The sequence below is a fragment of the Micromonospora rubida genome (genome assembly GCF_009908295.1).
Classification (GTDB): domain Bacteria; phylum Actinomycetota; class Actinomycetes; order Mycobacteriales; family Micromonosporaceae; genus Micromonospora; species Micromonospora rubida.
On sequence record NZ_JAAALO010000014.1, the window covers coordinates 57672 to 114172 of the forward strand.

General features: G+C 71.9%; 51 protein-coding genes and 3 pseudogenes (1 of these 54 only partly in view). 33 read left to right on the forward strand and 21 right to left on the reverse strand.

Translation table 11 applies throughout. The annotated features are described in order from the left end of the window. The first annotated feature begins 272 nt into the window (after positions 1–272). Complete coding sequence (locus tag GVV04_RS30090) at positions 273–1205, forward strand: diacylglycerol kinase (RefSeq protein WP_407938857.1); 933 nt, start codon at positions 273–275, stop codon at positions 1203–1205. 54 nt (positions 1206–1259) lie between these two features. On the opposite strand, the gene GVV04_RS30095 is transcribed toward GVV04_RS30090, so the two are convergent. Continuing rightward, a complete protein-coding gene (locus tag GVV04_RS30095; protein ID WP_407938860.1) occupies positions 1260–1946 on the reverse strand; it encodes an HAD family hydrolase in 687 nt (228 codons plus the stop codon). A gap of 170 nt (positions 1947–2116) precedes the next feature. On the opposite strand from GVV04_RS30095, the gene GVV04_RS30100 reads away from it, so the two are divergent. After that, positions 2117–4918 carry a DEAD/DEAH box helicase gene (locus GVV04_RS30100; RefSeq protein WP_161692398.1) on the forward strand — a complete coding sequence of 934 codons (2802 nt, stop codon included), beginning with the start codon at positions 2117–2119 and terminating at the stop codon, positions 4916–4918. Between the two features lie 52 nt (positions 4919–4970). On the opposite strand, the gene GVV04_RS30105 is transcribed toward GVV04_RS30100, so the two are convergent. Further along, complete coding sequence (locus GVV04_RS30105; RefSeq protein ID WP_161692451.1) at positions 4971–5870, reverse strand: 5'-3' exonuclease; 900 nt, start codon at positions 5868–5870, stop codon at positions 4971–4973. A 245-nt stretch (positions 5871–6115) separates the two neighbouring features. Then, positions 6116–6730: a TetR/AcrR family transcriptional regulator gene (locus GVV04_RS30110; RefSeq protein WP_161692399.1), complete on the reverse strand. Its 615-nt coding sequence runs from the start codon at positions 6728–6730 to the stop codon at positions 6116–6118. A gap of 62 nt (positions 6731–6792) precedes the next feature. On the opposite strand from GVV04_RS30110, the gene GVV04_RS30115 reads away from it, so the two are divergent. Then, on the forward strand, positions 6793–7731 hold the full coding sequence (locus GVV04_RS30115) for an NmrA family NAD(P)-binding protein (protein ID WP_201754382.1): 939 nt from the start codon (positions 6793–6795) through the stop codon (positions 7729–7731). A 135-nt stretch (positions 7732–7866) separates the two neighbouring features. Here GVV04_RS30115 and GVV04_RS30120 read toward each other — a convergent pair whose 3' ends face one another. Then, positions 7867–8619 carry a Clp protease N-terminal domain-containing protein gene (locus GVV04_RS30120; protein WP_161692400.1) on the reverse strand — a complete coding sequence of 251 codons (753 nt, stop codon included), beginning with the start codon at positions 8617–8619 and terminating at the stop codon, positions 7867–7869. 231 nt (positions 8620–8850) lie between these two features. Here GVV04_RS30120 and GVV04_RS30125 point away from each other — a divergent pair, with 231 nt between their 5' ends. The 4 genes from GVV04_RS30125 to GVV04_RS30140 are packed head-to-tail and all read left to right on the forward strand — an operon-like array spanning position 8851 to position 11869. Further along, positions 8851–9966, forward strand: coding sequence for a M24 family metallopeptidase (locus tag GVV04_RS30125; RefSeq protein ID WP_161692401.1), 1116 nt, complete (start codon positions 8851–8853; stop codon positions 9964–9966). Beyond that, positions 9963–11105, forward strand: coding sequence for an acyl-CoA dehydrogenase family protein (locus GVV04_RS30130; protein WP_161692402.1), 1143 nt, complete (start codon positions 9963–9965; stop codon positions 11103–11105). The genes GVV04_RS30125 and GVV04_RS30130 overlap by 4 nt, the downstream gene beginning before the upstream one ends. 9 nt (positions 11106–11114) lie before the next feature. Continuing rightward, on the forward strand, positions 11115–11339 hold the full coding sequence (locus GVV04_RS30135; protein ID WP_161692403.1) for a DUF433 domain-containing protein: 225 nt from the start codon (positions 11115–11117) through the stop codon (positions 11337–11339). A 26-nt stretch (positions 11340–11365) separates the two neighbouring features. Then, positions 11366–11869, forward strand: coding sequence for an Lrp/AsnC family transcriptional regulator (locus GVV04_RS30140; protein WP_161692404.1), 504 nt, complete (start codon positions 11366–11368; stop codon positions 11867–11869). Here GVV04_RS30140 and GVV04_RS30145 read toward each other — a convergent pair. Together GVV04_RS30145 and rox (GVV04_RS30150) are read right to left on the reverse strand one after the other, a co-directional pair. Next, entirely contained in the window at positions 11802–12410 is a 609-nt protein-coding gene (locus tag GVV04_RS30145) for a histidine phosphatase family protein (RefSeq protein WP_161692405.1), read from the reverse strand. The two genes, GVV04_RS30140 and GVV04_RS30145, sit on opposite strands and share 68 nt — an antisense overlap. Before the next feature lie 98 nt (positions 12411–12508). Then, positions 12509–13933, reverse strand: coding sequence for a rifampin monooxygenase (gene rox, locus GVV04_RS30150; RefSeq protein WP_328822658.1), 1425 nt, complete (start codon positions 13931–13933; stop codon positions 12509–12511). Positions 13934–14447: 514 nt separating this feature from the next. On the opposite strand from rox (GVV04_RS30150), the gene GVV04_RS30155 reads away from it, so the two are divergent. Further along, on the forward strand, positions 14448–14642 hold the full coding sequence (locus tag GVV04_RS30155; RefSeq protein ID WP_161692407.1) for a CsbD family protein: 195 nt from the start codon (positions 14448–14450) through the stop codon (positions 14640–14642). A gap of 84 nt (positions 14643–14726) precedes the next feature. Here the strand turns inward: GVV04_RS30155 and GVV04_RS30160 are convergent, their stop codons facing one another. Both GVV04_RS30160 and GVV04_RS34165 read right to left on the reverse strand, forming a co-directional pair. Then, positions 14727–15518, reverse strand: coding sequence for an isocitrate lyase/PEP mutase family protein (locus GVV04_RS30160; RefSeq protein ID WP_161692408.1), 792 nt, complete (start codon positions 15516–15518; stop codon positions 14727–14729). A 94-nt stretch (positions 15519–15612) separates the two neighbouring features. Beyond that, a pseudogene (locus tag GVV04_RS34165) lies at positions 15613–15987 on the reverse strand (cytochrome P450); the annotation flags it as partial. 65 nt (positions 15988–16052) lie between these two features. Here GVV04_RS34165 and GVV04_RS30170 point away from each other — a divergent pair. Continuing rightward, positions 16053–16718, forward strand: a pseudogene (locus GVV04_RS30170) (ArsR/SmtB family transcription factor); the annotation flags it as partial. 385 nt (positions 16719–17103) lie between these two features. Here GVV04_RS30170 and GVV04_RS30175 read toward each other — a convergent pair. Beyond that, complete coding sequence (locus GVV04_RS30175) at positions 17104–18510, reverse strand: KamA family radical SAM protein (protein WP_161692411.1); 1407 nt, start codon at positions 18508–18510, stop codon at positions 17104–17106. Positions 18511–18653: 143 nt separating this feature from the next. Here GVV04_RS30175 and kdd point away from each other — a divergent pair, with 143 nt between their 5' ends. The 9 genes from kdd (at position 18654) to GVV04_RS30220 (ending at position 28925) form a co-directional block, all read left to right on the forward strand. After that, positions 18654–19715, forward strand: coding sequence for an L-erythro-3,5-diaminohexanoate dehydrogenase (gene kdd / locus GVV04_RS30180; RefSeq protein WP_161692412.1), 1062 nt, complete (start codon positions 18654–18656; stop codon positions 19713–19715). A gap of 5 nt (positions 19716–19720) precedes the next feature. Continuing rightward, positions 19721–21307 carry an amidohydrolase gene (locus GVV04_RS30185; RefSeq protein WP_161692413.1) on the forward strand — a complete coding sequence of 529 codons (1587 nt, stop codon included), beginning with the start codon at positions 19721–19723 and terminating at the stop codon, positions 21305–21307. A gap of 74 nt (positions 21308–21381) precedes the next feature. Continuing rightward, entirely contained in the window at positions 21382–22941 is a 1560-nt protein-coding gene (gene kamD, locus GVV04_RS30190; RefSeq protein WP_161692453.1) for a lysine 5,6-aminomutase subunit alpha, read from the forward strand. Then, on the forward strand, positions 22938–23690 hold the full coding sequence (gene kamE, locus GVV04_RS30195) for a lysine 5,6-aminomutase subunit beta (protein WP_161692414.1): 753 nt from the start codon (positions 22938–22940) through the stop codon (positions 23688–23690). The genes kamD and kamE overlap by 4 nt, the downstream gene beginning before the upstream one ends. Further along, positions 23687–24079: a 3-aminobutyryl-CoA ammonia lyase gene (gene kal / locus GVV04_RS30200; protein ID WP_161692415.1), complete on the forward strand. Its 393-nt coding sequence runs from the start codon at positions 23687–23689 to the stop codon at positions 24077–24079. The genes kamE and kal overlap by 4 nt, the downstream gene beginning before the upstream one ends. Continuing rightward, a complete protein-coding gene (locus GVV04_RS30205) occupies positions 24076–25413 on the forward strand; it encodes a glutamate mutase L (RefSeq protein WP_161692416.1) in 1338 nt (445 codons plus the stop codon). Before kal ends, GVV04_RS30205 begins: the two co-directional genes overlap by 4 nt. 361 nt (positions 25414–25774) lie before the next feature. Further along, positions 25775–27481: an apolipoprotein N-acyltransferase gene (gene lnt / locus GVV04_RS30210; protein ID WP_407938861.1), complete on the forward strand. Its 1707-nt coding sequence runs from the start codon at positions 25775–25777 to the stop codon at positions 27479–27481. Between the two features lie 40 nt (positions 27482–27521). Beyond that, positions 27522–28328, forward strand: coding sequence for a polyprenol monophosphomannose synthase (locus GVV04_RS30215; RefSeq protein WP_328822652.1), 807 nt, complete (start codon positions 27522–27524; stop codon positions 28326–28328). 54 nt (positions 28329–28382) lie between these two features. Next, positions 28383–28925 carry an FxsA family protein gene (locus tag GVV04_RS30220; protein ID WP_161692417.1) on the forward strand — a complete coding sequence of 181 codons (543 nt, stop codon included), beginning with the start codon at positions 28383–28385 and terminating at the stop codon, positions 28923–28925. Positions 28926–29011: 86 nt separating this feature from the next. On the opposite strand, the gene GVV04_RS30225 is transcribed toward GVV04_RS30220, so the two are convergent. Continuing rightward, positions 29012–29353: an RNA polymerase-binding protein RbpA gene (locus GVV04_RS30225; protein WP_007460094.1), complete on the reverse strand. Its 342-nt coding sequence runs from the start codon at positions 29351–29353 to the stop codon at positions 29012–29014. Positions 29354–29599: 246 nt separating this feature from the next. Between GVV04_RS30225 and GVV04_RS30230 the strand changes: the two genes are divergently transcribed. Beyond that, positions 29600–31081, forward strand: a complete 1482-nt coding sequence (locus GVV04_RS30230) for a peptide MFS transporter (RefSeq protein WP_161692418.1) — start codon at positions 29600–29602, stop codon at positions 31079–31081. Positions 31082–31096: 15 nt separating this feature from the next. On the opposite strand, the gene GVV04_RS30235 is transcribed toward GVV04_RS30230, so the two are convergent. Continuing rightward, positions 31097–32239: a hypothetical protein gene (locus tag GVV04_RS30235; protein ID WP_161692419.1), complete on the reverse strand. Its 1143-nt coding sequence runs from the start codon at positions 32237–32239 to the stop codon at positions 31097–31099. Between the two features lie 37 nt (positions 32240–32276). Continuing rightward, entirely contained in the window at positions 32277–33626 is a 1350-nt protein-coding gene (locus GVV04_RS30240; RefSeq protein WP_161692420.1) for an MFS transporter, read from the reverse strand. A 75-nt stretch (positions 33627–33701) separates the two neighbouring features. On the opposite strand from GVV04_RS30240, the gene GVV04_RS30245 reads away from it, so the two are divergent. The 5 genes from GVV04_RS30245 to GVV04_RS30265 all read left to right on the forward strand — a co-directional run bounded on the left by GVV04_RS30245 (position 33702) and on the right by GVV04_RS30265 (position 37900). Continuing rightward, on the forward strand, positions 33702–34343 hold the full coding sequence (locus GVV04_RS30245; protein ID WP_161692456.1) for a TetR family transcriptional regulator: 642 nt from the start codon (positions 33702–33704) through the stop codon (positions 34341–34343). A 62-nt stretch (positions 34344–34405) separates the two neighbouring features. Continuing rightward, a complete protein-coding gene (locus GVV04_RS30250; RefSeq protein WP_161692421.1) occupies positions 34406–35722 on the forward strand; it encodes a flavin-containing monooxygenase in 1317 nt (438 codons plus the stop codon). Next, the gene (locus GVV04_RS30255; RefSeq protein ID WP_161692422.1) at positions 35719–36543 is read left to right on the forward strand and encodes an SDR family NAD(P)-dependent oxidoreductase; all 825 of its coding nucleotides are present in this window, start codon (positions 35719–35721) and stop codon (positions 36541–36543) included. Before GVV04_RS30250 ends, GVV04_RS30255 begins: the two co-directional genes overlap by 4 nt. 124 nt (positions 36544–36667) lie before the next feature. Continuing rightward, entirely contained in the window at positions 36668–37243 is a 576-nt protein-coding gene (locus tag GVV04_RS30260) for a GNAT family N-acetyltransferase (protein WP_161692423.1), read from the forward strand. A gap of 189 nt (positions 37244–37432) precedes the next feature. Then, positions 37433–37900, forward strand: coding sequence for a DnaJ family domain-containing protein (locus GVV04_RS30265; protein ID WP_161692424.1), 468 nt, complete (start codon positions 37433–37435; stop codon positions 37898–37900). A 47-nt stretch (positions 37901–37947) separates the two neighbouring features. Here GVV04_RS30265 and GVV04_RS30270 read toward each other — a convergent pair whose 3' ends face one another. The 3 genes and pseudogenes from GVV04_RS30270 to GVV04_RS30280 all read right to left on the reverse strand — a co-directional run bounded on the left by GVV04_RS30270 (position 37948) and on the right by GVV04_RS30280 (position 40302). After that, on the reverse strand, positions 37948–39123 hold the full coding sequence (locus tag GVV04_RS30270; RefSeq protein ID WP_161692425.1) for a macrolide family glycosyltransferase: 1176 nt from the start codon (positions 39121–39123) through the stop codon (positions 37948–37950). Between the two features lie 170 nt (positions 39124–39293). Then, a pseudogene (locus GVV04_RS30275) lies at positions 39294–39788 on the reverse strand (CatB-related O-acetyltransferase); the annotation flags it as partial. Between the two features lie 169 nt (positions 39789–39957). Beyond that, complete coding sequence (locus GVV04_RS30280) at positions 39958–40302, reverse strand: YybH family protein (RefSeq protein WP_201754408.1); 345 nt, start codon at positions 40300–40302, stop codon at positions 39958–39960. A gap of 119 nt (positions 40303–40421) precedes the next feature. Between GVV04_RS30280 and GVV04_RS30285 the strand changes: the two genes are divergently transcribed. The 3 genes from GVV04_RS30285 to GVV04_RS30295 all read left to right on the forward strand — a co-directional run bounded on the left by GVV04_RS30285 (position 40422) and on the right by GVV04_RS30295 (position 43374). Continuing rightward, positions 40422–41345 carry a LysR family transcriptional regulator gene (locus GVV04_RS30285; protein ID WP_161692428.1) on the forward strand — a complete coding sequence of 308 codons (924 nt, stop codon included), beginning with the start codon at positions 40422–40424 and terminating at the stop codon, positions 41343–41345. Next, positions 41335–42735, forward strand: a complete 1401-nt coding sequence (gene pdxR, locus GVV04_RS30290; protein WP_328822653.1) for a MocR-like pyridoxine biosynthesis transcription factor PdxR — start codon at positions 41335–41337, stop codon at positions 42733–42735. The genes GVV04_RS30285 and pdxR overlap by 11 nt, the downstream gene beginning before the upstream one ends. A gap of 72 nt (positions 42736–42807) precedes the next feature. Continuing rightward, a complete protein-coding gene (locus GVV04_RS30295; RefSeq protein WP_161692458.1) occupies positions 42808–43374 on the forward strand; it encodes a maleylpyruvate isomerase N-terminal domain-containing protein in 567 nt (188 codons plus the stop codon). A gap of 67 nt (positions 43375–43441) precedes the next feature. On the opposite strand, the gene GVV04_RS30300 is transcribed toward GVV04_RS30295, so the two are convergent. Both GVV04_RS30300 and rox (GVV04_RS30305) read right to left on the reverse strand, forming a co-directional pair. Next, positions 43442–45787 (reverse strand): glycosyl hydrolase family 18 protein, encoded by a 2346-nt coding sequence (locus GVV04_RS30300; RefSeq protein WP_161692429.1) that lies wholly within the window; start codon positions 45785–45787, stop codon positions 43442–43444. 100 nt (positions 45788–45887) lie between these two features. Further along, on the reverse strand, positions 45888–47312 hold the full coding sequence (gene rox, locus GVV04_RS30305) for a rifampin monooxygenase (RefSeq protein ID WP_161692430.1): 1425 nt from the start codon (positions 47310–47312) through the stop codon (positions 45888–45890). Between the two features lie 324 nt (positions 47313–47636). On the opposite strand from rox (GVV04_RS30305), the gene GVV04_RS30310 reads away from it, so the two are divergent. Further along, positions 47637–48551, forward strand: coding sequence for an MFS transporter (locus GVV04_RS30310; RefSeq protein ID WP_161692431.1), 915 nt, complete (start codon positions 47637–47639; stop codon positions 48549–48551). Between the two features lie 168 nt (positions 48552–48719). Here GVV04_RS30310 and GVV04_RS32480 read toward each other — a convergent pair whose 3' ends face one another. Beyond that, positions 48720–49028 (reverse strand): sterol carrier protein domain-containing protein, encoded by a 309-nt coding sequence (locus tag GVV04_RS32480; RefSeq protein ID WP_201754384.1) that lies wholly within the window; start codon positions 49026–49028, stop codon positions 48720–48722. Next, on the reverse strand, positions 49025–49567 hold the full coding sequence (locus GVV04_RS33670; RefSeq protein ID WP_201754385.1) for a GNAT family N-acetyltransferase: 543 nt from the start codon (positions 49565–49567) through the stop codon (positions 49025–49027). The genes GVV04_RS32480 and GVV04_RS33670 overlap by 4 nt, the downstream gene beginning before the upstream one ends. A gap of 444 nt (positions 49568–50011) precedes the next feature. Between GVV04_RS33670 and lexA the strand changes: the two genes are divergently transcribed. Further along, a complete protein-coding gene (gene lexA / locus GVV04_RS30320) occupies positions 50012–50656 on the forward strand; it encodes a transcriptional repressor LexA (RefSeq protein ID WP_161692432.1) in 645 nt (214 codons plus the stop codon). Positions 50657–50704: 48 nt separating this feature from the next. Here lexA and coaD read toward each other — a convergent pair whose 3' ends face one another. Then, positions 50705–51211 carry a pantetheine-phosphate adenylyltransferase gene (gene coaD / locus GVV04_RS30325; RefSeq protein WP_328822655.1) on the reverse strand — a complete coding sequence of 169 codons (507 nt, stop codon included), beginning with the start codon at positions 51209–51211 and terminating at the stop codon, positions 50705–50707. Positions 51212–51302: 91 nt separating this feature from the next. Further along, the gene (locus tag GVV04_RS30330) at positions 51303–52031 is read right to left on the reverse strand and encodes a class I SAM-dependent methyltransferase (RefSeq protein WP_161692433.1); all 729 of its coding nucleotides are present in this window, start codon (positions 52029–52031) and stop codon (positions 51303–51305) included. Between the two features lie 109 nt (positions 52032–52140). Between GVV04_RS30330 and GVV04_RS30335 the strand changes: the two genes are divergently transcribed. From GVV04_RS30335 to GVV04_RS30350, 4 genes are all read left to right on the forward strand, one after another. Next, complete coding sequence (locus GVV04_RS30335) at positions 52141–52707, forward strand: DUF6817 domain-containing protein (RefSeq protein WP_161692434.1); 567 nt, start codon at positions 52141–52143, stop codon at positions 52705–52707. A 160-nt stretch (positions 52708–52867) separates the two neighbouring features. Further along, the gene (locus tag GVV04_RS30340) at positions 52868–53626 is read left to right on the forward strand and encodes a TnsA-like heteromeric transposase endonuclease subunit (protein WP_328822656.1); all 759 of its coding nucleotides are present in this window, start codon (positions 52868–52870) and stop codon (positions 53624–53626) included. A gap of 113 nt (positions 53627–53739) precedes the next feature. Continuing rightward, entirely contained in the window at positions 53740–55680 is a 1941-nt protein-coding gene (locus GVV04_RS30345) for a Mu transposase C-terminal domain-containing protein (protein ID WP_328822657.1), read from the forward strand. Beyond that, a protein-coding gene (locus GVV04_RS30350; protein WP_161692435.1) for a TniB family NTP-binding protein crosses the window boundary here: on the forward strand, positions 55677–56501 show its 5' portion. 222 nt of this gene lie beyond the right edge of the window; 825 of the gene's 1047 nt are visible here — the first part of the coding sequence; the start codon lies at positions 55677–55679; its stop codon lies beyond the right edge, outside the window. The genes GVV04_RS30345 and GVV04_RS30350 overlap by 4 nt, the downstream gene beginning before the upstream one ends.

Here is a 56501-nt window from a genome sequence, read left to right on the forward strand (position 1 = left end):
GACCCTGCACCCGACGCACGACGGATCAGCGGCAGCCATTATTAAACGACGAAAGGCAATGTGTCACGCCCTGGTAGCGGACTGTCCCGCAGTGTCACCAATGGGTCCGTCTCCGCTGTTTTCATAGCAATTCCCGTACCGTTTAGCACGGTAATCCATCGCAGTCAATCCCCGGTGGGCCGGCCGGAACGTCCCGGCGCGGAAGGGCCGGGGCGGGCTTTGGGCAGGCAGGAAGATGATCGCGGCGCCCGACCGGCGGTACGGTGCTCGCCGTGACCGCTGCCGACCGCACCGCCCCCGGCCCGGACCCCGACGGCCCCGTCGCCGTGCTCGCCAACCCGACGGCCGGCCGGGGACGGCACCGGGGACTGCTGCCCGGCGTGCTGGAGCGGCTGGCCCGGGCGGGCCGGCCGGTGCGCCTGCTGGAGGCGCACACGGCCGCCCAGGCGGAGCGGGCGTGCCACGCGGCGCTGGCCGACGGGATCGCCGCGCTGGTGACGGTGGGCGGGGACGGGACCGTGCACCACGGACTCCAGGCGGTCGCCGCAACGGCCGTGCCGTTCGGGGTGGTGCCGGCCGGCACCGGCAACGACTTCGCCGCCGACACCGGCTTCCCCACCGATCCGCTCGCCGCCGCGGCGGCGATCGCCGACGCCCTGCGGGCCGGCCGGACCGGCCCGGTCGACCTGGCCCGGATGACCCGGCCGGACGGCCCACCCCGCTGGTACGGGGCGGTGCTCGCCGCCGGGTTCGACGCGATCGTCAACGAGCGGGCCAACCGGATGCGCCACCCGCGCGGCCCCCGCCGGTACGACCTGGCGATCCTGGTCGAGCTGGCCCGGCTACGCCCCCGCCGGTACACGCTGCGGCTGGACGGCGAGCCGTTGCAGGTCGACGCGGTGCTGGTCGCGGTCGGCAACTGCGCCAGCTACGGCGGCGGGATGCGGATCTGCCCGGACGCGGACCCGACCGACGGGCTGCTCGACGTGGTGGTCGGCGGCCGGTTCGACCGGCGCACCCTGGTCCGGGTGAAGCCGCGCATCTACCGGGGCACCCACGTCAAGCATCCGCTGGTGAGCAGCCACCGGGCCCGGACGGTGGAACTGGCCGCCGAGGGCATCACCACCTACGCCGACGGGGAGCGGGCCCTCGACCTGCCGGTGACCGTCACCGCCGTGCCGGGCGCGGTCCGGCTGCTGCGGTGACCAGGGGTGGGCGGCGGCCGGGCACCCCGCGCCGTCACCGGGGCCCGGGCGGGGTCAGCGCGGCAGGGCCAGGCCGAGCACCGATCCCAGCCCGTTGGGCCGGCCCGGCTCGGCCTCGGGCAGCACCAGCGCCGCGCAGCCGGCCCGCACCGCCCCGGCGTCGGCCGCGGTGTCGCCCACCATCAGCGCCCGTTCCGGGTCCACCCCGAGCATCCCGCAGGCCCGCCAGAAGATCCCCGGGTCCGGCTTGCAGCGCCCCACCTCGTACGACAGGGCGTACGCGTCGATCAGCCCGTCGAGGCCCCAGGCGGCGAAGAACGGCCGGATGTCGAAGCCGATGTTGCTGACCACCGCCACCTTCACCCCGGCCTCCCGCAGCGCCGCCAGGGTCGGCGCGGCGTCCGGGTACGGCACCCAGCCCTCGGGCATCAGCACCCGGTCGTAGAGCGCGTCGGCCAGCCCGTCGATCCCGGCGTCCACGGTCGCCGCCAGCCCCGTGTACGCGCCCCGGTGGGCGTGCGGGTAGAGATCCCGGTCGGCCCACAGCTCGGCCAGCGCCGGCGGCACCCGGGCCGGCAGCGGCCCGCCCGCCCGGCCCGCCGTGAGCAGCCGGTCGGCAAGGCCGGTGGCCCGGGCCCGCTCCAGGGTCGCCCCGCAGGCCGCCGCGGCGGCCAGCACCCAGTCGTGCGGCTTCTCCACCTGGGCGAGGGTGCCGTGGAAGTCGAACAGCACCGCCTCCACGGGCCGGCGGGACGCCTGGGCGCTGGCGGCGGCGTCGATGCCGCGCGGCGGGGTCGGGCGGGGCGGTTCGGCATGGTCCGGCACGCCGTGCACCCTACCGACCGCCCTGGACGCCGGTGTCGGACGGCCTTGACGGGTGGTCCCGCGACGCACGCATTAATCTTGACGGCATGTCTAGCCCCGCCGAACGGTACGCCGCAGCCCGCCGCCGGGCCGCGCAGGCCTCACAGTTCCCGGCGTTGGACGAGTTCGCCCTTGACCTGGGGTTCGATCTCGACGACTTCCAACGGGAGTCGTGCCAGGCGTTGGAACGGGGCAGCGGGGTGCTGGTCTGCGCCCCCACCGGCGCCGGCAAGACGGTGGTCGGCGAGTTCGCCGTACACCTGGCCCTGCGTGGCACCCCCGCCCAGCCGGCGGGCGCCGACGGCGCCGACGCGGCGCCCACCAGGCGCAAGTGCTTCTACACCACCCCGATCAAGGCGCTGTCCAACCAGAAGTACCACGACCTGGTGGACCGCTACGGGGCCGAGCAGGTCGGCCTGCTCACGGGCGACAACGCCATCAACGGGGACGCTCCGGTGGTGGTGATGACCACCGAGGTGCTGCGCAACATGCTCTACGCGGGCTCGGCCACCCTTCAGGGCCTGGCCTACGTGGTGATGGACGAGGTGCACTACCTCGCCGACCGGTTCCGCGGCGGCGTGTGGGAGGAGGTGATCATCCACCTGCCCGCCTCGGTCACCCTGGTCTCGCTGTCCGCGACGGTCTCCAACGCCGAGGAGTTCGCCGACTGGCTGGTCACCGTGCGTGGCGAGACGACGGTGGTGGTCAGCGAGCACCGACCGGTGCCGCTGTGGCAGCACATGCTGGTCGGCAAGCGGATGTTCGACCTGTTCCACGACGCCGACGCCGCCCGCAAGCACGACGTGCACCCGGAGCTGCTGCGCTACACCCGCGACACGATGCGCCGGCTGGAGCTCGGCGAGGGGCGTAGCGCCGGCCCCGGCGCCGGGCGGCGCGGCCCCCGCTGGCGCGGCCCGCTGCGCCCCGACATCGTCGACCGGCTCGACCGGGAGGGGCTGCTCCCGGCGATCCTGTTCATCTTCAGCCGCGCCGGCTGTGCCGCCGCCGTGCAGCAGTGCCTCGCCGCCGGCCTGCGGCTGACGTCGGCGGAGGAACGCACCGAGATCCGCCGGGTCGTCGAGAGCCGGGTCACCGCCATTCCCGGCGAGGACCTGACGGTCCTGGGCTACTGGGAGTGGCTCGACGGCCTGGAGCGCGGGCTGGCCTCCCACCACGCCGGCATGCTCCCGGTGTTCAAGGAGATCGTCGAGGAGCTGTTCGTCCGCGGCCTGGTCAAGGCGGTCTTCGCCACCGAGACGCTCGCCCTGGGCATCAACATGCCGGCCCGCTGCGTCGTGCTGGAGCGCCTGGTCAAGTACAACGGCGAGGCGCACGTCGACCTGACGCCGGGGGAGTACACCCAGCTCACCGGCCGGGCCGGCCGCCGGGGCATCGACGTGGAGGGGCACGCCGTCGTCGTCTGGTCCCCGGAGACCGACCCCCGGCACGTCGCCGGCCTGGCCTCCACCCGCACCTACCCGCTGCGCTCCAGCTTCCGCCCGTCCTACAACATGGCCGTCAACCTCGTCGGCACCGTCGGCGCGGAGCCGGCAAGGGTGCTGCTGGAGTCCTCGTTCGCGCAGTTCCAGGCGGACCGGTCGGTGGTCGGCCTGGCCCGCCAGGTGCAGCGCAACACCGAGACCATCGACGCGTACGGCGTGGAGGCCGGCTGCCATCACGGTGACTTCGACGAGTACTTCGCCCTGCGGGTGGCCATCGCCGACCGGGAACGCGCCGTCGCCCGGCAGGGCCAGCACCAGCGCAAGGCCGCGGCGGTGGAGTCGCTGGAGCGGCTGCGCGTCGGCGACGTGATCCGGGTGCCGTCCGGGCGGCGTGCCGGCCTCGCGGTGGTGCTCGACCCGGCCACCGGCGGGTTCGGCGAGCCCCGCCCGCTGGTGCTCACCCAGGACCGCTGGGCCGGCCGGGTCGGCCCCGGCGACTTCACCACCCCGGCCGAGGTGCTCGCCCGCATCCGGGTGCCCAAGCACTTCAACCACCGTTCCCCGGGGGCCCGCCGGGACCTCGCCGCCGAGGTCAGCGGCACCGGGCTGGACCGGCACGGCGGTCGCCGCGGCGGCCGGACCCGGCAGGGCGCCGGCGAGGACCACGCGATCAGCCAGCTCCGCTCCGAGCTGCGCCGGCACCCCTGCCACGCCTGCCCGGACCGGGAGGAGCACGCCCGCTGGGCGGAGCGCAGCCGCCGGCTGGAGCGCGACACCGAGGAGCTGCGCCAGCGGGTCGCCGGTCGCACCGGCTCGCTGGCCCGCACGTTCGACCGGATCGTCGCGCTGCTCACCGCGCGCGGCTACCTGTCCGCCGACGGCGCGGTCACCGACGCCGGTCGGATGCTCGGCCGGATCTGGACGGAGGCCGACCTGCTGGTCGCCGAGTGCCTGCGCCGGGGCGTCTGGGACGGTCTGTCCCCGTCGGAGCTGGCCGCCGCCGTGTCGGTGGTGGTCTTCGAGGCCCGCCGGGACGTCGACGAGCGGGCGTCGCTGCCGCGTGGGCCGGTCGCCGAGGCCGTCGAGGAGACGCTGAAGCTGTGGGGGGAGATCGAGGCCGACGAGGCAGCCCGGGGCCTCACGGTCACCCGCGAGCCGGACCTCGGCTTCGCCTGGCCGGTCTACCGGTGGGCGCGGGGTGAGGCCCTGGCGAAGGTGCTGGCCAGCGGCCACGAGCTCGACGGGGAGATGCCGGCCGGTGACTTCGTCCGCTGGGCCCGGCAGGTGGTCGACCTGCTCGGCCAGCTCGCCGACTCCGGCGGGGCGTCCACCGAGCTGCGGGCCACCGCCCGACAGGCCATCGCCGCCGTGAACCGGGGCGTCCTGGCGTACCACGCCACCGCCTGATCATCACCGGTGCGGCCGGCGGGGACTGTGGCTTGGTCGGCCGTCGGTGGGGTCAGCCCTGGGCGGCGAGGGCGTCGACGAGCCGGCGGCAGGACCCCGCCAGGTTCCACCGCTGGGCCAGCTCCATCAGCCGGTCGGGGGCCACCGGAGCGGTCGGCAGCGCGGTCGGCAGCTCCGGCAGCGGCACGTCCAGCGCCACCCGCACCACCTTCGGCGCGACGGCCAGGTAGTCCCGGGCGGCGTCGAGCTTCGCCCGCAGCCCGGGGGCGAACCCGGAGCCCGGATCGTCGAGGGCGGCGAGGATGCCGTCGAGGTCGCCGTGCCGGTCGATCAGCCGGGCGGCGGTCTTCTCCCCGACGCCGGCCACCCCCGGCAGCCCGTCGCTCGGGTCGCCGCGCAGGGCCGCGAAGTCGGCGTACCGGTTGGCGGGCACCCCGTAGCGGGACCGCACCGCCGCGTCGTCGCAGTCCTCCAGCTTCGCCACGCCCCGCCCGACGTAGAGCAGCCGCACCCCACGGTCGTCGTCGATGAGCTGGAACAGGTCCCGGTCGCCGGAGACCACCTCCACCGGCGCCTCCTGGGTGACCGACAGGGTGCCCAGCACGTCGTCGGCCTCGTAACCGGCGGCGCCGACGACGGTGATGCCGATCGCGGCCAGCACGTCCAGGATCATCGGCACCTGCGGGGTGAGGGTGTCCGGCACCACCTCGCCGCCCTCCGGCGCGAGCCGGTGCGCCTTGTACGACGGCAGCAGCGCCACCCGCCAGTCCGGCCGCCAGTCGTGGTCCATCGCGCAGACCATCCGGTCTGGGCGGCGGGTGCGGATCAGCGAGGCGAGCATGTCGAGGAAGCCGCGCACCGCGTTGACCGGGGTGCCGTCCTCGGCCTTCGCCGCGGACTCGGGGACGCCGAAGTAGGCCCGGAAGTAGAGGCTGGGAGCGTCGATCAGCATGATCGGGGATCGGTGTGCCACGCCGGACAGCGTGGCACAACCCCCCGACGATCCGGGTACGGCGCGGCGGTCAGCGCGCTATGGAGCTGCCCCGTTTGTGCTGTCGATGGAGCGGGAGCGTGGACGGGGCAGCTCCGTAGGGGCCGAAGGACAGGTCCCCGACCGGGTGGGGGGCAATCGTCAGGCCGCCGCCCGACTGCCCTTCGACTGGATCGAGGGCTGGTTCGAACCGGGTCAACACCAGGCTAGGGGTTGCCCGTCGCGTGGGGCAGTTGGGCGAAGGCCTGGTCTGCGTCGGCGACCGCCTCGGGGTGCACATCGTGTGCGGTCCGCCCGTCGGCGATCTTCTGCCAGTTGGTCCGGGCCAGTACGCGTTGAACCGCGATCACCTGGGCGGCTTGCAGTCGGCCCCCGATACCCGGGTCGAGGACGGCGGCCAAGGCGTCCTCATCGTCGAGCGTGTACCGCAGGAGCCGTCCCGCCAGGCTTGGGGTGGTGAACACCAGCCGATGAAACGCCACCACCTCGGGATGGTCGTTGAGGCCGGTGACGGGCTCGAAGCGATCGAGACCGGCCCGGAAATGCCGGTGCAGCGCCGCGATCGGCGCGATACCGGGGCGCCGGTCGCGGACCACGCGTGCGGCCTCACCGTGGTGGTCCGCGAAGCGGTGCAGGACGAGGTCTTCCTTGGTGGCGAAGTAGCGGAACAGGGTTGGTTTCGACACCTCGGCCGTCGCGGCGATGTCGGACACCGATACCTGGTCGAACCCGCGCGCCAGGAACAGCGAGATCGCCGCGTCAGCGATCGCGTCCCGGGTTCGTACCTTCTTGCGGGCCCGCAGCCCGACCGGCTCGCTCACCTCACCACGGTAACATCCGTTACCGAGTTGCATATGTAACCTGGTAACGATTCAATCGTGCCATGGATACAGACAGACACTCGCTGCACTCCGTCGACGACGGCGGGGATGCCATGACCCCCACAGGAGGGCCTCCGGTGCTCGTCACCGGGGCGACCGGACGCATCGGCCGCGCCGTGGTCGACCTGCTGACCGACGCGGGCGTGCCGGTTCGTGCCCTCGTGCGCCGCTCCGAGTCGGCGGCGACGCTGCCCAACAACGTCGAGATCGTCACCGGCGATCTCACCGTGCCCGAATCGCTCGACGCCGCGCTGCACGCCATCAGTACGGTCTTCCTGGTCTGGACCGCCCCGCCGCAGACCGCGGCGGCCGTCGTCGACCGGCTGGCCGCCCACACACAGCGGGTCGTCTACCTGTCCGCACCGCACCGGACCCCGCACCCGTTCTTCCAGCAACCGAACCCGATGGCGGCGCTGCACGCCGAGATCGAGCGGCTCATCGCGGCCACCGGACTCGACTCGACGATCATCCGGCCGGGGATGTTCGCGTCGAACGCCCTGTTCTGGTGGGCCGCCGCGATCCGTGGCGACGGCGTGGTCCGGTGGCCGTACGGCGCGGCCGAGACAGCCCCGGTCGACGATCGAGACGTGGCCACGGTCGTCGCGCGGACCCTGTACGAAAGCGGACACACCGGCGGCGACTACGTCCTGACCGGCCCCGAGTCACTCACTCAGGCCGAACAGGTACGCATCATCGGCGACGCGCTGGGCCGCCGGCTGACGTTCGAGGAAATGCCGCCCGACGACTTCCGGCGCGAGACCCCAGAAACCTCGCGCCCGGCCGTGGACATGCTCCTGGCCGCATGGAACGCCGCGGTGGGACGCCCGGCATACGTCACCTCCACGGTGTCCGACCTCCTCGGAAGGCCAGCGCGAACCTTCCGCCAGTGGGCCACCGACCACGCCACTTCGTTCACCGGGAACCCCCACCCGACGGATTGACCAAGACGAGCGCAGGTCAGGGGAATTACGTGAGCGTCAACAGCTTGCCGGGTGGCGTGCCCGCGCCCGGGCCGGTGGTGGCCCGGGCGCGGGGGATGCTCAGCCGAGGTCCTGGTCGACGTCGACCACGTTCGGTCACCGCTGCCCGGGGCCGGCGTCGAGGCGCCGCTCCAGGTTCTCCAGGCGCGCGACGATCGGCTGGAGCTGCTGGTGCACCGCCTCGGCCAGCGCCCGCGTCGGGTCGGCTGCTGCGGCGCCGGGGGTCTGGGCGCGCAGGTGCAGGTAGCCGGCCAGGGCGGCGGCCACGGACCGCCGCACCAGCCGGGGTTCCGCGCCCAGCGCCCGCAGCACCTGCCCGGCGGTGCCGTCGGGCTCGGTGACCAGGCCCAGGAGCAGGTGTTCGCAGCCCACGTAGTTGTGCCCGAAGGCGATCGCCTCGGTCGTGGTCAGTTCGAGCGTTGCGGCGGCGGGGGTGCTGGGGTGCAGCGAGCCCTCGCCCGTGGGGCCCGGCTCGGCGCCCGGGTGCCGGTCCAGGTCGCGCTGGACGTGCGCGGGGTCGATCTCCATCGCCCGCAGCACGTGCAGCGCCAGGTTCTCGCCCTCGGCGAGCATGCCGGCCAGCAGGTCGCCGGTGCCCACCGACGTCGCGCCGGCGGCGCGGGCCCGGTCGATCGCCAGCGTGACGACGGTGCGGGCGCGCGCGGTGAACCGGGGCAGCCGCTCGCCCAGGTCGTCGGCCCCCAGGTCACCGAGGGCGGTCTGCCGGATGGCGGTGACCTGACGGACCGCCTGTTCCAGCGCGCGCTGGCAGACCGCCGACACCGGTACGCCGCTGTCCCGGACCGCGTCGGCCAGCTCGTCGGGCAGGTACACGTTGATCTTTGGCACGGCCCCTCCATGGGGTTAGCAACGGGTTATGCCATGTGTATACCCCCAAGGGGGTTATCTGTGCCAGTGGTTGTCTCCCCTGAGGTATTCGGGCCTGGGTCGCCGGCCGGCCCGCACGTCCGCGCCGGCGTACCCGTCGCTTGTCCGATCAGGACGGACGACTCGCCGTCCGGGCTGCTCCGGCACCGCACCGGCTCCCGGGACCGACCAAACGACCGTTAAGCTCATCGGGTGGAAACCGACGAGTTGTATCCGGCCGACCGGCTGGCCGCCGCCCAGCGCGCCACCACCGCCGCAGGCCTCGACGCGCTGCTGCTCACCCCCGGCTCGGACCTGCGCTACCTCACCGGCTACGACGCCCACGCCGGGGAGCGGCTGACCTGCCTCGTGCTGCCCGCCCGGGGCGAGCCGACGCTGATCGTGCCCGCCCTGGAACGACCCGCCGCCGAGGCGTCCCCCGCCCCGGCCACCGGCGTGCGGATCGTCGACCATCCCGACGGCGTCGACCCGTACCCCCTGGTGGCCGCCGCCCTCGACGGGCCGGTCGCAACCGTCGGCCTGGCCGACCGGATGTGGGCCGAGCAGGTCCTCGCCCTGCGCGCCCTGCTGCCCGACGCCACCCAGCGCCTCGCCGGCGACGTGCTGCGCGAGCTGCGCATCCACAAGTCCCCGGCCGAGGTCGCCGCCCTGACCGAGGCCGGCGCCGCCATCGACGCCGTGCACCTGCGGATGGGGGAGTGGCTGCGCCCCGGCCGCACCGAGGCCGAGGTCGGCGCCGACATCGCCGCCGCGATCCGCGCCGCCGGCCACGTCACCGTCGACTTCGTCATCGTCGCCGCCGGCCCCAACGGCGCCAGCCCGCACCACGGCACCTCCGACCGGCTGATCGGCGCCGGGGAGCCCGTCGTGGTCGACATCGGCGGCACCATGCCGTCGGGCTACCGCTCCGACTGCACCCGCACGTACGTCGCGGGCGGCCCGCCCCCGGCGGAGTTCACCGACTACTACGCGGTGCTGCACGCCGCCCAGGCCGCCGCCGTCGCCGCGGTCCGGCCCGGCGTCACCGCCGAGGCCGTCGACGCCGCCGCCCGCGACCTGATCGGCGCCGCCGGGTACGGCCCGGCATTCCTGCACCGCACCGGCCACGGCATCGGCCTGGACGGCCACGAGGACCCGTACGTGGTCGCCGGCAACCCCCGGCCGCTGGAGCCCGGCATGGCGTTCTCCATCGAGCCGGGCATCTATCTCGCGGGCCGGCACGGCGCCCGCATCGAGGACATCGTCGTCTGCACGACGGACGGCGTGGCCCGGCTCAACACCACCCCCACGGAGCTCATCGCGCTATGACTGTCGACCGGATCCTGCCCACCGACGAGGCCCACGACCTGCTCGACCTGGCCACCGAACTCGCCGACCGGGAGCTAGCCCCCCGGGCCGTCGGATTCGAGCAGCGCGCCGAGTTCCCCCGCGAGGTGCTGCGCACCCTCGGCCGCGCGGGCCTGCTCGGCCTGCCGTACCCCGAGGAACACGGCGGCGCCGCCCAGCCGTACGAGGTCTACCTCCAGGTGCTGGAGATCCTCGCCGGCCGGTGGCTCGCCGTCGCCGAGGCGGTCAGCGTGCACACCCTGTCCTGCTACCCGGTCGCCCAGTTCGGCACCGCCGCCCAGCGCAAGCTGCTGCCCGACATGATCGGCGGCGAACTGCTCGGCGCGTACTGCCTGTCGGAGCCCCAGGGCGGCTCGGACGCGGCGGCGCTGACCACCCGCGCCACCCGCGACGGCGACGCGTACGTGGTGACCGGCACCAAGGCGTGGATCACCCACGCCCGGGTCGCGGACTTCTACAACATCTTCTGCCGCACCGGCGGGCCCGGCCCGAAGGGCATCTCCTGCCTGCTCGCCGACCGCGACACCCCCGGCATCATCCCCCAGGCCGTCGAGCGGACCATGGGCCTGCACTCGTCCCCGGTGGCCCAGATCGCCTTCGACGACGCCCGCGTCCCGGCTGACCGGCTGATCGGCGGGGAGGGGGCCGGCTTCACCATCGCCATGTCCGCCCTGGACTCCGGCCGGCTCGGCATCGCCGCGTGCGCCGTCGGCCTGGCCCAGGCGGCCCTCGACTACGCGGTCGGCTACGCCCGCGAGCGGCAGCAGTTCGGCCGGGCGATCGTCGACTTCCAGGGCCTCGGTTTCATGCTGGCCGACGCGGCCACCCAGATCTCCGCCGCCCGCGCCCTCACGCTGCACGCGGCCCGGCTGCGCGACGCCGGCCGGCCGTACTCGATCGAGGCGGCGAAGGCGAAGCTGTTCGCCACCGACATGGCGATGCGGGTGACCACCGACGCGGTGCAGGTGCTCGGCGGCGCCGGCTACGTGGCCGACCACCCGGTCGAGCGGTACCTGCGGGAGGCCAAGGTGCTCCAGATCGTGGAGGGCACCAACCAGATCCAGCGGCTGGTCATCTCCCGCGACCTGGCCAGGGGCTAGCCTGGCCCGATGATCTTCGAGCGGATCACCGTCGACCCCGACGTCATGGGCGGCGCGCCCTGCGTGCGCCAGTCCCGGGTGCCGGTCGCCACCATCCTGGCCATGATGGCCGACGGGATGAGCGCCACGGACATCCTCACCGACCTGCCGTTCCTGGACGAGGAGGACATGGCCGAGGTGCTGCACTACGCGGCGGACGCGGTGCGCGACCGGGCGGCCCCTCGTCGCGGGTGAGCGCGATTACGGGTAGGTTTCACGCCGTGGAGGACATCGACCGGGCCATCGTCGCGGCGCTGACCGCCGACGGGCGGCTGTCGTACACGGTTCTGGCGGAGAAGGTTGGCCTGTCGGTGTCCGCGGTGCACCAGCGGGTCCGCCGGCTGGAGCAGCGCGGGGTGATCAAGGGGTACGCCGCCCGAGTGTCCTTCGAGGCGCTGGAGCTGCCGCTGACGGCCTTCGTGGCGATCCGGCCGTTCGACCCGTCGCAGCCCGACGACGCCCCGGAACGGCTGGCCCACCTGCCGGAGATCGAATCCTGCTACTCGGTGGCGGGGGAGGACTTCTACCTGCTGCTGGTGCGGGTGGCCAGCCCGGCGGACCTGGAGCGGGTGCTCCAGGAGATCCGCACGGCCGCGAACGTCACCACCCGCACCACGGTCGTCCTGTCCACCCCGTACGAGAACCGGCCGCCGAAGATCAGCGCCGACCCGCCGCCGCGTCGGCCCCGGCCGGCGGGGGAGCCGACTGGTTCCACCGCTGGATGACCCGCCGCCCGTGCTCGTGGCCGAGCACGCTGACGGTGGCCGTGTCCAGCCGTAGCCGCCCGCCGGCGGCCGGCGGCAGCCCGATCCACCGGGCGCCGAGCACCCGCAGGCTGTGCGCGTGGCCGACCAGGGCGACGTCGCCTGCGTCGAGCAGGGCGGCGACGCGGTCGAGCACCCGGTCCAGCCGCTCGCCGGCCTCGGTGGGGGACTCCCCGCCCGGGCAGCCGTCGGTCCAGATGTCCCAGCCCGGCCGGTCGGCCTGGATGTCGGCGGTGGTCCGGCCCTCGTACTCGCCGTAGTTCCACTCGGCCAGGTCCGGGTCGGTGGCGTCGACGGTCAGCCCGGCCAGCCGCGCGGTGCGCAGCGCCCGCCCGCGTGGGCTGGACAGCACCCGGGCGAACCGCCGGCCGCCGAGGAAGCCCTCCAGCGCGCGGGCCTGCCGCTCGCCGTCGGCCGTGAGATCCAAATCGGTGTACGAGGTGTGCCGGCGGTTGGCGCTCCACTCGGTCTCGCCGTGGCGGACGAGCATGATCTCTCCCATCCGCCCAGTTAACCAGGGGTGTTGGTAAGGACGGAGACACCCGGGGCCGAAAAGTTGATCTAGGTTTCGGATCTTCTGCCCCGGGTGCTCAGGCGAACTCAGTTCACGGGCTTGCCGAACCAGCGGGAGAGGTGGTCGTCCAGGTCCTGCTGGTCGTCGCCGATCCAGGCGACGTAGCCGTCGGGGCGTAGCAGGACGCACGGAACATCCAGTACCGCAGTGGGATCCCCGAGGTAATCGACCCGGTCCGACCAGCCGCCGACGGTCAGGCGTTCGGTGCGGTCCAGCAGCAGGCCGCGGCCGCGGTGCAGCAGACCGTAGAGGTGGCCCTGTTTCACGTCGATGTCGCGCAGGCGGCGGCCGAGCAGGTCGGGGCCTGCGCCGAAGTCGTAGCGGATGCCGATCGCGGCGATCTTCTCGATCAGATAGCGGTTCACCTCGTCGAAGTCCATCAGTTCGGTGAGCAGCCTGCGCACGGCTTGCGGGCCCGGTTCGGTGGACGACAGTTCCGTCTGGGCGCGGGTGTTGTCCAGCACGTCCTCGGCGACGGGATGACGTTCGGCCTGGTAGGTGTCCAGCAGTGTTTCCGGCGCCCAGCCGCGGATCTGTGCGGCCAGTTTCCAGCCGAGGTTGAATGCGTCCTGAACGCCCAGGTTGAGGCCCTGTCCGCCGATGGGTGGGTGGATGTGTGCCGCATCGCCGGCCAGCAGCACCCGCCCGACCCGATAACGTTCGGCTAGCCGGGTGGCATTTCCGAAGCGGGACAACCAGCGCGGGGAGTGCACGCCGAAATCGGTGCCGGCGATGGTGCGCAACTGTTGTTTGAAATCCTCGAGGGTGGGCGGTTCCGCACGATCGCTGACTCCCGGGACGGGGACTATGACCTGATAGACCCCTTCGCCGAAGGGCCTGAGGCTGAATCGCTTATTGGTCTCGCCGATTTCGGTAACCTTGGCGGCGATCTCCTCCTGCGGCACACCCACTTCCATCTCGCCCATCAGCGTCTCGGCCCGCGAGGGCTCGCCGGGGAAACCGACGCCGAGCAGTTTGCGCACCGTGCTGCGCCCGCCGTCGCACCCGACGAGATAGCGCGAACGCAGCTGTTCCCCGTCGGCCAGCTCGACGGTCACACCGTCGTCGTCCTGCTCGAAATCGGCCACCGCACAACCGCGCCTGACCTGCGCACCCAGTTCGATCGCATGCTCTTCGAGCAGGTGAACGACGACCGGCTGCGGGATGCCCAGCAGATAGGCGTGCGCGGAATCCAGGCCCTTGGGCGCGGGCTTGTTGATGGCGGCGAAGAAGCCGCCGGCCGGACGCTGTCTTCCGTGCTCGAGAAGGCGCTCCAGCAGCCCGCGCATTGCCATCAGCTCGATACTGCGAATATGCAGGCCGACTATGCGGACGAACGACACGGGCTCGGTTTCCTTTTCCAGGACGAGTACCCGCATGTCGTGCAGCCGCAGTTCGGCGGCCAGGATCGCACCAGTCGGCCCGCACCCGGCAATGATCACGTCGTAGATGAGGGGCGCGCGATCGGTGCCGGAGGCCGGCGATGGGAGTCCCGGGATGTCGCCCACGGTGGCGTCGGGCTGGGCCGTATCGGTCGACGACGGCTCAGCGGTGAACTGCAGAGAGTGCATAGGTGTTGCCTTCCGGGAGTGCCTTGTTGGCGAGGCGCTCCCGGCGACACCTACGTCAATCGCCCGACCGTGACGGGAGGGGGAGCACCCACATCGTTACAGCGTTCATGGGTCTCACCTCCTCGGGTGGTGTCACGGTCAACTGCAAGCTACAAGCCCGATTGTCATCCCGTCCAGTCCTTTTCCCGCCACGTGATCACGGCTCCGAACGGGCCCGTCCGGTTGCGGCTGCGGTACGTGCACCGGGCAATGCCCTTGTCGTTCATTTCCCCTAGCCTCCTAGGATGCCCTACGGGTTGTGCGCACGAGGGAAGGTTTTCGGCCCGAATCTATCGGGCATGCCTGACGACGGAGGCCACCCGGCCCCGAATCGCCGGAGCAGAGGGAGTCCGAGATGAGCTTCACCGACAAGGCGAAGAACAAGGCAGAGGAGCTGGCCGGCGCCGCCAAGGAGCGGATCGGCGACGCCACCGACAACGAGCGGATGCGGGCCGAGGGCGCCGCCGAACAGAGCGACGCGCAGGCCCGGCAGGCGGGCGAACATGTCAAGGATGCCGGCCGGGACGTGCGGGACGCGTTCAAGAAGTGACCTGACCACGGCGGGCCCGGAGAGGAATCCTCTCCGGGCCCGCCGCAGTGACGCCCAGACCCGCTACCGAGCGCCTACACTGCCTTACCTCGTTTTCGACTTCGCGGGGCCCAGGGCCTGCACCTCGGCGTACGTCGGCGCCCTTCCTCTCACCGGACGGCCCGCCTGGATGTCGACCGCCGTGTCCACCGCGGCGCCGAGTGCCACCCGGAACAGCAGTGATCCCAGACTCACCCGGGCCACGCCCACCTCGCCGAGTTGGGCGACGGAGGGGCCGGTGGGGCCGGTGGGGGAGTACAGAATGTTCAGCGGGATGTCGAGCCTCTTCACCAGGGAGGCGATTCCTGCCAGGTCAGACAGGCCCGGAACGAACACGCCATCCGCTCCAGCCCGCCGGTAGACGTCGAGTCGTCGTGGGGTTTCCGCCTCACGACCGCCCAGCCAGTACGTGTCGGTGCGGGCGTTGACGAACAGGTCCGGTGCGGCGGCTTTCACTGCTTCGATCTTCGCTGCGTGTACGGCGGTAGGGGTGAGTGTGCCATCATCCCGGCCGTCTTCCAGGTTGATGCCCACCGCTCCGGCCGCCGCCAGGTCGCGGGCGAACTCCCCGACCTCTCCGGGGTCGTCACTGAACCCGCCCTCGGCGTCCACGGAGAGCAGATACGGTCCCTTGCCGAGCCGTTGGGCCAGGAGGAGGGTTTCGTCCCAGGTCACTGCTGCACCGTCGGCCAGGCCGGCGGCTGCGGCCACGCCGAGGCTCGTCGTGCCGATCGCCGGGAAGCCCTGCGCGGCGAGGGCTACCGCCGAGGCGTGGTCCCAGGCGTTGGGGAGCAGTAGTGGCGTACCGGTGTGGTGCAGCGCCGCAAAGCTGATCATGATGGCCTTCCGGGGAAGGTGTGGTCGCCGATGGCATCGGCGTAGGGGGGCTGCCGAAGGTCAGCGGTGATGGTGGACCAGAGCGTTCGAGGTCGAAGGCTTCCGGGTCCGTGAATACCTCCGGGTCGCGGTTAGCTGTGGCGAGGTCCAGGATGACCAGCTCCCCTTCGGCGATATCCACCCCCGCGACGCGGGTATCGCGGACGGCCATCCGCCGTGTCGCACGTACCGGTGGATCGTGTCGTAGGGTCTCGACCAGCAGCGTCTCGATGTCATGACCGCCCGGGCGGCCCTCGGCCGCTCGCCTGGCACGGTCGATCAGGTCGCCGGTGGCGTCGCATGCCTGCACGAGCAGTCCGATCCGGTTGGCGGCGGCCTCCAGCGCGGACTCATCCCCGCAGTCCGTGGGAAGCATGAGGGTGGCCCGAATATCGGCGTAACGGTCGAACTCGTGCACGGAGCTGGTCATGCGTCGACGGTAGACGCGGCACAGTTCGGCCTCCGCCGAACTGTGCCGCGGGGGATGATGAGGGCATGTCACTCGCCCAGACCGCCGCGCTGCTCGCCGACCAGACCCGGGCGGCGTTCTGTATGGCCTTGCTCGACGGCCGAGCCTGGACCGTGGGCGAGCTGGCCCGGCACGCCAGGGTCTCACCGCCGACCGCGAGCGAACACCTCACCCGTCTGATCGCCGGCGGCCTGCTGGCCGAGGACCGCCAGGGCCGACACCGTTATGTCCGGCTGGCCAACCCGACAGCGGCGGCCCTGATCGAGGATCTGGCGTCGTACTCTCCGCTGATGCCGACCCCCAAGAATCTGCGCGAATCGGCACAGATGAGCGCCGAAGCGCGAGCACGGACCTGCTATGACCACCTGGCAGGAACCCTGGGCGTGGCCATTGCCGACGCTATGACGGACCGGGGTTTCCTCACCGATGACCGGGGGCTCGCCGTCACCGAGATGGGCCTGGCACGGCTCACCGATCTGGGCATCGACCTGGCCTCCCGTAAAAGGTCCAGGCCCGTGATCCGACCCTGTCTGGACTGGACGGAACGGCGGATCCACCTGGCCGGTGTGGTCGGGGCGGCGCTGTGCGATTGGGCGCTCCGCCGGCACTTGATCGAGCGGATCGGTTCCGGCCGGGCGTTGCGGGTCACGCCGGACGGCCAGCGGGTCCTCGGAGAATCCTTCGGAATCGAGATGTGCGGCAGGGACGGCATGGCGATTGTGCGGCAGCAGCGCCCCACCCCTGCACCTAGTGTCCTAGGACGCCATAGCGGCAGCGCCGCAGCTCACCCAGCCAGAAAAACTGGCTCTGGCTCACATTCGGTGGTAGCAGAGAGTAGCGGCCCAGTCGGCCGGACGGGAGCACTGTCTAAACCTGCATTATCGGGGCAAAAGGCGTAGCAGCTCCATGTTGCAGCCTTCACGCGAAACCGGCCAGCCCTGAAGCGCCGACGTCAGAGGCTCGCGCGCACACCTGCGACGCCGCTACAGGGTGTCACCACCGAAAGTGAGCCAGAGCCGAAAAACTGCCAGCCCCGGCTAATACCGGGGCTGGCAGGGCGAACTGGAAAAGTGAAGGTCAGTCGTCGTGGTGCTCGCGCCACCACTGCTGGCCGGAGGTGGGGAGCGTGTCGATCGGGTCGTAGTAGGCGTAGCGCTTGTTGAGCGCCTCCAGGTCGGCCGACTCGATGGAGGTGCGGTAGTTCTTCGTCCAGTACGAGATGCCGCGCTCGCGGTCGTACTCGGTGAGCATGTGCACCCAGCGCTTGCCGACGAACGGGACGTCGCAGACGATCCGTGGGGTGGCGTAGCCGGGCAGGTAGCCCATGATGTCGTGCTGGAGCTGCTGGGCGTGCCAGACGGGGACCCGCCAGTGCTCGGCGTTGGGGATCATGTCGCACATGTAGAAGTAGTACGGCAGGATGCCGGCCTCACCCTGGAGCGCGAAGCAGAGGTCGAGCAGGTCGGGGGTGGTGGCGTTGACGCCGCGCATGAGCACGCCCTGGTTGCGTACGTCCCGCACGCCGACGTCGAGGGCGGTCTGGGCGGCCTTCGCGACGAGCGGGGTGATCGACTGGGCGTGGTTGACGTGGGTGTGGATGGCCAAATTGACGCCGCGGCGGGCGGCGGTGCGGGCGACCCGTTCCAGGCCCTCGACGACGTCGGGCTGGAGCCAGTGCTGGGGCAGGCCCATGAGGGCCTTGGTGGCGAGCCGGACGTCGCGGACGGTGTCGAGTTCGAGCAGCCGCATCAGGTACGACTCGAGGTTGCGCCATGGCACGTTGGCCACGTCGCCGCCGGAGACGACGACGTCACGGACGCCGGGGTGGGCCTTGAGGTAGGCGATGTGGGCGTCGTACCGGTCGACGGGCTTGAGGGTGAGCTTGAGTTTGTCGACCGTGGGGGTGGAGTTGCCGACGAGGTCCATCCGGGTGCAGTGCCCGCAGTACTGGGGGCAGGTGGAGAGCAGCTCGGCGAGAACCTTGGTGGGGTAGCGGTGGGTAAGGCCCTCGGCGACCCACATGTCGTGTTCGTGCAGGGAGTCGCGGCTGGCGTAGGGGTGCGACGGCCAGTCGGTGCGCCGGTCGGAGGCCACGGGGATCATGTAGCGCCGGATCGGGTCGGCGAGGAGCGCCTCGGTGGTCATCGGCGCGAACGGGACCATGGTGTTGATCATTTGTGGGGGCACCAGCATGGACATGGTGGCCAGGGCCTTCTGGTCGGCCTCAAGGTCCGTGTAGAAGGACTCGTCGACGGTGTCGCCGAGGACGGTGCGGAGCTGCTTGATGTTCTTGACGCAGTTGACGCGCTGCCACTGGGCGTTCTCCCACTGCTCGCGGGTGACGTGGCGCCAGCCGGGGAAGCGGGTCCAGTCGGGTTCGACCAGGGGGCTGCGGCGGTATTCGTACGGCTGCCCGGCGGTCGGTACGGCGACCGGGGCGTGACGGGGTTGAGGGATGGTCTCAACCGGTTGGGTCTGGGTCACGGCCCCTCCTCGGTGCGTGGTGCGAATGATCAGCAGGCCGTAGGCTACTGGAAAATATCCGGTGAAGAAATTATTCTGCCGTAAGTTTTCCCGCGACGCGAGTCCTGGCCAGGGCTTCGGGCGGTTGGACAGGGGAGGTCGGCGTGACGTCACCGGTGGGTCTGCACCGCGTTGTCGAACCGGCGGGGGTGCTGCCGCAGGCGGCCTGGCGGCTGGACGCCAGCCCGACGATCGCGCCGAACGAGGTGCGGATCAGGGTGGAGCGGCTGAACCTGGACGCGGCGAGTTTCCGGCAGTTGTGGGAGAAGCACGGCGGGGACGGGGAGAAGGTCCGCGCCGAGGTCCTGGAGATCGTCTCGACCCGGGGCAAGATGCAGAACCCGGTGACCGGGTCGGGCGGGATGCTGATCGGCACCGTCGACGAGGCGGGGCGGCGTTCCCCGCTGGGGCTGAAGGCGGGCGACCGGGTGGCGACGTTGGTGTCGCTGACGCTGACCCCGCTGACGATCACCGACGGGCTGGCCCGCTGGGACGGCCGCAGCGAGCAGGTGCCGTGCGACGGGTACGCGATCTTGTTCGCCCGGTCGATCGCTGCGGTGCTGCCGGCGGATCTGCATCCGGAGTTGTCCCTTGCCGTGCTGGACGTGTGTGGGGCGCCGGCGCTGACCGCGCGGGTGGTCGCCGGGTACGTGGCGCAGCGGCAGCGGGCGGGTGACGTGCGGCCGGTGAGCGTTGCGGTGATCGGTGGGGCGGGCAAGAGCGGGTCGCTGTCGTTGGCGGCGGCGCGGCGGGCGGGCGCGGGTCGTACGGTCGGGGTGGTGCCGGTGGCGGCGGAGCGGGACGCCCTGGTGGCGGCGGGTCTGGCCACGGAGGTGGCGTTGGCCGACGCGCGGGATCCGGTGGCGTTGTCGACGGCGGTGACGACGGCGCTGGGGGTGCCGGCGGACGTGACGGTGGTGTGCGTGGACGTGCCGGGTTGTGAGCACGGTGCGGTGTTGGCCACGGCGGACAACGGGACGGTGATCTTCTTCTCGATGGCGACGAGTTTCGCTGCCGCCGCGTTGGGTGCGGAGGGGTTGGCGGCGGACGTGACGATGCTGGTGGGCAACGGGTACGTGCCGGGGCACGCGGAGCTGGCGTTGGGGTTGTTGCGGTCCGAGCCGGGGGTGCGTGGTCTCTTCGAGGCGCGGTTGGCGGCAGACTGAGAGCCATGACGAACCCCTCGACGACGCGCCCGGTGACGTTGTACCGCGGTGGCGTGCTGCATTGTCCGGCGGATCCGGGTGCCACGGCGTTGCTGGTGCGGGATGGGCGGATCGCCTGGTTGGGGGTCGACGCGGACGCGCCGGCGGCGGATCGGGTGGTGGATCTGGGCGGGGCGTTGGTGACGCCGGCGTTCGTGGACGCGCACGTGCATGCCACGGACACGGGGTTGGTGTTGTCGGGGCTGGACCTGTCGGGGGTGCGGTCGGCGGGTGGGTTGTTGGAGGCGGTGGCCGGGTTCGCGGCGGGTCTGCCGGTGGATGCGGTGGTGTTGGGGCACGGCTGGGACGAGTCGGGTTGGGTGGACAAGACGCTGCCTGGTGCGGCCGGGTTGGGGCGGGCTGCTGGTGGGCGGCGGGTGTATCTGTCGCAGGCGTCGATTCATTCGGCGTTGGTGTCGGAGGCGATGTTGGTGGCGTGTCCGGAGGCGGCGGGGGCGTCGGGGTTCGACGCGTCGGGGTGGTTGCGGCGTGATGCGCACCATGTGGTGCGGGCGGCGGCGTTGGCGTCGGTGAGTCGGGCGCAGCGGGTGGCGGCGCAGCGGGTGGCGTTGGCGCGGGCGGCGTCGTTGGGGATCGCGGCGGTGCACGAGTGTGGTGGGCCGGAGATTTCCGGCGAGGAGGACTTCACGGGGTTGTTGGCGTTGTCGGGTGCGGGGTTGCCGGAGGTGTACGGGTACTGGGGTGAGTTGGGTGGTGCGGCGCGGGCGCGGGAGTTGGGTGCGGTGGGTGCGGGTGGGGATCTGTTCGCGGATGGGGCGTTGGGGTCGCGGACGGCGCATGTGTCGGGGGCGTACCTGGATGGTGAGCCGGGGGGGTGTGGGCACGGGTATGTGAGCGCGGGGCAGGTGCGTGATCATTTGTTGGACTGTGCGGCGCATGGGATGCAGGGCGGGTTCCACGCGATCGGGGATGCGGCGGTTTCGACGGTGTTGGAGGGGTTCGCGGGGGCGGCGGAGCGGTTGGGTGTGGACCGGGTGCGGGCGGCGCGGCACCGGGTGGAGCATGCGGAGATCATGAGTAGGCGGTTGATCGCGGGGTTCGTGGAGTTCGGGGTGGTGGCGAGTGTGCAGCCGGCGTTCGACCGGTTGTGGGGTGGGGCGGGTCGGATGTATGAGTCGCGGTTGGGGTTGGGGCGGTCGTTGGAGTCGAATCCGGTGGGTGCGATGCATTCGGTCGGGGTGGCGTTGGCGTTCGGGTCGGATTCGCCGGTGACGCCGTTGGATCCGTGGGGGTCGGTGCGGGCGGCGGTGGCGCATCACAATCCGGTGCAGCGGATGAGTGTGCGGGCGGCGTTCGCGGCTCATACCCGGGGTGGGTGGCGGGCGGTGCACCGTGATGGTGAGGGTGTGTTGGCGTTGGGGGCGGCGGCGACGTTCGCGGTGTGGGCGACGCCGGCGGGGGTGGATCGGGGTCTGCCGGTGTTGCAGGCGTCGGATCCGGAGGCGCGGGGTGCGGAGGATGTGACGCCGTTGCCGGTGTGTCGGCGCACGGTGCTGCGTGGCGAGGTGATCTATGAGGAAGGGTCTGCGTGAGCGAGCGTAGCGAGCGATCCATCGATGGGGTGCGGGCGCGTGTCGCGTCGTCGCCGAGCGTATTGGGGGGCGGTGTGGTGGGGAAGCTGGGCCTGGATCCGGTGCTGGTGGCGCGGGCGCGGGAGTTGGCGCGTCGTGCGGGGCGGCCGGTGGTGGATATGGCGCGTAGCCATACGACGGTGTCGGTGGAGCGGGCGGTGCTGCGGTTGGCGGGGGTGACGGGGGCGGATCCGGACGGTATTCCGTGGGTGAATCGTCTGGTGGATGCGGTTGTCGCTGATGTGGGGTTGGGTCATGGGGTGGCGTTGCCGGTGTTCGACGCCCTGGTGCGGGAGCAGAGCACCGATGTGACGTTGTTGGCGCAGAAGGCTGCGGCGGGGTCGGTGCGGTTCGTCGTGCCGGAGGGGAAGTCGGCTACGGCGGCGCGGCGGGCGGCGCGGCGGGCGGTGGCTGCGGGGGTGCGGCAGATCGACCGGCGGCGGGTCGAGCGGGATCGATTGGTGAAGCGGTTCGGGGATCCGGTGCAGCGGCCGTGGATTTATCTGATCGTGGCGACGGGTGATATCTACGAGGACATTCCGCAGGCGCAGGCGGCGGCGCGGGCGGGTGCGGATGTGATTGCGGTGATCCGCTCGACGGGGCAGTCGTTGTTGGATTATGTGCCGGAGGGTGCGACGCGGGAGGGGTTCGCGGGGACGTATGCGACGCAGGAGAACTTCCGGTTGATGCGGGCGGCTCTGGATGAGTCGTCGCGGGAGTTGGGTCGGTATGTGCGGTTGACGAATTACGCGTCGGGGTTGTGTATGCCGGAGATGGCGACCCTGGCGGGGTTGGAGCGTCTGGACATGATGCTCAACGATTCGATGTACGGGATTTTGTTCCGTGACATCAATCCGGTGCGGACGTTCGTGGACCAGCGGTTCTCGCGGCAGGTGCACGCGCGGGCGGGGATCATCATCAATACGGGTGAGGACAACTATCTGACCACTGCGGATGCGGTGGACGAGGCGCACACGGTGACGGTGTCGCAGTTGTTGAACGAGTACTTCGCGCATGAGGCGGGGTTGGCGGACTGGCAGTTGGGGTTGGGGCACGCGTTCGAGATCAACCCGGATGTGCCGGAGTCGTTCCGCCTGGAGTTGGCGCATGCGTTGTTGGCGCGGGAGTTGTTCCCGGATGCGCCGTTGAAGTGGATGCCGCCGACGAAGCACATGACGGGGGATGTGTTCCGGGGGAATCTGCTCGACGGGTTCTTCAACCTGGTGGGGACGATGACGGGGCAGGGGATCCTGTTGGTGGGGATGATGACGGAGGCGGTGGTGACGCCGTGGTTGTCGGATCGGGACATCGCGTTGCAGAACGTGCGGTATGTGCTGGGTGCGGCGGGTGGGTTGCACGAGGATTTCGTGCCGGCGCCGGGTGGGTTCATTCAGCAGCGGGCGAATCGGGTGTTGGGCGAGGCGTTGGATCTGTTGGAGCGTATCGGTGAGCAGTCGTTGTTGACGGCGATCGCCGAGGGCACGTTCGGGATCATGAAGCGGCCGGCGGACCGGGGTAAGGGGCTGTCGGGGGTGGCGGCGCACGAGGGTGACTACTACAACCCGGCGACGGAGATCCTGGAGCAGTCGGCATGACGGAGAAGCAGGTCGTCCGGCCGTACGGGGACACCACCGGCGACGGGATGGTGCAGGTGTCGTTCACGTTGCCGGTGCCGCATGACAAGCGGGCCGAGGGCGCGGCGGTGCAGTTGGCGAACAGGATGGGCATCGATCCGGCGATGCTGGTGCACGCGAAGCCGATGAGTGACGGGTTCACGTTTTTCGTGGTGTATGGGCGGGTGAACCATCTGGTGGATCTGGCTGCGGTGCGGGTGGTGGAGCGGGACTTTCCGCTGCTGTCGGCCAAGGAGGTCAACGCGCTGGTGAAGCAGCGGTTGCGGCGGAAGTTGTCGGTGGTGGGGGCGTGTATCGGCACGGACGCGCACACGGTGGGTATCGACGCGATTTTGAATGTGAAGGGCATCGCCGGGGAGAAGGGCCTGGAGTACTACCGGGAGTTGAAGGTGTCGAACCTGGGGGCTCAGGTGAGTGTGCCGGAGTTGGTGGAGGCGGCGCGGGTGGAGCGGGCCGACGCGGTGTTGGTGTCGCAGGTGGTGACGCAGCGGGATGCGCATCTGCACAACACGCGGGAGATGTCGGCGGCGTTCCGGGAGGCGATGCCGGCGGGCCGGCGTCCGTTGTTGATCGTGGGTGGGCCGCGGTTCGACGAGTCGATGACGGGCGAGTTGGGCGTTGATCGGATTTTCGGGCGGGGGACCACGCCGGGTGAGGTGGCTTCCTATCTGGTGCACGCGTTGGTGACGAGTAAGAAGGCGAAGGCATGAGTGATTCCCGGGTCGGTCTGACGGTGACCCACCGGCGGTATGTGCCGTATTCGCATGCCCATTACGCGGGGAGCCTGGTGGACGGGGCGTACGCGTTGGGGTTGTTCGGTGATGTGGCGACGGAGGTGTGTATCCGTACTGATGGTGATGAGGGGTTGTTCGCGTCGTATTCGGATGTGCAGTTCCGGGCGCCGATGCGGGCGGGGGACGTGTTGGAGGTGACGGCGACGGTGGTCCGGGTGGGGACGCGTAGTCGCACGATCGACTTCGAGGCGCGGGTGGTGTGTCGGGGTCGTCCGGACCGGTCGGAGTCGGCGGCGGAGGTTCTGGATCCGCCGGTGGTGGCGGTCACGGCGACGGGCACGGTGGTCGTGCCGGCGTCGGTGTGAGGGTCGCGGTCTGCGCCGACGTCGGGTCGACGTACACGAAGGCCGCGGTGGTGGACCTGGACTCGGGTCGGTTGGTGGCGGCGGGGTCGGCGCCGACGACGGTGGGCAGTGATGTGCTGCGTGGCCTGGACGCGGCGGTCGCGGCGGCGTCGGTGGGTGTCGCGGTGGGTGACGCGCCCTGGTATGTGTGTTCGTCGGCCGGTGGTGGGTTGCGGCTGGCGGTGGTCGGCTACGAGCCGCTGGTGACGGCGCAGGCGGGTCGGCGGGTGGGGTTGTCGGCGGGGGCGAACGTGGTGCATGTGGCCGCCGGCCGGTTGGGTGCGGCGGGGTTGGCGGCGTTGCGGGCGGCCCGCCCGGATGTGGTGTTGCTGGTGGGGGGCACCGACGGCGGTGACGCGGAGGTGTTGACGCACAACGCGACCCGTCTGGCGCGGGCGCGGTGGCGGGTGCCGGTGGTGTTGGCCGGCAACGTCGACGTGCGTGACGGGTTGGGTGCGCTGCTGGTGGCGGCCGGGGTGCCGGTGACGGTGGCGGACAATGTGTTGCCGCGGATCGGGGTGCTGGCGCCGGCGTCGGCGCGGGCGGCGATCCGGGAGGTGTTCCTGCGGCACGTCATCGGTGGGAAGGGGTTGTCGCGGGGGCCGCGGTTTTCCCGGTTGGTGCGGGCGGCCACCCCGGACGCGGTGCTGACGGGGGTGGAGGTCCTCGCCGACGCGGTCGGTGGTGATCTGGTGGTGGTGGACGTGGGTGGGGCGACCACGGACGTGTATTCGGTGTTGACGCCGGATGAGCGGGCCGACGGTCCGGGTCGGGAGGTGGCGGGGACGCTGTGGCGGGCCCGCACGGTGGAGGGCGATCTGGGGGTGCGGTGGAGCGCCCCGGGGGTGGTGCGGGCGGCGGTGGAGGAGCGGCTGGTCGGCGGCGGCGAGGAGGCCGGGTTGGCGGTGGCGGCGCAGGTGCGGGCGGCGGATCCGGGGTTCCTGCCGGGGGGTGACGCGGAGCGGGGGGTGGATGCGCGGTTCGCGGCGTTGGCGGCGACGGTGGCGGTGCGGCGGCATGCGCGGGGTGGGGCGACGGGGGAGCGTGGGGGGCGGGATCTGCGGGACGTGCGGCTGCTGGTGGGGTCGGGGGGTGTACTGCGTCACGTCACGCCGGCGGTGTCGGCGGTGGTGTTGGGTGCGGTGTTGGGTGATCACGCGGGTGGGTGGCCGGTGCCGCGGGATGCCCGGCCGGTGGTGGACGTCGACTATGTGCTGGCCGCGGGTGGGCTGTTGGCGGGGGACCATCCGGTGGCGGCGGGGGCGTTGCTGCGCCGGCACTTCGGGGCGGATTGAGACACGCCGACGCGACACGCCGTGGTGAACGGCACGACAGGCCGGTGGTGGGTTGACAGGGCGTGGGGTGCAGCACGTACCGTCTTTGAGTCCTACTACGGGAAGCGGCTGTTGTTCGCTTCGTCCCTTCGTCCGCTGGCCGAGTGACCTTCGGGTCGCGGCGGCCAGGTCCAGCGGGCGGGGGTCGGCGGGGCGGCGCGAACCGGCCGCGGTTACCGGTGTACGGGCAGGGTGAGGTGCACGGCCAGTAGACAACGGCCGGGCGGGGGCAGCCAGTCTTCCGTCGGGTCGGTCCGAAGGTCGGCGTGCCTGACCTCGCCCCACCGGCCGGGAAGGGCCTGGGAGCATCGGGGCGCGGCAGCTGCCGCGCCCCGATTTTCGTTTCCGCCCCGGGGTGGGCGGTGCCCCGCCTGGAGCGGCGGTGGGGCGGGTAGCCTTCGGCGGTGTGATCGCAGGTGAGGTGCCGGTGACGGTCGTCGCGCAGAGCCCGTCGGGTCCCGCGGCCGGGGTGCAGGCCGGTCCCGGGGGGCCGTTGCCGCTGCGGGTGTCGGTGCCGTTGGCGGTGGCCGCCGGGTTGGCGATGCTGGTGGCGTTCCCCCCGTACGGGTGGTGGCCGGCCGCGCCGGTGGGGGTGGCGTTGCTGGGTGCGGCGGTGCATCGGCGTCGGGTGCGCGCCGGTGTGGGGTTGGGTTTCGTGGCGGGCGTGGCGTTGTTCGGCCCGCTGCTGTCGTGGACGAACCTGCACACGGGTTACCTGCCGTGGCTGTTGTTGTCGCTGTTGCAGGCCGGGTATGTGGGGTTGTTGGGTGGGGCCGCGGCGTATGTGTCGCCGTTGGTGGACCGGTGGCGGTGGTCGTGGCCGGCGCTGACCGGGGTGCTGTGGGTGGCGCAGGAGGCGCTGCGGTCGCGGGCCCCGTTCGGGGGGTTCCCGTGGGGCCGGTTGGCGTTCAGCCAGGACGAGTCCCCGGCGCTGCGGCTGGCGGCGGTGGGTGGGGCGCCGCTGGTGACGTTCGCCGTCGCCGTGGCCGGTGGTCTGCTGGTGGCGGCGTTGTGGCGGCCCTGGCGGGGCGGGGCGGCGCGGTCCCGGTGGGCGGCGGTGGCTGCGGCGGTGGGCGCGGCCGGGGTGTTGGCGGTGGGGCTGCTGGTGCCGGTGGGGGTCGCCGGGGGCGGCGGCACGGTCACCGTGGCGGTGGTGCAGGGCAATGTGCCTCGGCTGGGCCTGGACTTCAACGCGCAGCGGCAGGCGGTGTTGGACAACCACGTGCAGGCCACCCTCGACCTGGCGGCGGAGGTCGCGGCGGGGCGGCGGGCGCAGCCGGACCTGGTGGTGTGGCCGGAGAACGCCAGCGACGTCGACCCGCTGCGCAGCGCGGCGGCGGGGCAGCGGATCAGTGCGGCCGCCGACGCGGTGCGGGCGCCGATCCTGGTGGGGGCGGTGCTGGTGGGCCCCGGTGAGGGGCAGAGCCGCAACGCGGGGATCCTGTGGCGGCCGGGCAGCGGCCCGGACCTGGAGCAGATGTACACGAAGCGGCATCCGGTGCCGTTCGCCGAGTATGTGCCGCTGCGGGACGTGGCGCGGATGGTCAGCAAGGAGGTCGACCGGGTCCGCAGCGACATGGTGCCCGGTGACCGCGCGGGGGTGGTCGACGCCGGTCCGGTGGTCCTGGGTGACGTGATCTGCTTCGAGGTGGCCTACGACGGGCTGGTCCGCGACACCGTCACCGGTGGGGCGCAGCTGCTGGTGGTGCAGACCAACAACGCCACGTTCGACGTCGCGGAGGCCCGCCAGCAGTTGGCGATGGTGCGGCTGCGGGCGGTGGAGCACGGCCGCGCGTCGTTGATGGCTTCCACGGTCGGGGTGTCCGGGTTCGTCACCCCGGATGGGCGGGTATCCGACGCCACCGGGTTCAACACCCGCGCCGTGGTGCTGCGCCAGTTGCGTCTCGGTGACGGGCGCACCCTGGCCACCCGGGTCGGGGTGTGGCCGGAGGCGGCGCTGACGGCCGTGGCGGTGGCCGCCCTGGCCGGTGCGGTGTGGCGTCGCCGACGGTCGGCCGTCGCCCGGTAGCGGACAACGTCGGCGTCGCGTCGGCGGGGGCGGAGGAACGGTGAGCGGAGCGGTGGGTGTGCGGCCGCAGGTGCGGCGGCCGGGGTTGGGGCGGGTGTTGGTGGTCATCCCCACCTACAACGAGGCCGACAACGTGTCCCCGATCGTGGCGCGGGTCCGCGCCGCGGCTCCGGACGTGGACGTGTTGATCGCCGACGACAACAGCCCCGACGGTACGGGGGCGATCGCTGACGCGCTCGCCGCCACCGACGCTCGGGTACGGGTGCTGCACCGGCCGGGTAAGGAGGGCCTTGGCGCTGCCTACCTGGCGGGGTTCGGGTGGGCCCGGGAGCGCGGCTACGACGCGGTGGTGGAGATGGACGCCGACGGTTCTCATGCCCCGGAGGACCTGCCGCGGCTGTTGGCTGCCGCCGGGGATGCCGATGTGGTGATCGGTTCCCGCTGGTGCCGGGGCGCGAGGGTGGTGGACTGGCCGCTGCGGCGGCTGCTGCTGTCGCGCTGCGGGAACCTGTATGCGCGGGTGGCGTTGGGGATGCCGGTGGCCGATGCGACCGGCGGGTACCGGGTGTACCGGTTGGCGGCGTTGGAGGCGGTGGACCTGGGGTCGGTGTGCTCGCAGGGCTACTCGTTCCAGGTGGAGTTGTCGCGGCTGGCGCACCGGTCGGGGGCGCGGATCGTGGAGGTGCCGATCACGTTCGCCGAGCGGGAGCGGGGGGCGAGCAAGATGAGCCCGCTGATTGTCGCGGAGGCGTTGTGGCGGATCAGCGTGTGGGCGGTGCAGGACCGGCGGGCGGCGTGGCGGCGTGGGGTGCGCGGCACCCGCGCCGGTCAGGCTCGGTGGCCGTGACCGGCGGCGTGTCATGCTTGAACGGCGGGATGTCGGAACGGCCGATGGGGTGAGATGCGCCGAGGACTGAAATTCGTGCCGGTGGTGGCGGTGCTGGCGGTGGTGGCGGAGCTGGCGGTGTTCGTCGGCGTCGGCCGGCTGGTCGGGTTCGGGGCGGCGGTGCTGCTGGTGTTCGCGGCGTCGCTGTTGGGGCTGGTGCTGTTGCGGCGTGAGGGCATGCGGGCGTGGCGGGGTTTCCGGGCGGCGGCGCAGGCGGGTCAGCCGCCGGGCCCGCAGGTCACCGACGGGCTGGTGGGGCTGTTGGGGGCGTTGCTGCTGGCGGTGCCGGGCCTGGTCAGTGGTGTGGTGGGGGCGTTGCTGTTGGTGCCGCCGGTGCGGCGGCTGACCCGGGCCGGGGTGCGGCGGGCCACGGAGCGGCGGGTGTCGTCGATGGTGGCCGGTGACCTGTTCGGGCCGCGGGTGGTGCGGGTGCGCCGTAGCGCCGCCCAGCCCGCCCAGCCGACCTCGTCCGACCAGTCGCCTGCCGGCCCGGTCGAGCCGACGGTGGTCGACGGTGGCCGGGCCATCGAGGGGGAGATCGTCGAACCCGGCCGTTGACGCGGGAAGCCCGACTTTGGGCGGGACATACGCGAATGCCCCCGGGAGGTCACTCCCGGGGGCATTCGCGTTGTTCGGGCTGGTGCTCAGGCGCGGCCGCGGCGGGTGCGGACCTCCTGCAGCCGCTCGGCGAGGATGTCCTCCAACTCGGCGATGGAGCGGCGCTCCAGCAGCATGTCCCAGTGGGTGCGCGGCGGCTTGGCCTTCTTCTGCTCCGGCTCGTTGCCGTCGACCAGCCGGGCGACGCTGCCGTCGAACTTGCATTCCCAGGTGGTGGGGACCTCCGCGTCGACGGCGAACGGCACCTCGAACTGGTGTCCCTTGGCGCAGAGGTACTCGCGGGTCTGACGCGGCGCGAGCTCCGTGTTGCGGTCGGATTCGTAGCTGACCGCGCCCAGACGGCTTCCGCGCAGCATACGCTCGCCCATGATCGACTTCCCCTCGCTCGTGGTGCTGGTCTTCTCGTGTAACGGTCCGTGCCGGCCGGGCCATTCCCCGCCCGCCCTGGCGGGCCGGAACCCGCCCGCCCCGTGGGGCGCGGCACGGCCGTCGCCCCGCAAGGGTAGCCGGACAGGAAATGCGCCCGGCGGGGTCGCCCCGGCCGGGTCGAGTCGGTGGGAGTGTTTCGGCGGTTTACGGGGATGTTACCGAACCCCAGCCGTGCGGAGGTGTCGATGTCCAGTGACGCGCCGGTCGCCCGCCGACCGCCCGCCGGCCGGACCTTCTTCGGCCACCCCCGAGCCCTGGCCACCCTGTTCCTCACCGAGATGTGGGAACGGTTCAGCTTCTACGGCATGCGGGCGATCCTGGTGCTGTACCTGACCGCGGCGGTCGCCGACGACGGCGGCGGCCTGCGCCAGTCCACCGCCGTCGCCGTGTACGGCGCGTACAACGCGATGGTGTACCTGATGGCGCTGCCCGGTGGGTGGGTCGCCGACCGGCTCCTCGGCGCCCGCCGCAGCGTGCTGTGGGGCGGCGTGATCATCGCCTGCGGCCACTATGTGATGGCGATCCCGGTGGGCTGGAGCGTCTTCGCCGGCATGGCGCTGATCGTCGTCGGCACCGGGCTGCTCAAACCCAACATCTCCACCATGGTCGGCGACCTGTACGACCGGGACTCCCCGCGCCGCGACGCCGGGTTCTCCCTGTTCTACATGGGCATCAACCTGGGCGGCTTCGTCGCCCCGCTGATCACCGGTTTCCTCGGCGAGCGGATCAACTGGCACCTGGGGTTCGCCGTCGCCGCCGTCGGCATGACCTTCGGGGTGATCCAGTACGTGATCGGCGGGCGGCACCTCGGCGACGCGGGCGCCCGGCCCGCCGACCCGCTGCTCGGCGCCGACCGCCGCCGTGCGCTGACCCGCGGTGGGGTGGCCGCCGGCGTGGTGGCGGTGCTCCTGGCGGCCCTGGCCGCCGCCGGGCTGTTCACCGTCGACACCATGGTCAACCTGCTCACCGCCACCACCGTGCTGGTCACCGTTGGGTACTTCACGCGGATCCTCACCGACCGGGAACTCAGCGGCACCGAACGCAGCCGGATGAAGGCGTACGTGTGGCTGTTCGTGTTCGCCGCCTCGTTCTGGCTCATCTACGACCAGGCCGGGTCGGTGCTGAACATCTTCGCCGCCGACCGCACCGACCGGGACGTGTTCGGGTTCACCTTCCCCGCGTCCTGGCTCCAGTCGGTCAACCCGATCCTGATCATCATCGGGGCGCCCCTGTTCGCGTGGCTGTGGCTGCGGTTGGGCCACCGGGTCTCCACCCCGGTGAAGTTCGCCGTCGGCCTGGTGCTCAACGGTCTGTCGTTCGTGCTGATGGCCGCCGCCGCGCAGGCCGCCGTCGGCGGTGACCTGGTCTCCCCGTGGTGGCTGGTGGCGGTCTTCGCCATCCAGGTCGCCGGGGAGTTGTCGCTGAGCCCGGTCGGCCTGTCCGCCACCACGAAACTCGCCCCGGTGAAGTACGCCAGTCAGATGATGGGCCTGTGGTTCCTGGCCACCGCCGTCGGTGACGCCATCGGCGGCCAGGTGGCCCGGCTCGCCGAGGCGTGGCCGGAGCCGACGTACTTTCTCGTCTTCGGTGCGGCGTCGGTGCTGCTCGGCCTCGGCGCGGTGATGTTCGCCCGGCAGATCCGCCGGCTGATGGCCGGCATCCACTGAAAGGTCAGGGACACGTCAGCGTGGGGCGGCGCCCAGCCGGGCCAGCGCCGCGGCCAGGTCGCTGACCTGGTCGACGAGCTGCGCCGAGCGCCGCTGCGCGGCATCCCGGTCGGCGTCGGCCGCGCCGAGGCGGGCCTCCAGCTCACCGACGCGACCCTGTGCGGCAACCGTCGCCTCCCGGGCCGCGGCCAACTGGGCGGCGACGGCGTCGCGGGCGGCGCCGGCCTCGGCGAGCCGCGCCGACAGCGCCGCCGCCTCCTCCCTGGCGGCCTGCGCCGCAGCCTGTCCGGCCTCGGCGTCCCGCCGCGCGTCCTGCGCCTCGCCGCGCAGCCGGTCGGCGTGCTCGCGGGCCTGCGTGGCCTCGGCGCGGGCGGCGTCTGCCCGCTCGGCTGCCCGGCGGCCTTCCGCGTGGGCCCGCTCGGCGTCGGCGTCGGCCTGCCCGGCCCGCCGCCGTGCCTCGTCCGCCGCGTCGGCGGCGCGGCGCGCGTCGGCGGCGGCGGTGTCCCGTTCGGCGGTCAGGTCGGCGGCCCGCCGCCGTTCGTCGTCGCGTTCGCCGGTGACCGTTCGCAGCTCGTGCCGGGCGGCGTCGCGGTCCCGTTCGGCCTGTACCCGCAGCGCCTGCGCCGCCCCGTTGTCGCGGCGCGCGGAGTCCCGGGCCGCCTCGGCGGCGTCGGCCCGCTCCCGGCCCCGGGCCGCGTCGGCCTCGGCCCGTTCGGTGCGCTCGCGGGCGGCGTCGGCCTCGGCCTTGGCCGTCCGGGCTTCCTGACGGGCCCGGGCGGCGCCCGCCGCCGCGTCCTCGGCGTCGCGGCGGGCCTCGTCGCGTTCGGTGTGCGCCTGGGCCAGTTCGGCGGTGGTCTCGGCGCGTAGCTGCGCCAGCTGCCGCTCCACCCCGGCCGGGGACAGCTCGGCGTGCAGCGCCTCGGTGAGGGTCTGCACCACCTGGTCGAGCCGGTCCACGGCCTCCCAGGTGCGGGCGACCTGTCCGGGCAGGCCCGGGGCGTTGCGGTGCCGCATCCGGTTGTTGCGTGAGGCCCGCTGGCAGGTGCCGTCGTTGTCCCGGCAGTAGCGGAACGGGCGGCCCGCGCCGGCCCGCTGCGGCACGTCCCGGCCGCAGTGCGCGCAGGGACGGGTCTCGGTGGGGGAGGGCTGGGCGTCCATCGAGGCGGAAGTCTAGCCACGCCGCCCGGCGGGCGGGTCAGCCGGCGGCGCGGGCCGCGCCGTCGAGGGCGTAGCGGCGCTGCGCCAGCACCGCGGCGAGCATCAGCACGGCCGGCAGCAGCCCGAACCCGTACCGGATCGCGGTCAGCGCCGCGCCGGGCTGGGCCACGGCCTGCCCGCCGGCCGAGGCGACGAACCCGCCGGCGGCCAGGCACAGCGCGTACGCGTACGGGCCCAGCGCCGCGCCGGTGGCCTCGGTGGCCGTCCACACCCCGGTGTAGGTGCCCGCGCCGGTGGCGTGCGCGGCGCGGATGACGTCGGGCACCATCGCGAACGGCAGCAGCTGCATCCCGGCGAACGACACTCCGAGCACCGCCACCGCCGCGACCAGCGCCGGCAGGCCCGCCGGTCGGCCCACGGCGAGCACCAGCGACCCGGCGGCGAACGCGCCCTGCGCGGCCAGCAGCGCCCGCTGCTTGCCGACCCGCCGGGCCACCGCCAGCCAGCCGGGGGTGACCAGCAGCGCCGGGGCGACGAACGCCGCGACCAGCACGGTGGTCAGCGCGGGCCGGCCCAGCTCGTACTCGGCGTAGTAGGGCACCCCGGCGAGCACCAGGTGCGTGGTGGTCGACATCGCCAGGTATGCGGTGACCAGCCAGCGGAACTGCTTGTCGCGCAGCGCCGCGACCAGCGCCCGCCACCCGCCCGGGGCGTGGCCGTCGCCCGAGGCCCCGGCGGCCCGGCGCAGCCGGCCGATGCCCGCCACCCCGACCAGCATCGCCGCGAGGGTGCCCGCGCCCAGCAGCAGCCCCATCCGTTGGTAGCCGGCCCGCGTCGCGGTGTCCCCGCCGGTCAGCAGCGGCGCCAGCAGGCCGGCGACCAGGATCCCGGCGGTGAGCACCACCATCCGGAACGCCATCAGCCGGGTCCGCTCGTGGTAGCCGATTCGCAGGTCCGCCGGGGTGGCCAGGTAGGGCACCTGGTAGGCGGCGAAGAGCAGGTTCCCGGCGACGAAGCACACCGCCACCCAGCCCGCCGCCGGCGCGCCGGTGAGCCCGCCGGGGACGGCGAACAGCGCGGCGAACGCCACCGGCAGCAGGCAGCCGACCAGGAGCAGGGGCCGCCGGTCGCCGCGGCGGGCCTGCTGCACGTCGCAGCGGTGCCCCACCCACGGGTGCAGCAGCACGTCGGCGGCCTTCGGCGCCAGCAGCGTCAGGCCGGCCAGCCACGGCGGCACGGCGAGGACGTCGGTGAGGAAATACAGCAGCAGCAGCCCGGGTACGGTGACCCAGACGCCCATGCCGAGCGAGCCGGTGGCGAAGCCGAGCAGCGGCCCGCGCGGCAGGCGGGTGCCCGGTGCGCGGTCGCGGGTGTCGAGCCCGGTCATAGGTCTGGTCCCTCCGGCACGCCGCCCCCAATCCAACGGTTGCTGGATTGTAGGGGGACAATGGCGGCCGTGACCATGCCCCGACGGCGACCGGGTCGGCCCCGGCGTTCCGAGACCCGCGACACCCGCGAGGTGGTGCTCACCGCCGCCACCGCGCTGTTCGCCGCCCGCGGCGTCGACGCCGTCGGGTTGCGGGAGGTCGCCGCGGCCGCCGGCGTCGACGTGGCCACGGTCTCCCACCACACGGGTACGAAGGCACAGCTCTACGACGCCTGCTTCGCCCGGGTGTTCGCCGCCGAGCGGGCGGTGCTGCAGGCCGGGGCGGCGCGCGCCCGCGAAGCCGTCGACGCGGGGCCGCAGCAGGCGCTGCGCGCCCTGCACGACCTGCTCGACGAGTTCGTCGACTTCCTGGAGGACCGGCCGGAGACCACCGCGCTGTGGCTGCGCCGCTGGCTGGAGCCGGACCGGCACGCCGAGCTGGACCAGCGTTACGCCACCCCCCTGTACGACCTGGTGGAGGAGCTGCTGGCCGCAGCCGCGGCCGGCGGGGCGCTGGTCGAGCCGACCCCGCACGTCACGGTGCGCAGCCTGGTGTGGGCGGTGCACGCGCACGTGGTGGCGCTGGCCACCCCCGGGGGGTCACCGGCGCGGGAGCGGCGGGAGTTCCGGGCGTTCCTGAGCCGCCTGCTCGACGCCCTGTACGGCCCGCCGGCTTGACGACCGGGCCCCGATCCGCGCATTATCCGGCAAGCGTTGGATTAACTGTCGAGGGGGATCGCATGGGGGCACCGCCACGGGTCGCGGTCGTCGGCGCCGGCGCCGCCGGCCTGGCCACCCTCAAGGCGCTGACCGACGCCGGCATCACCGCCGTGGCCTACGAGTCCGCCGACACCGTCGGCGGCCTGTGGGTGTACGGGGCCCCCGACTCGCCCGCCTACCGCACCCTGCACCTGAACACCAGCAGGACCCGCACCCAGTTCGCCGACCACCCCATGCCGGCGCACTGGCCCGACTACCCCGACCACACCCGGGTCGCCGGCTACCTGCACGACTACGCGCGACGCTTCGGGCTGCTCGACGCCGTCGCGCTGCGGCACACCGTCACCCGCGTCGCCCCCGGCGCCGACGGCCGCTGGGCCGTACGGGCCACCGGCCCGCACGGCCCCGTCGAGGTCGACGTGGAGGCGGTCGTCATCGCCAACGGCCACAACCGGGTGCCCCGCCCACCCGCGCCCGGCTACCCGGGCGACTGCGCCGCCGAACAGCTACACAGCCACGACTACCGGGGCCCCGAGCAGCTCACCGACCGGCGGGTCCTGGTCGTCGGCGGCGGCAACTCCGCGATGGACATCGCCGTGGACGCCTCCCACACCGCCCGGCGCACCCTGCTGTCCCTGCGCCGCGGGGTGTGGGTGGTGCCCAAGTACCTGCTCGGCCGCCCGTCGGACACCCTCAACGGGGCCCTCGCGCGCCGGCTGCCCTGGCGGCTGCGCCAGCGGATCAGCCAGGCCATGCTCGCCGCCACCGTGGGCCCACCGCCCCGCTACGGACTGCCCGCCCCCACCCACGGCTTCCTCCAGGACCATCCCACCCTCTCCGACACGCTGCTGTCCCGGCTCACCCACGGCGCCGTCGAGGGCCGCCCCGGCATCGCCGCGTTCCACGGTGACCGGGTCGAGTTCACCGACGGCCGTATCGACGAGGTCGACCTCGTCGTGTGGTGCACCGGCTACCGGGTCGCCGTGGACTTCCTCGACCCGGCGCTGCTCGGCACCGGCCCCGACACCCTCCCGCTGTACCGGCACGTGTTCCACCTCGACGCCCCCGGCCTGGCGTTCGTCGGGCTCATGCAGTCCACCGGAGCCGCGTTCCCCCTGGTCGAGGCGCAGGCCCGACTCGTCGCCGCGCAGCTGACCGGCCGGTACGCCCTGCCCGACGCGGACCGGCGGCGCGCCGTCTGCCGGGCCGAGATGGCCGCCGCCACCGCCCGGTGGGGGCAGCGCCGACCGGCGATGCGGGTCGACTTCGACGCGTACCTGGCCGACCTGCGCCGGGAACTGGCCGCCGGCGCCCGCCGCGCCCGGGCGACCCGATGAGCGCCCTGACCGGCCGCCGGGTCGTCGTCACCGGCGCCCGGGGCACCTTCGGACGCGAGTTGTGCGCGTCCCTGGCCACCGCCGGCGCCCGCGTCGTCGGCCTCGACCTGTACCCCGGCACCGCCGCCGGAGTGCCGGTGCTCGGCGTCGACCTGACCGACCCGGACACCACGACCGCGGCCGTGCGCGCCGCCGTCAACCGGCTCGGTGGTCTCGACCTGCTCGTCAACAACGCCGGCGTCGGCGGACCCGCCCCCGCCGAACTGGCACCCGACGACACCGTGCGCCAGCAGATCGAGGTGAACCTGCTCGCCGCGTGGCGGACCACCGCCGCCGCCCTGCCCGCCCTCGTCGACGCCCGCGGCCGGGTCATCTTCGTGGCGAGCCGGATGGCGGTCCTGCCGCTGCCCCTCGCGGCCGCGTACGGGGTCAGCAAGCGCGCCCTCGTCGCGTACGCCGACGCGCTGCGGCTGGAGGTCGGCACCCACGTCGGGGTCAGCGTCGTCTACCCCAGCATGGTCGCCTCACCGATCCACGACAGCACCTCCCGCGCCGGCCTGTCCCTGCGGGGGGTGTCCCGGCTGGAATCCGTCGAGGGCGTCGTCGCGGCGATCCTGCGCGCCGCCACCGCCCGCCGCGCCCCCCGCGACGTTTCCACCACCGCCCGGGGACGCCTCGAGCTGGCCCTGGCCCGGCACGCGCCCGCGTTCGCCGACCGCCTCGTGCGGCGCACCGTCGCCGGCCGGGTCGCCGCCGGTGACCTCGATGGCGCGCCGCTGGCCGAGGGCCTCGTCCGCCGCCACCGCGACACCACCGGCTGACCGGCGCGGCGGTCCGGGTCAGGTGAGGGCCGGGCTCGACGGCGCGTCGAGCCCGTGCGCCAGCAACACCGTGGGCGGCCCGACGGGGCAGCACCCGGCCCACGTGATGGGCCACACTACGGGGATGCCGGTCCTGCTGCGGGCCCCCGCGACCCCCCACCGCCCCGAGTTGCTGCTCCGCCCATGGTGCGACGCGGACATCGCCGAGCTGATCGAGGTCTACCGCGACCCGGAGCTGCGCCGCTGGGTGCGCCGCCCCATCGACGACGCCAACGGGGCCCGGCGGTGGGTGACCCGCAGCCGGCAGGGCTGGGCCGCCGGCAGCCGGTTCAGCTTCGCGGTGCTGGAGCCCCGACCCGCCGCCGCGGACCGGCTCGTCGCCACGGTGGTGCTCAAGGAGGTCCTGCCCGGCCGCGAACACGCCGAGGTGGGCTACTGGACGGCAGCCTGGGCGCGTGGGCGTGGCATCGCGCCCCGGGCGGTGGAAGCGGTCACCGGCTGGGCGTTCACCCGGTTCGCCGCGACCGGGCTGGCCCGGCTGGAACTGCTGCACCAGGTCGACAACCTGGCCTCGTGTCGGGTGGCGGAAAAGACCGGCTACCTGTTCCAGGAGGTCCTGCCGGCCCGCGCGCCGTTCCCCCGTGACGGGCACCGGCACGTCCGCGGGGCACCGCCGGCCCCACACCGCGCCCAGGCCTGACCTCCGCAGCACCGACGCGGGCAACGGGACACGCGGTGTGACCTTCCCCCGATCCCGCAAGAGGCAGCCGGTCGACCGAGCCGCCGACGCACCTGCCGGCCGTCGCCCAGGCCAACCCGGGAATGACCGGCGGCGACGCGACGCTGCCCCAGACGGCAGAGGTTACGGTGGTCAGGGGAGGTGGCGACGGTGACCGACAGGTGGGAAGCGGCGGCCGAGGCGCAGATCCGCACCGCCCAGGCGCGCGGGGAGTTCGACAACCTGCCCGGCATGGGCAAGCCGCTCCCCGGACGAAACACCCCCTACGACGAGTCGTGGTGGATCAAGAGTTTCCTGGAGCGCGAGGCGCTACCCACCGACCTGCTGCTGCCCACCCCGTTGCAACTGCGCCGCCGGATCGAGCGGATCCCCGACGAGGTTCGGGACCTGCCCACCGAGCAGGCCGTGCGCGCGTACGTGGGCGACCTCAACGCGCAGGTCCTCGCCTGGTTGCGCAACCCGACCGGGCCGCGGGTCGTCGTCCGGCCCGCCAACGCCGACGAGGCGGTCCGGCAGTGGCGTGCCGCCCGGGACCGGTCCCGGGCGGAGACCGGCCCCGCACCGCAGCCGCCGCGAAGCCGTCGAGGCTGGTGGCGGCCCTGGGGCCGCCGCGCCTGACCGGGGCGGTGCTCGTTGTCCACCACCCCGGTCCGGGCGGGCGGCGGTCAGCCCAGGGCGTCCTCGATGAGGTCGGCGGCTCGCGCGGTGCCCCCCTCGGCTCGCGCGTCGGCACGCAGCAGCGCCCGGCGGCGGCCGACCTCCGCGTCGGCGACGAGTTCACCCAGGGCGGTCCGCAGCGCCGCGGCGGTGGCGTCCGAGGTGTCGATGCGGCGGGCCACACCCAGCTCGACGAGCCGGTCGGCGTTGCTGAACTGTTCGGCGGCCTGCGGAACAGCGATCATCGGAACACCGGTGAGCAGCCCTTCACTGCTGCCGCCCATTCCCGCATGGGTGACAAACGCGTCGGCCTGTTCCAACACCACCAACTGAGGTACCCAGGAGTGGACCTCGACGTTGGGCGGGATGTCGCCGAGTTCCCGAGGGTCGGTGTGCCTGCCGATCTGGAGCACCACGTGCCACCCGGGCAGGTTGCCGTAGGCGGCCAGGCACTGGCGGTAGAACTCCGGTTGGCGGGTGTACGCCGAGCCGAGGGAGATCAGGAGCACGTTCTCGGCATCGGCGGGACGGGCCCAGGCGTCCCTGCCCCCACTCGCGCCGAGACAGCGGCCGACGAACGTCACCACATCGGTGTCGACCTGGTCGGCGTGCGGCTGCATCGCCCGGGGGATCAGGGCCAGGGCCCGCGCGGGACGGCCGGAGAAGTCGTCCACGTCCGTGGTGGACGCCCCGCACGCTGCCAGCCACCGCGCGAACTTCGCCCGGTACGCGTCGGCGCCCGGCAGTTGCCACAGGTGCGCCGCGACGTCCTGCTCGTAGCCTTTCCAGGCCACGAAGGTCGGGGACAGTTGCATGACGGGCCGGTGCTGCGTCTCGGCGAGGGCGCGTGCGGCATAGGCGCCGATGTCGTAGAGGTAGAGGTCCGCACGGTCGCGGTCGTAGGCGGCGCGCAACTGCGGGAGGGCCTGGATGGCGTCGTCGAGGAAGAGCCCCATCGCGGCGATGGGGTCCTCGGGCCAGTCGTTGTCGCCGACGGGCAGCGTGGAGGCGCAGGGGACGAGTTCAGCGCCGGTGGCGGCGATCAGGTCGGCCACCGCCGGGTCGTTGGCGTAGGTCACCCGGTGGCCGCGGGCCACCAGCTCACGGATGACCTCAAGGCTTGGCAGGACGTGACTGACGGCGGGGATGCCGACCATCGCGATGTGGGCGCGGCGACGAGACATGCAGGATCACCAATTTTCAGGTCTACGGCGAAAGGGACATGGCAGGCCGGTGCGCCAACCGCTTTGAGCGGAGAGCCCGTCATGGGCAGGCGCACGGGTGTGCGGGACGGAAGCGGGGCGGCGCCCCGTCCGTGTCAGCCGTAGATCTGCTGGAAGTACATGCCCGGACTCTATCCCGGGGCGACGGCTTCGAGTTCGGCGATGCCGCCCGACATGATGGTCCGCACGTGCGCGGTGATGTGCTCGGCAGGCCAGTCCCACCAGGCCACCGCCAGCAGCCGGGCGACGTCCTGGTCCGGGTAGCGGGTGCGGATGAGACGGGCCGGGTTGCCGCCGACGATCCCGTAGTCGGGCACGTCCGCGGTGACCACGGCGCCGGAGCCGACGATCGCGCCGTGTCCGATCCGTACGCCGGGCAGCACCATCGCGTCGTAGCCGAGCCAGACGTCGTTGCCGACGACGGTGTCGCCACGATTCGGCAGGCCGGCGAGCAGGTCGAAGTGTTCGGACCACGAGCCGCCCATGGTGGGGAAGGGGAAGGTCGACGGGCCGTCCATGCGGTGGTTGGCGCCGTTCATGATGAACCGCACTCCCGCGCCCAGTGCGCAGAACCTGCCGATGACGAGCTTCTCCGGCCCGTAGTGGTAGAGCACGTTGCGCGTCTCATGATCACGGTACTGCGCCGCAGTCGCCGTTCCCGGTGCCCCCGCATCCGGTGGTGGTCAGGACAGCGCGGCCCGCCGCGTCCACGAGGAAACTGAGGACGTCAGCGCAGCGCCGGTTTGCGGGGCGGGCGGACGCTCGTCCTCGCCGGGGGCGGCTCTGGCGGGTGGTTCAGCGGGCGGGCGGGGCGAACTCGGGCTGGTCGAGCATGCGTAGCCAGCTTCCGTCGGGCTGGCGCCGGGCGACCTGCGCGCGGGCGCCGGCCCCGTCCTTCGCCACGGTCGAGGTGAGGGCGATGTCGCCGCTGATCAGCGTCGGCAGCGGTGGTTCCGGCTCGAAGCGGGGACGGTTGGCCAGCACCTTCTCCCACAGCGCGCGGATCGCCTCTCGGCCCACCGTCTGGCCGCCGGGCGGGTACGCCAGCACCGCGTCCTCCTCGTAGAGCGCGGCGACTCCGGCCGCGTCACCGGCGTTGGATCGTTCGACGAACAGGCGGGAGATGTCTTCGGGCCGCAGCGCCTTCTCGTGTTCCGGCATGGCTTTCCTCCTGGTGTGGGCTTCAGCGCGTCCCAGCGTGGTCGCCTACGATGCAGAAGTCCAACAGCTAGATCTGCTGGGAGCTAGAATCCGCAGTCATGGAGCTGAGGCAGTTGGAGTACTTCGTCGCGGTCGCCGAGGAGCAGAACTTCACCCGGGCGGCCGAGCGGGTGCACATCAGCCAGTCCGGCGTCAGCGCACAGATCCGCCAGCTGGAACGTGAACTCGGTGCCGACCTGTTCGACCGGTCGGCGCGCACCGCCACCCTCACCGTGGCGGGGAAGGCCGCGCTCGAACACGCCCGCACCGCGCTCGCCGCCGCTGGCGCGGTCAGCCAGGCGGTCGGCGAGGTGACCGACCTGATCCGTGGCCGGCTCACCGTCGGGATGGTCGTCGGCTGCACCGTCACGCCGCTGTTCGACGCCCTCGCCGCGTTCCACCGGGCACATCCCGGTGTGGAGATCTCGCTGCTGGAGGACAACTCCGACCGGCTCGTCGAGGGGGTGCGCGCCGGCACCGTCGACCTGGCCCTGATCGGGGCGGCGGCCACCACCCCCGACGGGCTGGCCGCGCTGACGATCATCAGCGAACGGCTCGTCGCGGCGGTCCCCGCCGAGCACCCCTTGGCGCAACAGCGGAAGATCACCCTGCGCGACCTGGGCGCCTATCCGATCGTGTGCATGCCCCCCGGCACCGGCCTGCGTACGGTCTTCGACCAGGCCTGCGCGACGCAGCGCCTCCAACCCGTGATCGCGCTGCAGGCCGGCGCTGCGGATGCCATCGCCGACCTGGCGATCCGTGGGCTCGCCGTCGCCATCCTCAGCGACTCGATGGCCAGGCACTACCGCGAGCGGCTCACCGCCCTCCCGATCGACGACGTCGAGACACCCGCCCTGCTCGCCCTGGTCTGGAAGGCCACGCACAGCCCCGCGCTGCGTGAGTTCCTCGTGCACAGCCGGCAGGCATTCGCCCGGCCCGACCCCACTTCGCGCCGGGAGGATCCCCAATATCGTGTCGATTGATTGGGCCGCTTTCGGGGTGGACCTGCATCTGGAGTTCGATCCGGCGTCCGGTCGTCGAGCGGGACTTGAGCGGGCGTTGCGCGAGGCCATCCGGGCCGGGCGGCTGGCGCCGCAGACCCGGCTGCCGTCCACCCGCTCGCTCGCTCTGGAGCTCGATCTGGCTCGCGGCACCGTCAGCGCCGCGTACGACCAGTTGATCGCCGAGGGCTACCTGAGTGCCCGGACCGGATCGGGCACCGTCGTTGCCCACCTCGCGCAGCGCCGGGCGCACGCCGTACCGCCGGCCCCTGAGGTGTCGGCGCCGCGGTGCGACCTTCGTCCCGGCAGCCCCGACGTTTCCACCTTTCCGACGGCCGCCTGGCTGCGGGCCACCCGGCGGGCTCTGGCGGTCGCACCGACGTCCGCCTACGACTACGGTGACCCGCGCGGCCGGGTCGAGCTGCGTACCGCGCTGGCGGACTACCTGGGACGCGCCCGTGGCGTCAGGGCCGTCCCGGACCAGATCGTGATCACCTCCGGGTACGTGCAGGCCCTCGCCCTGCTCGCCGGCGTGCTCGACGGCGCGGTCCTCGCCATGGAGGACCCCGGCCTGAGCTTCCACCGCGACGTGGTCCGGCACGCCCGCGCCGGGGTCGTCGCGCTGCCGGTCGACGAACGAGGCGCCCGCACCGACCTGCTGTCCACGTCCGGGTTCACGGCGGCGCGGGCGGTCGTGGTGACCCCGGCGCACCAGTACCCCACCGGGGTGACCCTGCACCCGCAGCGCCGCCACGCCGCCACCGAATGGGCCAGGGCGGGCGGCGGCCTGATCATCGAGGACGACTACGACGGCGAGTTCCGCTACGACCGCCAACCCGTCGGCGCGCTCCAGGGGATGGCGCCGGACCACGTCGCCTACGTGGGCAGCGCCGCCAAAACCCTCGGGCCCGCCCTGCGGCTGGCCTGGATGGTGCTACCCGAGCGCCTCGTCGAACCGGTGATCCACGCCAAGCGGCACACCGACCTGCACACCGAGGTGATCGGCCAACTCGCCCTCGCCGACCTGATCGTCAGCCACGCCTACGACCGGCACATCCGCGCCTGCCGGCTGCGCTACCGGCACCGCCGCGACCTGCTCGTCGACCGGCTCGGCCGCCGCTTCGTCCCGCGCGGGGTCGCCGCCGGCCTGCACGCGATGGTCAGCCTGCCCGCCACCGGCCCCGGCGAGCAGCAGATCCTCGCCCGCGCGGCGGCGCACGGCCTGGCGCTGGGCGACCTGGGACGCCACTGGCACACCCCCGGCGACCACCCACCCGGTCTCATCGTCGGCTACGGCACCCCCACCGAGGGCGGCTACCCAGCCGCGCTCGACACCCTGACCCGAGTCCTCCGCAGCGGCCCGACCGGCTGAGTGGCCCAACGGTTAGCGGGCCGTTCCGCTGGTCAGGTCAAGTCGAGACCTGACAGTCGGGGGATGACGCGGATGGGTGGGGCGCCCGTCCGGGCCGCGACCGATGCGATGCTCGGCGCGCTCGGGCCGTACACCGGTCGGGACTGGACCGTCCCGGCGGGCACGCTGGACTGGACCTGCTGGACCACGGCCGCGCACGTGGCCCACGACCTGCTCGCGTACGCCGGGCAGGTCGCCGGCCGGCCCTCGGGCGGCTACCTGCCGTTCGACCTGACCGTCTCTTCCTCCGCGTCTCCCGCCGAGGTCCTGACCGTCGCCGCGACCTGCGGCGGCCTGCTCGCCACGGCGCTCGACGCCGCCGACCCGGGCCTGCGGGCCTGGCACTTCGGCCCCTGCGACCCGGCCGGGTTCGCCGCCATGGGCGTCGCCGAGGTCCTGCTGCACACCCACGACGTCGCCCAGGGCCTCGGGGTGGCCTGCCAGCTTCCCGACCGGCTCGCCGCCGTCGTGCTGGACCGGCTGTTCCCCGAGGCCCCGCCGGGGCCGCCGGCGCAGGTGCTGCTGTGCATGACCGGCCGTGCGGAGTTCGACGGCCGGCCCCGCCGCACCTCGTGGACGTGGCGGGCCGCGCTGCCCTGACCCACCGAGGCCGGACGGCGGGACCACCGGGGCGGCGGGGCTACCGCGCCGCCGCCCCGGGTTGGTGTCAGCGCGGTGATGGCAGGCCGGTGTTCACCGTGGACATCAGGGTGCCGGCGGTGGTGTCGCCGGACATCTCCCAGATCATGCCGCCGAGCAGGTTCTGCTGCTTGGCCCACGTGGTCTTCTGGCCGATCGACCACGGGTCGTCGAAGGTCCACCACTGCCCGCCGTTGCCGGTGGAGCAGTACGACGAAACCGACTGGGTGTCGTGTTGGACGGTGCAGCCGGGCACCATCGCGAGCAGGTTGGCGTACCCGCGGGTGCCCGCCTCCTCGGCGAACTGGCCGGGCGCCGCCCCGGTGGCGGTCTGCCACTCCCCGTTGGCCGAGCCGCCGCCCGGCAGGGTCCCGGCGCTGACCCCCTGCCAGCCCCGGCCGTAGAAGGCGAAGCCGACGGTGAGCTGGCGCGGGTTGACCCCGGCGTCGGTGTACGTGCGCACGGCGCGTTCGACGCTGAACTCGAACGGGTACGGGTCCTGCGCGTCGCGGTACAGGTTGCCCTGGTGTCCGGTGCGGTTCGGCTCCCACGAGTTGTCGCTGCCGGCGCCGTGGAAGTCGTACCCCTGCACGTTGGCGAAGTCGAGGTAGTCGAAGACGCTCGGCGTGCCGTCGGCGCGGCTGATGTCCCACCCCGCGTCGATCTTCGCCGGGTCGGCCGGGGTGAACGCGGTCAGCAGGTGCCGCTTGCCGGTGGTCGCGCCGAGTGCGTCCAGCTGCCGGCGGAATTCGGCGAGCAGCGCCGTGTTGTTGGCCTTGTCCTGCGGCCCCCAGTGGTTGCCGGGATGCCCTTCGGCGCCGGGCCACTCCCAGTCGAGGTCGATGCCGTCGAAGATGCCGGCCGCGGTGCCCGGCCCGCCCGCGTTGCCGGCCACCGGCAGGTTGCCCCGCAGGTAGATGTCCAGGCACGAGCGGACCAGCTTCTCCCGGCTCGCGGGGGTCGCCGCGGCGTCGGAGAAGAACTTGGAGTACGTCCAGCCTCCGAGCGAGATCAGGATCTTCAGGTGCGGGTACTTGGCCTTGAGCTTCTTGAGCTGGTTGAAGTTGCCGCGCAGACTCTCCCAGCCGGTGTCGGCGACGCCGTCGACCGACTGCGCCGCGCTGAACGGTCGGCCGTAGTCGGCGTCGGCGTCGCCCGCGCCGGTGCCCTGGTCGGGGTCCTGCGGGTTCTGGGTGGTGCCTCGGGTGACGCCTTGCAGGCAGGTCAGGTTCACCGGGTCGAGGTTGGCGAAGGCGTAGTTGATGTGGGTCAGCTTCGCCGCGGCGCCGGACGTGTCGAGGTTCTTCACGAAGTACTGCCGGCCGTAGATTCCCCATTGGACGAAGTAGCCGACCTTGGCGTACCGGCCGGCGCCCATCACGTCGTCGGTGGTGACGGTGACCGGCGCGCTGGCGGGCGAGACGTTGTCGTAGGTGTCGCGGGCGCGGACGGTGAAGGTGTACGTGGTCAGTGGGGTGAGTCCGCCGACGGTGATGCTGGTGCCCGTGCCGTTGACCGTGGCGGCGAGCTGGCTGCCGCGGTAGACGTCGTACCCGGCGATGCCGCTGGCGTCGTTGACGGCGTTCCACGCGAGCGTGACGCCGGTGGCCGTCACGGCGGTGCTGCGCAGACCACCGGGTGCCGGCGGGGCGACGGTGTCGTCGGCCGGGTTGAGCGTGGTGGCCGCGACGGCGGCGCTCGCCGGCGAGACGTTGCCGCGGGTGTCCCTGGCCGCGACGGCGAAGGTGTACGGGGTGTTCGGCGTCAGCCCGCCGATGGTCGCCGCGGTGCCGGTGACCGACGCGACGACGGTCCCGCCGCGCAGCACGTCGTACCCCGCGATCGGGAAGTCGGTGGCGGCGGCGGCGGTCCAGGTCAGCGACAGGGTCTTGGTGGTCCGCCCGCTGACCTGGAGGCCGGTCGGCGTGCCCGGCGCCCGGTCGGGGCTGCCGTCGCACTTGTTCCCGTTGACCCGGCAGTTCGTCGGCGTGGTGGCCGTCCCGGTCGCGATGAACCAGAAGCTGTACGGCTCGGTGCTGCCACCGGCCGCGACGGTGCCGTTGTAGTGCGCGTTGACGACCGTGACGTGGTCGCCGACCCGGGTGACGGTGCCGTGGTAGGCGTTGCCCATGGTCACCCCGGCTGGCAGGTCGAAGTCGAGGGTCCAGCCGGAGATCGCGGTCGCCGTCGGGTTGCTGATGACGTACTTGTCCATCCGCCACGAGCCGTTGTCGGACGAGGAGAAGGTGGCGGTGAGACCGGCGGCGGCCTGGGCCGCGGTCGGCGGCGCGACGATGGCGCCGACCACGGCCAGCAGGACCGTGACGGCCAGCGGCAGGCGGGGGGATCTTCGTGGACCGGTACGACCGCCCATGGCGTCCTCCTTTTAGGAAAGTTTCCTAAAAGTTAAATTGGCGGCGATCGATAAGTCAAGGCGGTCACCGCAGAGCGCGAATCGCCCCCCGACCGGGCGCTCAGCTCGCGGCGCCGAACCACTTGGGCAGGTGGCTGAGCAGATCCTGCTGGTCTTCACCGACCCACACCACGTGGCCGTCGGGTCGCAGCAGCACGGCGGGCGCGTCCAGCTCCTCGCTGACGTCGACGACATGGTCGACCCGTTCCGCCCAGCCCGCCACCGAGAGCCGGCCGGTCTGGTCGAGCAGCAGCCCGCGGCCGCCGTGTGTCAGCTCGTAGAGGCGCCCCCGCTTCAGCCGCACGTCCCGCAGCCGCCGGCCGAGCAGTTCGTGTCCCGCGCCGAAGTCGTAGCGGACCCCGATCGCGGTGATCTTCTCGATCAGGTACCGGTTCACGTCCTCGAAGTCCATCAGTTCCGACAGCAGTCGGCGCACCGCCCGGGGTCCCGGATCGGTGGACAGCAGCTCCATCTGCGCGCGGGTGTTGTTCAGCACGTCGGCGGCCACCGGGTGCCGTTCGGTGTGGTAGCTGTCCAGCAGCCCCTCCGGTGCCCAGCCATTGACCTCGGCGGCCAGTTTCCAGCCGAGGTTGAACGCGTCCTGGACGCCGAGGTTGAGGCCCTGCCCACCGGTCGGCGGGTGGATGTGCGCCGCGTCGCCGGCCAGCAGCACCCGGCCGACCCGGTAGCGCTCGGCCAGCCGGGTGGCGTCGCCGAAGCGGGACAGCCAGCGCGGCGAGTGCACACCGAAGTCGGTGCCCGCGAACACCCGCAGCTGTCGCCTGAAATCCTCGATGGTCGGCGGGACCCTGCGGTCCTCGGCCACCCCCTGCGCGGGCACGACAACGCGGTACACCCCGTCCCCGAGGGGCCCGAGGCCGAAGCGCAGTTGGGTCTTGCGGACCTCCGCGACGACGGCGGCCACCGTCGCCGGGTCCTCGCCCACCTCCATCTCGCCCAGCAGCGTCTCGACCGTGGTGGGCTCGCCGGGGAAACCGACGCCGAGCAGCTTGCGAACCGTGCTGCGGCCGCCGTCGCAGCCGACGAGGTAACGCGAACGCAGCCGCGTGCCGTCGGCCAGTTCGGCGGTCACCCCGTGGTCGTCCTGGCTGAGCCCGACCAGTTCGCAGCCCCGGCGGATCTCGACGCCGAGCTCGGTGGCGCGCTCGGCCAGCAGGCGATCGGTGCTGGTCTGCGGGATGCCGAGGACGTAGGCGTGCGCGGTGTCCAGGCGCTGCGGCTGCGGCTTGGGGATGCCGGCGAAGAAACCACCGAGTGGGTGCTGCTGGCCGAGCGCGAGGAACCGCTCCAGCAGACCCCGCTGGTCCATCACCTCGATACTGCGCGCGTGCAGGCCGAGGGCACGAACGACCCTGGTCGGCTCCGCGTCCCTCTCCAGCACGAGCACCCGTACCCCGTGCAGCCGCAGCTCGCTCGCCAGCATCAGGCCGGTCGGTCCACCACCCGCAACGATCACGTCAATCATGAGAACTCTCCACTCAGCACACCGGCCGAAGCACCCGAACTCCGCGAATCCCCGATTTCCACAGGTTTTGGCTTTGGCTGGAGATTCTGCGACACCACCCGGGTCTTGCCGCAAGGCCCCCGGTGCGATATATGTTGAGAGTGGCAAGGAGGGGTCAACTTCTTTGCCTTTGCTTATGCCGCTTGGCGCCCCTTCCCGTTCCCCGGCGGGCACGAGGACGACGGCAGCACGCCACGCGCTTCGCGCGACCTCGTCATCGGCGTCCCGCAGCAACGACCGCGTGATCGCGGGCCACGCGCTCCCGTCCCCGATCTTGGACAGCGTATGCAACGCCTGGCTTCGGGCCTGAGCACACTCGGCACCAGGGTCCGGGCCCACCTGCAGTCCACGCTCAATGCCGGCCTGGCGATCGGCGCGGCCCTGGGCGGCGTGGCCCTGGCCGTCGACACCCCGCTCGCCTACCTGACGGTGCTGGGCGTCGACGCGGCGAGTTTCCTGCTCGCCGCCGTGCTGCTGCGGGGGCTGCCCGTGGTGCGACCCGCACCGCGCGCAGGCGGCGGCGCACCGGCCCTCGCGGTGCTCAGCGACCGCCCGTACGCCGTGATCACGCTGCTCAACGCCATTCTGCTGCTGTACATGCCACTGCTCAGCCTCATCATTCCCCTGTGGATCACCCAGCGCACCGAGGCGCCCGGGTGGGTGGTCGCGGTGCTGCTGATCCTCAACACGCTCAGCGTCGTGATGTTCCAGGTCCGGATCGCCCGCGGGGTCACCGATCTGCGCAGCGCAACCAGTTTCGTGCGGTACTCCGGGCTGGCGATGTTCGTTTCCTGTGCCGTGTTCGCCCTCTCCGGCGTCGGCACGTCACCCTGGCAGGTCGCCGTCGTCCTGGTGCTCGCCGCAGGCATGCAGGTCATCGGCGAGATGATGCAGGCAGCCGGCTCCTGGGAGATCAGCTTCGGGCTGGCACCCGCCGGGCGTCAGGGCCAGTATCAGGGCTTCTTCGGCACCGGCACCGCCGTGGCCCGCATGCTCGGCCCTCTTGTCCTCACCACCCTGATCATCGGTTGGGGCGCCCCGGGCTGGCTGCTGCTGGGCGGGCTCTTCGTCGCGGCGGCCTCCGCGATGGGCCCGGCGGTGCGCTGGGCCGAGCGCTCAGCGGAGCCGGTCGACGGTGACGGGGGTCGTCCCCGCTGCCGCATGCTCCAGCCGACGCTCACCAGCCCGGTCGAGGAGTAGTCCGGGCGAGCAGGAACCTCTCGGCCAGCAGCCCTTCCGGCTCGCCGGCGCCGTCGTGGACCACGTAGTAGTGCAGTGCAGGTGAGTCGGCCGTGTCTCTTCTCGTTTGAGTTGGCGAGGCTGAGGTGGATTGACCTGCGGCTCGCCCTCGCGACCCAACCGGAGAGATCAGAAACCGAAAGAGTTGAACGGTTCGGGATCAACACGGAAGACCCGGGCGGTGTCGTTCACCGCACCGGGTCGGTGAGGATGGATGCGTCCTGCTCCGGCCATCACGGCAGCGGACATGCCGCCCAAATACAGGGAACTCAATGACTGGATGTCCATCGTGAGGTCCGGTCGCATGTCCGTTCGGGTGCAGGTCGCCCCTTCAGGGGATACTGCCAACCGCCAGGCGCCGACATTGTGCGGGCACATACTGTCGTCCTCGATCGCGAAGGTCAGCTCAGCGGCAGTGTCGTAGGCGCGTGCGGTCAAGGCGCCCGGCAGGTCGAGGATACGGGGTCAATGAAGCGGGAGTCGCTGCGGTCCAGCTCCCAACGGGCGCGCATCGTCGCCGGGGAAAACCCGAAGCGTCCGTAGATGCCGCCCTCGCTTGCGCTCAAAGCGGCCAGCGGTTCGCCGCGGTCCAAGGCCTCCTCGAACATCGCCTGCATCATGCCGCGCAGGAGACCGCGCCGACGGTGAGTCGCGATCACACCAGTTGCCGTGACGCCACCGAGGGGGACAACACGCATGCCCGGCACGGTGATGGCCAGCGAGAGCATCGCCGAGCCGCCCACAAGCTTTCCGTCCACGAAGGCAGCTTGGGGATGGAAGTGAACATCCATTACCTCATCGGCCCAAGCTTCCAGTTGCTGCTCGGTGGCCGGCTTTCTCGGGGGCGGCCACGCTTCTGGGCCACCATGCCATGAGGCGGGTGCCGGCTCCCAGTTCGGCAGCCCGTTGGCGTACGGCAGCACCTTGAGGTACTCGACCGCCTCGGAACGTTCAACAGGTCGGATCTCGATCTTCACGATCCGCATCCTTCAGCTCCGTCAACGCCGTAGCAACGAAGATTCGGCACCTGTCCAGTCACCGGGGCCGCACTGGTTGAACGACCCTCACGGACGCCGTCGGCTCACCACACCTTGACCTAATTATTGGATTAATTTTTTCGATAATCCAATAATTAGGCGGGGACAAACCAGGCAAAAGCATGTTGCATCATAATGACAGTTATGTGCGCCAGAAGGGCTGTCCTGGCTCAGGCACCTGATTTGGCGCTGTCCTGTCCCAGTTGATCTGAGACATCCCGCTGAAGCTGGAGTTGTGGGCCCGACTATCTGCGACCCGACCCAGTGAAGCTGGGGGCGGCGGCTGCTTGAGTGAACCGGATTCGGGGGTGACGTCCTGATAGGCCGTGCTGGCGACGCGTGCCGATTAGCACATTTGATCGAACGCGGGGGTATCGTCCGAGGATGACAACCTCGGGGCTGCCTCCGGACCTGCCCGGCTTGAGTCCTCGTCAACGACAGATCTTGGTCGTGATACGGCAGTGGGTCGAGCGCCATGGGTATCCACCGACGGTGCGGGAGATCGGCGCTGCGGTCGGACTCGGGTCTCCATCATCGGTAGCGCACCATCTGAAGGTGCTCCAACAGCGAGGCTTCCTGCGCCGGGCCGCACACGGGCCACGCGCTGTTGACGCCCGCCCATCGCGACGCTCAGACGCCACTGGTGGCGCGCTCTCTGGTGTTCAGGTTCCGCTGCTGGGCTCGATCGCTGCCGGCGCTCCCATTCTGGCCGAGGAGTACGTCGAGGAATTCCTGACCCTGCCCAGGAAGCTCGTCGGCCACGGAAGGCTGTTCGCGCTGCATGTCCGCGGAGACTCAATGGTCGAAGCTGGCATCGCAGACGGGGACGTCGTCGTGGTGCGGCAGCAAGCGGTAGCCGACAGTGGCGACATCATCGCCGCCATGATTGACGACGAGGCCACCGTCAAGGTCTTGCGTATCCGGGACGGCGCCGTGGACCTGCTACCCCGCAACCCGCGCTACCCCGTCATCCCCGGTGACCGCGCGGTGATCCTCGGCAAGGTGGTCTGCGTGTTGCGTCGTAGCTGAGCGTGTCCGCCCGTAGCGGCGACGGAGAATCAACGCTGGACAGATGGCTTACGGTAGCTGAGACTCGCTTTCAGCGTTATGCGACCGGCGGGCCGACGGCCGGGGGCGTGGTTGCCGATCGATGTCCTCGCGCCGGATGTGTGCCGATCGGTGTGCGCGTGCGGCCGTGGATGAAATGGCGGCCAGGTGCGGACGGGTCGGCAACCAGATGGTCTGAATGCCGAGTTGCTCGTTCATCGCGGCGAGCTGGTACTCATAGCCAAGGTCAGCGGCCGTGCGTACGCCGCGGACGATGACCGTGGCGCTGCGGCGGAGGCAGTAGGCAGTGGTTAGGCCGGTCCAGGTGTCCACTTCGACGTTGTCCCAGGCTGCCGGCATGGCGTCGCGCACCTGTACGGCCCTGGCCGTGGCCCCGGCGGTTGGTTGCTTGTCGGCGTTTACCGCCAGCAACACGATGATCCGATCGAACATCACCCGAGCGCGGGCCACCAGGTCGCGGTGTCCCGGGGTAAACGGATCGAACGTGCCTGGATAAACCGCCATCGAAACGCGCACGGGCGCTACTCCACGATCCGATGTAGCAGTCACCGCGACCCCAACCACATTGCCACGATTGTCTGTGATCTTCTCAAGATTCTGTTGCTGCTCAGGTGAGGACGAGGAGGTCCAGGGCGTCAACCACGGGTCCGGTCTCACGTTGCGCTGCCGTGCGCAGTCGGGCCAGGCCTGCGGCGTACTCGTCGTCGCTTATCAATTGCAGAGGGGTGTGTGCCTCGCGGCGCAGTGCCGTCGCAGCCTCACGTAGTGAGGCTGCGGTTACCTGCGGGACCTGTTCGAGGCCGACGGTGACGAACCCGGCGGCAGTGAAGGCTGCTTCGACGTCGGCCACGCTGGGGTAGGTGTCGAGCACCCGGATGGCTTCGGGGAAGTAACGGAACAGGGTAATCGCTTGGTGTCGGCCGGCGAACGCGGAGCGGATCAGCACCGGGCCGCCGGGGCGGACGACCCTGCGTAGTTCTCGGGCTGCACGGGTCAGGTCTGGCACGTGGTGAATGACCGTGGAGATCCAGGCGGCGTCGACGCTGCCGTCGTCGAGCGGGATGCGCTCGGCGTCGCCATGCACGACAGGCTGGTACATCGAGCGGGCACGCATCGCCTCGGAGGGCTCGACCGCGGTGACCTCGATGTCGTACCAGTCAATGAAGGCTCGCGCCCACATTCCGGTGCCGGAGCCCAGGTCGAGCACTCGCATGCCTGCATGAGGGTCAAGGTGCCGGGTCACGGCCTCCCGCCAAGCCGAGAGCCCCTCGTCGGTGAGGTGACGGGTCGCCTCGAACGCCGCGGCGTCCGCATTGTCGTACGTGATTCGAGCCATGCCTTTGACCCAACTGCCTGGACACCCGAGGAAGCAAGGGTGCGGCGGTGTGACGAACCGCCCAGGCTGACGGGCTGCCGGCCAGACGCGGTTTACGTAAGGTCGGGCCATGGGTGCGGACTCTGACGTGCGGCGCTGGCTACGGCAGCGTGGAGCTGAGGCAATTCAGCACCCCGGCGGCACCCTCTACGCCCACCTGTGCCGGGTACATGACCGTCTCGCTGAGCTGGAGTGTGGCGTTGACACGCAACTGGCAGGTCTCGCGCATGCCGTTTACGGCACGGACGGCTTCGATGTGACGCTGCTCGACTGGAACGATCGAGCCACGCTGCGAAACCTCATCGGCGACGACGCTGAGGCGTTGGTTTATCTGTACGGGGCCTGCGACCGCAGGCGGACCTGGCGAGAGCTGGCGACAACCGGTGAGGTCGTCGACCGCTTCACCGATCAGACGTGGCACCTGAGCCCCGGCCAGATGCGACCCTTCGTGGATCTCAGCATCGTCAACGAGCTGGACGTCATCGATCAAGATCCTTCTACCGTGGACAAGCACGGCGCGTACTTTCGCTCCCTGTTCGCCGCCTGGGCTCCGATCGCTTCCCCGCGGGTTACCAGTGAGGTGCAGCGACTCCTCGGCGAAGGCAACCAAAGCACTTCTGCGAGGGCCCAGAATTGACGGTCCGTACCGGCCCCCAGACCGCACCTGGTTAACCGGGGCCCGCAATCCGCAGCCGCACGCCTGAGAATTGGTGCCGTTGGTCTGGTGATCTGCGACCCGGCACGCTGAATCTGATCAGCAGCTGCGACACTGGCGGACCGGCGAGGCATGTAGGTGGGTGGTCGCGGTGGCCAATCTACGGTCCGTGTCAGGTGGTCGCCTGACGGATCCGGTGGAGTTCGAGGTTGGCTTTGTCGTTGAGGGCGGGGGCGAGGTGCGTCGGCGCCTGGTCGATGTGGCAGATGTCGCGTTCGAGCAGGTGCCGGCGGTCCGCTCGTTCCCGTCGTACCGAGGGCAGCGCAACTATCCGGGCCTGTACTGGGCGGCGTGCATCGGTGCTCACGTCGGTTTCGAGTCGTGGTTGGAGCGCGACGAGGCGATGGCGTTGGACTTCGACGCGTCCGTGGTGGGCTTCGCCGCGCAGCCGTTCTGGTTGTGGTGGCCGGACACGAGGCGAGCGAGGTCACACGCGCCGGACTTCTTCGCCCGCCGCCGGGACGGGACCGGGGTGGTGATCGACTGCCGTCCAACGGACCGGATCGCGGAGAGGGACGTTGCCGCGTTCGACGCCACCGCCCAGGCGTGCGACGTTGTGGGCTGGGACTACCGGCTCGTGAGCGGGCACGATGGGGTGTGGTTGGCGAACCTGCGGTGGCTGGCCGGCTACCGACACCCCCGCTATCTCGACGGGCAAGTCGCGGCTCAGCTGCTTGACCGGTTCGGCTCGCCGACGCCGTTGATGGAGGTGGCAGCGCAGGTCGGTGACCCGATCGCGGTCCTGCCAGTGCTCTATCACTTGATCTGGTCGCAGCAGTTGTCCGTCGACATGGCACTACGGTTGGACGCCGCGTCGATCGTGGTGAGGGCGGGAACGTGACGCGGCTGCTGCGGGTGGGTGATCGAGTTGCCTTTGACGGCGCAGAGCACCAGGTGGCGGTGTTGTCGGGGTCATGGGTGCGGCTGATCGGCTCGGACGGTACGCCGAGGGCGGTGTTGCTGACGCACCTGGTGGGCTCGCCGGGCTTCGACATCCTCGGCGGGGATCCAGCCGAGCCGCGCACGGTTCTTGCCGATCATGCCCTCGCTGATGTCGCCGAGGACGTCGCGCAGCGGGCCCGGCAGTGGGAGCAACACATCATCGAGGTCGAGACCGGGCTTCCTCCCGGCGCCGAGCCGGGGACAGCGCCGCGAAGTGAGTACGACCCGCGCCTGCACGGCATACGACAGCGGGTGGCGGCGAAGGCCGAGGAGTTGTCCGCGTCCGGGATCCCCGCAAGCGTGGCGACCGTTCAGCGGATGCGGCAACGTTACCGAACCGGCGGCCTGCGCGCCTTGGTGGACGGTCGGTCACAGCGACCTGTCTCGCAGGTCGGGCGGGCCGACGAACGGGTGGTGGCCGCGATCCGTGAGGCGTTGACCGCGCAGGAGAATCAGTCGACCGGCACTCGCTCCCGGCTGCGGCACCAGGTCGAAAGAATCTTGACGCAGCGACACGGAGCAGGCGTGGTGGCACTGCCACCGAAGAGCACATTCCACCGCCTGGTCGCCGCGTTGTCCGTGGGCCAGCACACTTTCGGCGCGGCGACGACCCGCCGGTCGACGGCGAACCGGCCGGGCGGCCCATTCACGGTGACGTGGGCGGCTCGGCCGGGTCAGCACGTGCAGATCGACACCACCGTGTTGGACGTGATGGTGGTCTTCGATGACGGTCAGGCCCGTCGGGTCGAGTTGACCGCGGCGGTGGATGTCGCCACCCGCACCATCTGCGCCGCAGTGTTGCGGCCGGTGGGCACGAAAGCCGTGGACGCCTCCCTGCTGTTGGCGCAGATGTTGGTCCCCGAGCCGATGCGGCCGGGCTGGGACGAGTCGCTGCGGATGGCGGCATCGAGGCTGCCACACCGGCGGCTGGCGGACATTGACGCGCGGATGGAGCAGGCCGCCGCGAAACCGGTCGTGGTCCCGGAGACGATTGTCTGCGACCGGGGGAAGGTCTATCTGTCCGACACGTTCCTGCGGGCCTGCCAGACGTTGGGGATCTCGGTGCAGCCGGCGCATCCGCGCAGCCCGACGGATAAGGGCATCGTCGAGCGCACCTTCGGGTCGATCAACACGCTGTTCTGTCAGTACGTCGCCGGCTACACCGGCCGGGACGTCGCTCACCGGGGCAGCCGGGTGCAGGCCGAGGCGGTGTGGTCGATGGCCCAGATGCAGGACCTGCTCGATGAGTGGATCGTCGCCGGGTGGCAGCAGCGCCCACACGAGGGTCTACTCAGCCCGGACACCGGGCGGGTGCTATCACCGAACGAGATGTTCGCGGTGTTGGTCACCGCGGCCGGCTACGTTCCGCTGATGCTCACCGGCGACGACTACGTCGAACTGCTGCCGGGGACATGGCGCACGATCAACGACTACGGCGTTCGCCTCGATGGGCGCACCTACGACAGCAGGGCGCTCAATCCCTACCGTCGGCAGCACTCTGGGGTCGCGGCCAAGCAGGGGTTGTGGGAGGTCCGCCACGACCCCTACGACCTGACCCAGGTCTGGGTGCGCAACCACCGCGACGGCGGGTGGATCCGCGCCGGGTGGACCCACCTGCCGATGGTGGCCGCTCCGTTCGCGGACTTCACCTGGCGCCACGCCCGACAACAGGCCACCCCGGACCCCGCCGGCGAGCCGAACGAGACCGCGACCGCCCGGGTGCTGGCCGACCTGCTGCGCCGCGCCGGCGAGGGCCCCGCACCGCAAGCCTCGGTGGGCGAGACCGACCGGCGGGTGGCGGCCAGGACCCGGGCCGCCGCCGCGTCGCACCGCCCCCGCGTCGCTCCCGAGCGTCCACCCGTGGACGACGACGAGCCCGAGGACGGCCAGGTCGACAACGTCATCCCCTTCGGGATCTTCGACGCTCGCGAGGAGGCGCAACGGTGGCTATGACCGCCGCATTCACCCCGCCGGCTGACGAACCGCTGACCAGCAAGGAAGGCTGGTCACGGTGGGTCCAGCACGACCCCCGCCCGCCCGAGCTGCACCTGGACTGGCCGCACCTGAGCCCGGTCGAGCAGGCCGCCTACGACGACGCCCGCCTGGACTACCACAGCGACCTCATAGTGGTGAACACCCCGACCATCCAGGAGGTCGTCAAGACCGTCCGCCGGCTGCTGATCCTCAACCGCCGGCAGATATCCGCCCGCCGAGGGCTGATCATCACCGGCGGCGCCGGCACCGGCAAGACGACCGCCATCACCCAGCTCGGCCGCGCCCACGAACTCGCCGTCGCGCTGCGCAACCCGATGACCGGGCCGCGAATCCCGGCCGTCTACGTCACCGTCCCACCAGCGGCGACACCCCGCATGCTCGCCGTCGAGTTCGCCCGCTTCCTCGGCCTGCCTCTGGCCTCCAGGTCCAACATCACCGACGTCACCAACGCCGTCTGCGCCGTGCTCTGCGACGTCGGCTGCGACCTGGTGCTCGTCGACGAGATCCACAACCTCAACCTGGCCACCCGCGCCGGAGCCGAAGCATCCGACCAGCTCAAATACTTCTCCGAGCGAATCCCCGCCACGTTCGTCTACTCCGGCATCAACGTCGAGCGGGCCAACCTGTTCACCGGCACCCGCGGCGAACAGATCGCCAGCCGGTTCGCCACCATCGCGACCCGGCCGTTCGCCTACGGCACCACCGCCCAACGGGAGAACTGGCGGGCCCTGGTCGCCACCCTCGAACAGGCCCTACGGCTGCACCGACACAAGACCGGC

Excerpts from the sequence above, each read along its gene's own strand:
- GVV04_RS30100 (WP_161692398.1), top strand. The coding sequence starts at position 2,117 with ATGTCTAGCCCCGCCGAACGGTACGCCGCAGCCCGCCGCCGGGCCGCG.
- GVV04_RS30105 (WP_161692451.1), bottom strand. The coding sequence starts at position 5,870 with ATGCTGATCGACGCTCCCAGCCTCTACTTCCGGGCCTACTTCGGCGTC.
- GVV04_RS30115 (WP_201754382.1), top strand. The coding sequence starts at position 6,793 with ATGGATACAGACAGACACTCGCTGCACTCCGTCGACGACGGCGGGGAT.
- GVV04_RS30130 (WP_161692402.1), top strand. The coding sequence starts at position 9,963 with ATGACTGTCGACCGGATCCTGCCCACCGACGAGGCCCACGACCTGCTC.
- GVV04_RS30135 (WP_161692403.1), top strand. The coding sequence starts at position 11,115 with ATGATCTTCGAGCGGATCACCGTCGACCCCGACGTCATGGGCGGCGCG.
- GVV04_RS30145 (WP_161692405.1), bottom strand. The coding sequence starts at position 12,410 with ATGGGAGAGATCATGCTCGTCCGCCACGGCGAGACCGAGTGGAGCGCC.
- GVV04_RS30155 (WP_161692407.1), top strand. The coding sequence starts at position 14,448 with ATGAGCTTCACCGACAAGGCGAAGAACAAGGCAGAGGAGCTGGCCGGC.
- GVV04_RS30160 (WP_161692408.1), bottom strand. The coding sequence starts at position 15,518 with ATGATCAGCTTTGCGGCGCTGCACCACACCGGTACGCCACTACTGCTC.
- GVV04_RS30185 (WP_161692413.1), top strand. The coding sequence starts at position 19,721 with ATGACGAACCCCTCGACGACGCGCCCGGTGACGTTGTACCGCGGTGGC.
- kamE (WP_161692414.1), top strand. The coding sequence starts at position 22,938 with ATGACGGAGAAGCAGGTCGTCCGGCCGTACGGGGACACCACCGGCGAC.
- kal (WP_161692415.1), top strand. The coding sequence starts at position 23,687 with ATGAGTGATTCCCGGGTCGGTCTGACGGTGACCCACCGGCGGTATGTG.
- GVV04_RS30220 (WP_161692417.1), top strand. The coding sequence starts at position 28,383 with ATGCGCCGAGGACTGAAATTCGTGCCGGTGGTGGCGGTGCTGGCGGTG.
- GVV04_RS30225 (WP_007460094.1), bottom strand. The coding sequence starts at position 29,353 with ATGGGCGAGCGTATGCTGCGCGGAAGCCGTCTGGGCGCGGTCAGCTAC.
- GVV04_RS30230 (WP_161692418.1), top strand. The coding sequence starts at position 29,600 with ATGTCCAGTGACGCGCCGGTCGCCCGCCGACCGCCCGCCGGCCGGACC.
- GVV04_RS30235 (WP_161692419.1), bottom strand. The coding sequence starts at position 32,239 with ATGGACGCCCAGCCCTCCCCCACCGAGACCCGTCCCTGCGCGCACTGC.
- GVV04_RS30240 (WP_161692420.1), bottom strand. The coding sequence starts at position 33,626 with ATGACCGGGCTCGACACCCGCGACCGCGCACCGGGCACCCGCCTGCCG.
- GVV04_RS30245 (WP_161692456.1), top strand. The coding sequence starts at position 33,702 with ATGCCCCGACGGCGACCGGGTCGGCCCCGGCGTTCCGAGACCCGCGAC.
- GVV04_RS30250 (WP_161692421.1), top strand. The coding sequence starts at position 34,406 with ATGGGGGCACCGCCACGGGTCGCGGTCGTCGGCGCCGGCGCCGCCGGC.
- GVV04_RS30255 (WP_161692422.1), top strand. The coding sequence starts at position 35,719 with ATGAGCGCCCTGACCGGCCGCCGGGTCGTCGTCACCGGCGCCCGGGGC.
- GVV04_RS30260 (WP_161692423.1), top strand. The coding sequence starts at position 36,668 with ATGCCGGTCCTGCTGCGGGCCCCCGCGACCCCCCACCGCCCCGAGTTG.
- GVV04_RS30270 (WP_161692425.1), bottom strand. The coding sequence starts at position 39,123 with ATGTCTCGTCGCCGCGCCCACATCGCGATGGTCGGCATCCCCGCCGTC.
- GVV04_RS30285 (WP_161692428.1), top strand. The coding sequence starts at position 40,422 with ATGGAGCTGAGGCAGTTGGAGTACTTCGTCGCGGTCGCCGAGGAGCAG.
- GVV04_RS30295 (WP_161692458.1), top strand. The coding sequence starts at position 42,808 with ATGGGTGGGGCGCCCGTCCGGGCCGCGACCGATGCGATGCTCGGCGCG.
- GVV04_RS30300 (WP_161692429.1), bottom strand. The coding sequence starts at position 45,787 with ATGGGCGGTCGTACCGGTCCACGAAGATCCCCCCGCCTGCCGCTGGCC.
- rox (WP_161692430.1), bottom strand. The coding sequence starts at position 47,312 with ATGATTGACGTGATCGTTGCGGGTGGTGGACCGACCGGCCTGATGCTG.
- GVV04_RS30310 (WP_161692431.1), top strand. The coding sequence starts at position 47,637 with ATGCAACGCCTGGCTTCGGGCCTGAGCACACTCGGCACCAGGGTCCGG.
- lexA (WP_161692432.1), top strand. The coding sequence starts at position 50,012 with ATGACAACCTCGGGGCTGCCTCCGGACCTGCCCGGCTTGAGTCCTCGT.
- GVV04_RS30330 (WP_161692433.1), bottom strand. The coding sequence starts at position 52,031 with ATGGCTCGAATCACGTACGACAATGCGGACGCCGCGGCGTTCGAGGCG.
- GVV04_RS30335 (WP_161692434.1), top strand. The coding sequence starts at position 52,141 with ATGGGTGCGGACTCTGACGTGCGGCGCTGGCTACGGCAGCGTGGAGCT.